The sequence below is a fragment of the Streptococcus sp. HMSC10A01 genome (assembly GCF_001807785.1).
Lineage (GTDB): Bacteria > Bacillota > Bacilli > Lactobacillales > Streptococcaceae > Streptococcus > Streptococcus gordonii.
This window is the reverse complement of record NZ_KV790983.1, coordinates 57,672-115,342: the sequence shown is the minus strand read 5'-3', so window position 1 is coordinate 115,342 and position 57,671 is coordinate 57,672. Positions and strand designations below refer to the sequence as shown.

The following is a 57,671-nucleotide window of genomic DNA, read 5'->3' as shown; positions in this document are numbered from 1 at the left end:
CTGATAGCTCGCTCTGCCCATTTTCAAATCGGGAAAGCATGGACTTGGAGAATTCTCCGCCAGTGGCTTCAGATAAAGAGATGTGCCTTGCCTCTCGAAAAAACCTAAAAACTTGTCCTAGTAGTGTCATTGTCTTCCCTCCTTACAATTTATTATAACAAAATAATTTTCAACAACAGCAGAGCGCCTAAACATGATATAATAAAAGAAAAAAACAAAGAGGAACTTATGTTAAATATACAAGAAATTCGCAAAAATCCAGATGGTTTGGCTTTTGAAAAGAAGCTAGACTTGGCTGAAGAATTAAAAGAACGCAATGCTGAGATTTTAGATGTTCAGGATATTGTTGCTAGTGGTAGAGCCCAGTATGAGGATGGACTCTATTTCTTAGATTATGAACTTTCTTATACCATTACATTGGCTTCTAGTCGCAGTATGGAACCCGTAGAGAGGAAAGAGTCTTATCTGGTTAATGAAATTTTCATGGAAGATGGACAAGTTGCTTCGCGGGAAATGATTGATCAGGATCTGGTGCTTCCCATTGAAAATGGTGAGATAAATGTTGCAGAAAGTGTAGCGGACAATATTCTTTTGAATATTCCCCTAAAAGTTTTGACAGCTGCTGAAGAGGCTGGCTCAGACTTGCCAACAGGAAGAGATTGGCAGGTTATGACAGAGGATGATTATCAGAAATACCAAGCGGATAAAAAAGAAGAGAATAGTCCATTTGCAGGTTTACAAGGTCTTTTTGATGAATGAGGGATAAAATTTTCTAGAAAAAATAGGAATTAAAGAATAATCTGGTATACTAAGATAATAAAATAAATTGGACAAGCTTTCTTGTCGAAAAAGGAGTTATTATGGATACATTTTTCTTTCCAACTTGGCTAATCCTTGGTGCAATTATTTTAGTTATTGTACTTGTTCTTTTGGCTAAGGGATATGTCAATGCTCGCCCTAACGAAGTAGTCGTCATCACAGGCCTTCGCAAACAACGCCATTTGCGAGGTAAGGCTGGATTTATGATTCCATTTGTTGAACAGCGCTCTTATCTGGATATTGAGCAGTTCTCAACAGATGTTCGTACGTCTGAGGCGGTGCCAACTCTAGACTTCATTAATGTTCGTGCTGATGCAGCAGTTAAGCTGAAAATCGGAACGACTGACGAAATGATTGCTCGCGCGGCAGAAAACTTCCTTAATTGGAATACAACTGATATTTCTAACTCTGTTCAAGATGTCTTGGAAGGAAATCTTCGTGAAGTAATCGGTCAGATGGAATTACGCAAGATGGTCAATGACCGTCAGGAATTTGCCTCAAAAGTGCAGGATAACGTAGCTCCTGATTTGGCTAAAATGGGCTTGGAAGTCATCGCTTTCACTGTCCAATCTTTTTCAGATGAAGGTGGCGTGATTGATAATCTCGGTATTGAAAATGTCGAAACCATCAAAAAAGATGCCTTAATTGCAAAGGCCAAAGCGGAACGTGAGCGCAAGGAAGTAGAAGCTGAGCAAGACAAATTGGCTAACGACAAGCGGGTAGCAGCTGACTTGGAAATTGCTCAAAAGCAAAATGAGTTGAAACTGAAGCAAGCAGCTCTCAAGCAGGAAGCGGATATTGCGCAAGCTAAGGCTGATGCAGCTAAAGGGATCGAGGCAGAAATTCAACGTCGTGAGCAAGAGCGCGTGGCTGCTGAAGCTAATATCATGAAGCAAGAGAAAGAAGCTGAAGTCAAGGAACGTGAAGTTAAGGTTCGTGAGCAAGAACTCGATGCTAACATCCGCAAACAGGCTGAGGCAGAAAAATACTCTCGTCAACAAGCAGCGGAAGCACAATTGATTGAGCGTCAACGTCAAGCTGAAGCAGAACTTTTTGAAACTCAAAAAGAAGCAGAAGCTCGCAAGGCTCAAGCCGAGGCTGAAAAATTTGCACAATTGCAAGAAGCTGAAGCCATTGAAGCCAAAGGACGTGCTGAAGCTGAGGCTATTCGTCTTAAGCTAGAAGCAGAGGCTCAAGGTTTGGATAAAAAAGCAGAAGCTATGAAGAAGATGCAGGAAGCTGCCATTACTGAGATGATTGTAGACAAACTGCCAGAAATTGCCCGTGCTGTAGCAGAGCCGCTTACTAAAGTGGACAAAATCACCATGTATGGTGAAGGCAATGCTTCTAAGATGGTTGGTGATATCATGCAGAGTATTGACCAAGTATCGCAAGGTGCAGGCTTCGATATCCGCCAACTCCTAGCAGGCGCTCTTGGTGTTAATATGACTGTCAATAAGCTTAAACAAGATGAACAGCCAGTGATTGAAGCTAAAGAAATTACGACTGATGACAAGAAATAAAAAATGATTAGGATGAGGCTCGCCTTCATCCTATTTTTACCCAGGGGATTTTCTTCTTCGAACATTTCAAGATAAATTCTTTATTTTATAGCTTAAACATGATAAAATAAAACAAACTAACTATAGGAGAAAAAAATGACTAAAGCAAATTTTGGTGTTGTTGGTATGGCCGTTATGGGTCGTAACCTTGCTCTCAATATTGAATCTCGTGGCTATACAGTAGCCATCTACAATCGTTCAGCAAACAAAACAGAAGACGTAATTGCTTGCCATCCAGAAAAGAACTTTGTGCCAAGCTATGACGTTGAAAGCTTTGTAAATTCAATCGAAAAACCTCGTCGTATCATGCTGATGGTTCAAGCTGGACCTGGTACAGATGCAACCATCCAAGCCCTTCTTCCACACTTGGATAAAGGCGATATCTTAATTGACGGAGGAAACACTTTCTATAAAGATACTATCCGTCGTAACGAAGAGTTAGCAAACTCAGGCATCAACTTTATCGGTACAGGTGTCTCTGGTGGTGAAAAAGGTGCCCTCGAAGGTCCTTCTATCATGCCTGGTGGACAAAAAGAAGCTTATGAATTGGTAGCAGATGTTCTCGAAGAAATCTCTGCTAAAGCACCAGAAGATGGCAAACCATGTGTGACTTACATCGGTCCTGATGGAGCGGGTCACTATGTGAAAATGGTCCACAACGGTATCGAGTATGGTGATATGCAATTAATCGCAGAAAGCTATGACCTCATGCAACATTTGCTCGGACTTTCTGCAGAAGACATGGCTGAAATCTTCACTGAGTGGAACAAGGGCGAGCTTGATAGCTACTTGATCGAAATCACAGCTGATATCTTGAGCCGTAAAGACGATGAAGGCCAAGAAGGACCAATCGTAGACTATATCCTTGATGCTGCAGGTAACAAGGGAACTGGTAAATGGACTAGCCAATCAGCACTTGACTTAGGCGTGCCATTGTCACTCATTACTGAGTCTGTGTTTGCCCGCTATATTTCAGCTTACAAAGAAGAACGTGTACACGCCAGCAAAGTACTTCCAAAACCAGCCGCCTTCAAATTTGAAGGAGATAAGGCTGAGTTGATCGAAAAGATCCGTCAAGCTCTTTACTTCTCAAAAATTATTTCTTATGCACAAGGTTTTGCGCAATTGCGTGTGGCTTCTCGTGAAAACAATTGGAACCTACCGTTTGCGGATATCGCTTCTATCTGGCGTGATGGCTGTATCATCCGTTCACGTTTCTTGCAAAAGATTACAGATGCTTATAACCGTGATGCTGACTTAGCTAACTTGCTTTTGGATGAATACTTCCTTGATGTAACTGCTAAATATCAACAATCTGTGCGTGATATCGTAGCTCTTGCTGTTCAAGCTGGTGTACCAGTGCCAACTTTCTCAGCAGCCATTACTTACTTTGATAGCTATCGTTCAGCTGATCTACCCGCTAACTTGATCCAAGCACAACGTGACTACTTTGGAGCACACACATATCAGCGTAAAGATAAAGAAGGTACTTTCCACTATTCTTGGTACGACGAAAAATAGGACGATGGGTCAATGGCGAAGCGGATTTTATTAGTTGAAAATGAAAAGAATCTAGCACGATTTATCATGTTGGAATTACAAAAGGAAAGTTATCAAGTAGACCTAGCGGAAACAGGACAAAAGGGACTAGCTCTAGCAAAGGAAAACGATTATGATTTACTTTTACTAAATAATCAATTGGCTGATGGAACAGCCTTCGCCTTTGCTCAACAATTAAGTTTATTAAAACCAGCTGCAGTTATCATTGTAATGGTGAGTCGAGATGAAATTGCGGATTCAGCTGAAGAGATTCAGCAATTTGCAGTTTCTTATATGGTAAAACCCTTTATTATTAGTGACCTGGTTGATAAAATTTCTGCTATTTTTCGTGGACGAGATTTTATTGATCAGAAATGTAGCCAGTTAAAAGTTCCTACCGCTTATCGTAATCTGCGGGTTGATTTGAAAAATCATACGGTTTATCGAGGGGAAGAAATTATTGCTTTGACGAGACGAGAGTACGATTTACTAGTGACTCTAATGAGCAGTAATAAGGTGATGAGCCGTGAGCAACTGTTAGACCGAGTGTGGAAGTATGAAAGTGCATCTGAGACCAATATAGTGGATGTATATATTCGTTACCTCCGCAGTAAAATCGATCTTCCTGGACAAGAAAGTTATATTAAAACTGTTCGTGGAATTGGTTATTCCATGCAGGGTTGATTTATTAAAAAACTCTAATTCTCAAAGAATTAGAGTTTTTTATTTGAGTTTTAGTCAAAATTAGCCAGAGAAACGCAATCGTTTGCTTAAAATGTATAGACTGATCTTACCTATTAAAAAACAAGAAAGAAGATAATTCAAAAACGGGATCTATATTATTATGTTGAGTTTGAGTTTTAAAGAGCCTGATAAATCAACTTTTTTGCAGGTTAGTGAAAATGAAGGTGGGAAAAGAGAGAATAAAAGAGGAAATCATAAAAAATAAAAATTTTTTTATGAAAACCCTTTACAAAATTAAAAAAAGTGATAAAATAGTAGTGTGCAATGCAAACGATTTCATATAGAAGTTTGTAAAAAAGAAGGAGGTCTGGATGATGAAAAATTCATTCAAGAACATTTTTAGCTTTGAATTTTGGCAGAAATTCGGTAAAGCTTTAATGGTGGTTGTTGCGGTTATGCCCGCAGCTGGTCTAATGATTAGTATTGGTAAGTCGCTTCCAATGATTAATCCTAATTTTGGTGTGTTGGTAACGACAGGTGGCGTTTTAGAGCAAATTGGTTGGGGTGTTATTGGGAACCTCCATGTACTCTTTGCTCTTGCAATTGGGGGAAGTTGGGCTAAAGAGCGTGCCGGTGGTGCCTTTGCAGCAGGTCTATCTTTTATCCTGATTAACCGTATCACTGGTGTGATATTTGGTGTTTCTGGTGACATGTTAAAAAATCCTGATGCAACTGTTCACACTCTTTTAGGTGGAACAATTAAGGTTTCTGATTATTTTATCAGCGTTTTAGAATCGCCTGCCCTAAACATGGGGGTATTTGTCGGAATTATCGCTGGTTTTGTTGGAGCAACTGCTTACAACAAATACTATAACTTCCGTAAATTGCCAGATGCACTTTCATTCTTTAACGGGAAACGTTTTGTTCCATTTGTTGTAATTTTGCGTTCTGCGATTGTTGCGATTGTACTTTCATTTGTATGGCCAGTTATCCAAACTGGAATCAATAACTTTGGTATTTGGATTGCTAATTCACAAGATACTGCGCCAGTTCTTGCACCATTCTTATATGGTACTTTGGAACGTCTCTTGCTTCCATTTGGATTGCACCATATGTTGACAATCCCAATGAACTATACTGCTCTTGGTGGAACATATGAAGTGTTAACTGGTGCAGCAAAAGGTACACAAGTATTCGGACAAGACCCACTTTGGCTTGCTTGGGTAACTGACCTTGTTAACCTTAAAGGTTCAAATATGGCAAGCTACAATCAATTACTTGAAGCATACCATCCAGCCCGCTTTAAAGTTGGACAAATGATTGGTTCATTTGGTATTTTGATGGGGGTAGCTGCAGCTATCTACCGCAATGTAGATGCTGACAAGAAGCACAAATATAAAGGTATGATGATTGCGACTGCATTGGCAACCTTCTTGACTGGCGTTACTGAGCCAATCGAGTACATGTTCATGTTTGTAGCAACTCCTCTTTACCTGATTTACTCAGTTGTTCAGGGTGCTGCTTTTGCAATGGCTGATATCGTCAACCTTCGTGTACACTCATTCGGTTCTATCGAATTCTTAACTCGTACTCCATTGGCAATCAATGCTGGTTTGGGAATGGATATCATTAACTTCATTTGGGTAACGATCCTCTTTGGAGTCATCATGTACTTCATTGCAAACTTCATGATTAAGAAATTCAACTATGCGACTCCAGGACGTAATGGTAACTATGAAACTGCAGATGGATCAGATGAAGCTTCTTCATCAGAAGCTGGCAGTGGCAAAGTTGCAGAAGCATCTCAAGCAGTCAATGTTATCAATTTGCTAGGTGGTCGTGCTAATATCGTTGATGTAGATGCATGTATGACTCGTTTGCGTGTGACTGTCAAGGACGCTGAAAAAGTTGGAACTGAAGAGCAATGGAAAGCTGAAGGCGCTATGGGCTTGGTTATGAAAGGTCAAGGTGTTCAGGCTATCTATGGACCAAAAGCTGACGTTCTTAAATCTGATATCCAAGACTTGCTGGATTCTGGTGAAGTGATTCCTGAAACTCTTCCTAGCCAAAAAGCAGAATCAGCAGCTACTGAAGTTGCTTACAAAGGTGTAACAGAAGAAGTAGAAACTGTTGCAGATGGTCAAGTCATCGCAATTGATGATGTTAAAGATCCAGTATTCTCACAAAAGATGATGGGAGATGGATTTGCTGTTGAGCCAGAAAATGGTAAGATTTACTCACCTGTTTCAGGTACTGTAACAAGCGTATTCCCTACGAAACATGCTTTAGGTCTTTTGACAGAAAATGGCTTGGAAGTATTGGTTCACATCGGCTTAGATACTGTCAGCTTAGAAGGTCAACCATTTGAAGTTCATGTTTCAGAAGGTCAAAAGGTTGCTGCAGGTGATTTACTTGTGACAGCTGATTTGGAAGCTATCAAGGCAGCTGGTCGTGAAACTTCAACAGTTGTTGTCTTCACAAACGCGGCGGCTATTAAGTCTGTGACTGTAGAAAAACTTGGTCAAGCATCTGCTAAGACAGTTGTTGCCAAGGTTGAATTGTAAAATAGAAAAGAGAAATCATGGCGAAATTCCTGACATTAAATACTCATAGTTGGATGGAAGAAGAGCAAGAAACCAAGCTAAATCAGCTTGCAGAACGTATTCTTCAAGAAAAATATGATGTCATTTGCCTGCAGGAAGTCAATCAATTAATGGAGTCTGAACAGGTTGTTCAGGCTCCTTTCTATCATGCTGTTGAAGGAGCGATTGCGATTCATCAGGATCACTTTGCCCTTTGTCTAGTAGAAAAATTGGCAAAAGCAGGACTGGACTACCATTGGTCTTGGGCTTATAATCATATCGGTTTTGACATTTACAATGAAGGTGTGGCAATCTTGTCCAGAAAACCGATAGCTCCTAGAGAAGTTTTGGTCTCAGAAGTGAATGATCCTAGGGATTACCACACTCGCAAGGTCTTGTTAGCGGAGACTGAGGTAGAGGGTCAATTGATGACTATCGCCTCTTGTCATCTATCTTGGTGGGACAAGGGCTTACAAGGAGAGTGGTCAAAGCTTGAAGAAGAGCTTCTAAAGGTCGAAACTCCTCTGGTTCTCATGGGTGACTTTAATAATCCTGTCGATTACGAAGGATATCAGCATATTATAAAGAGCCCACTCAAATTGCAGGATAGTCATAAGGTTGCTCAAAAGATTAGTGGTAGGGCAACAGTTGAAGGCGAAATTGCTGGCTGGGATGGCAACCAAGACGCTCTGAAGATTGATTATATCTTTACCAGCCAAGGTATCCAAATTGAAAGCTCTGCTGTGGTCTTTGACGGAAAGGGAACCCCTGTTGTCAGTGACCATTTCGGTTTAGAAGTAGAGGCAAAATTTTAGAAAAAAAGTTCCAAGTTAAATGAACTGTACTAGCGAGGTTAGTTTAAAAACCTAACTTTTGAGTTTCAGTTCAACTTGGAACTTTTTTGTATAAGAGAATATCTTCTTGGGAGAAATTATCAAATGATTTTAAATTGCTGTTACTCATATTTATCCCACCCTCCATTTTTTAATATGCTAGGTGGGTTTAACATTCCAATCAAATCTATTGAAGGGATGTCGGTCTCTTTTTTAAGTATGAAATATAGGAGAAATACTTTTAATAGTTCTGTGTACTGATTTAGATTTGCCTTACTTTTGTTATGGGCAAAATTATGGTAAAATAGAGTATTAAGATTTGAGGAGGAAATCGTATGCGTTGTCCAAAATGTGGCGGGAGCAAATCCAGTGTTATTGATAGCCGTCAAGCTGAGGATGGAAATACTATTCGTCGCCGTCGTGAATGCGAAGATTGCCAGCATCGATTTACAACTTATGAACGGGTAGAAGAAAGAACCCTAGTCGTTGTCAAAAAAGATGGGACTAGGGAGCAATTTTCAAGAGACAAGATTTTTAATGGTATTATTCGCTCAGCTCAGAAGCGTCCGGTTTCAAGCGATGAGATTGAAGCTTTGGTTAATCGCATTGAGCAGAAAGTACGAAGTAGCAGTGAGAATGAAATTAGCAGTGACTTTATCGGGAATCTTGTTATGGATGAACTAGCTGAATTAGATGAGATTACCTATGTTCGCTTTGCCAGTGTTTATCGAAGTTTTAAAGATGTTGGTGAATTAGAAAGTCTGCTCCAGCAAATTACTAAGGGTGTAAAAAAGAAGAGAGAAGAATAGATGAGGCCAAACGATCAGTTTTCTTATATGAAAAACAATCTGGTTAGTCAAGATACAAACAATCTGATCCGTCTTTATCTGCCGATTATTGGTCGAGAAGCAGTCAGTCTCTATCTGTACTGTCTGGCTTTTTGGGACGACGGTCATCAGGCTTATACCTTTGGCCATATTTTGAATCATCTGAATATGGGAATGGAAGTCTTAAAGACGAGCTTTGAACGCTTAAGTGCCATGAACTTGCTAGAACTCTATCAAGGAGAGTCGACTTATCAGATCAAACTTTTCAGTTTGCTTTCAGCGGATGAATTTTTCCAGCATCACGTTTATAAACGGCTTTTAGAAAAGAAAATTGGTGAAACGGCTGTTGAAGCTTTAATGGGAAGTCAGCCTCAGGGGCAACCTTTGGCCAGGAAATTATCGACAGTCTTTGATGTGGAAGATGAAATTGGAGTGGTTAAGAAGAAGCAAGCAGACTTTGATCTGACCAACTTTAAGCGAAGAATGGCTCAGGAAAATTTACGTTTTGCTGATGAAAAAGAAGATTTACTAGATTTGTTTGCCATTGCTGAGCAACAAAACTGGACTTGGTATGAAACTTATGTATTGGCTAGAGAAACAGCGATTTCTCATGTTATTTCTGTCGAGCGTATGAAGCAAAAATTGGCTCAAAAACGTGTCAATGAGAAATTTACTCAGGATGAACAAATCATAATCCGCGCTGCCAAGAGTAAGGTGCCAATGCTTTTCTTAGCAGAGCTTAAAAAAAAGCGTCAGGCGACGATTACCCAATCAGAAAGACAACTTTTGTTGGACTTGGCTAAGTTAGGCCTTTTAGATGAGGTCATCAATATTGTCTTGCTTCTGACTTTAAATAAGGTTGATTCAGCCAATCTGAATGAGAAGTACGCTCTAAAAGTCGCCAATGATTTTGCCTATCAAAAGGTGACTAGTGCTGAGGAAGCTGTTCTGAAAATCCGCGAGCGCAACCAGCAAAGCCAGAGTAGACCAGTTAAATCTAGCCAGACAGTTGCTAAAAGCAATGTTCCTGAATGGAGCCAGCCAGATTATAAAAATGAAACAAGTGCAGAGGAGCAGGCGGAGTTAGAAGAACTGAAACGTCGTCAGCTTGCTAAGATAGAACAAGGAGGTGACTAGATGGAAAAGATTGGAGAGACCCTTTCACATAAAAATCCTGCCCGCCAATTCAACTATGAGGAGTTAGTCCGTCAAATCGTAGAAGATCCTGATGTGGCAGCATTTATTAAGCAAGAAAAACTCAGTCAATCTGAAATTTCCCGCAGCATCTCGAAGTTTAATCAATACATCAGTGAGCGGAATCGATTTTTGCTGGGAGATGAAGCCTATATTGCCAAGGGCTATAAGCCAATTTTGATTAAAAATGCAGGCTATGCGGATGTTTCCTACGAGGAGACTCCAGAGCTAGTCGAGCAGCAAAAGAATGAAGCGATTAAGAGTAGACTTAACCTGATCAATCTGCCTAGTAGCCTCAAGGAAGCTAGTCTAGCTCAGGTTTATATAGACGATGTTGGTCGCCGCAAGGCTTTTGTACTGTTGAGCGACTTTGTTGCTAAGTTTCCTCATTATCAGAAAGCTGTTTATCTCTATGGGGATTTTGGGGTCGGCAAGAGCTACATGATGGCTGCTCTGGCGCATGATTTGTCAGAAAAACGCAGTGTTTCAACGACTTTGCTCCACTATCCGAGCTTTGTTTTGGATGTTAAGAATGCGATCAGCTCTGGCTTGGTCAAGGAGAAGATTGACCAGGTCAAGACAGCTCAAGTGCTGATTTTGGACGATATCGGTGCTGAGCAATCTAGCCCTTGGATGAGGGATGAGATTTTGCAGGTCATTCTCCAGCACCGTATGCAGGAAAATCTGCCAACTTTCTTTACTTCTAACTTTAGTTTTGCGGATTTAGAGCGTCACTTTGCCAGCTCTAAGAATGGTGATGAGACTTGGCAGGCCAAGCGGGTTATGGAGCGGATTAAGTTTCTGGCTCAGGAGGTACGCCTAGAAGGAGAGAACCGCCGATGAATGAAACGATTAACTTGATGAAGGCTCACACGTCTGTTCGCCGCTTTACGGAGGAGCAGATTTCGGATAAGGAATTACGTGCCATCATTGATGCTGGACGGGCTGCTTCCAGTTGGAAGAATTTCCAGTCATACTCTATCATTGTGGTGCGAAGCAAAAAGAAAAAAGAAGCCCTCTTTGACTTGGTCCCCCAAGAAGCCATTCGGCAGTCTTCGGCCTTCTTGCTTTTTGTTGGCGACCTCAATCGAGCTCAAAATGGCGTTCACATGCATACGGAGAAATTTTACCCTGAGGGGACAGAGAATCTCCTGATTAGCTCAGTAGATGCTGCTTTGGCAGGGCAAAATACTCTCTTAGCAGCTGAAAGTTTGGGCTACGGCGGAGTAATTATTGGGCTGGTTCGTTATGCTGCCAGTCAAATAGCAGAGCTTTTCAAACTACCAGACTACACTTACCCAGTTTTTGGGATTGCTCTGGGAACTCCTAACCAGAACCATGCAGTCAAGCCACGTTTGCCTTATGAAGCAGTGGTCTTTGAGGAAGAATATCGTGAACAGGATTGTTCAACTATTCAAGCCTATGACCGCGTGCAGACTGAATATGCCGGCGAGCGAGCTAAGGAAACCTGGAGTCAGCGCCTAGCTGCTCAATTTGGTCAGGAGCCTAATCAGGCTATTGATCAACTGTTCAAAGAAAAGAAATTAGAAAAATAGGACGGAGTTTGGCTCTGTCCTAAAGAATGAAAGAGGAAAAACATGGCCTTACCAACTATTGCCATTGTCGGCCGTCCCAATGTCGGCAAGTCAACGCTTTTCAATCGGATTGCCGGTGAGCGGATTTCCATTGTGGAAGATGTCGAAGGGGTGACCCGCGACCGAATCTATGCGACAGCAGACTGGCTTAATCGTAAGTTTAGTATTATTGATACGGGCGGAATAGACGATGTTGACGCGCCTTTTATGGAACAAATCAAACACCAGGCTGAGATCGCCATGGACGAAGCAGATGTCATCGTTTTTGTCGTATCTGGCAAGGAAGGTATTACAGATGCAGACGAGTATGTGGCTCGCATGCTTTACAAGACCCATAAGCCGATTGTTTTAGCGGTCAACAAGGTGGATAACCCCGAAATGCGCAATGAGATTTTTGATTTCTATGCGCTGGGCTTGGGCGATCCATTCCCGGTTTCTTCAGTCCACGGGATTGGTACTGGAGATGTTCTTGACGCCATCGTTGAAAATCTTCCAAATGAAGAAGTGGCAGAAAATCCTGATATGATTAAGTTTAGTCTGATTGGTCGTCCTAATGTCGGAAAGTCTAGCTTGATCAATGCCATCTTGGGCGAGGAGCGTGTTATTGCCAGTCCTGTTGCCGGTACTACGCGTGACGCTATTGATACGGTCTTTACGGACAGTGAAGGTCAGGAATTTACCATGATTGACACAGCTGGTATGCGCAAGTCTGGAAAGGTCTATGAAAACACAGAGAAATACTCTGTCATGCGGGCTATGCGGGCCATTGATCGCTCAGATGTCGTTTTGATGGTGCTTAATGCCGAAGAAGGAATTCGTGAGTATGACAAGCGAATCGCTGGCTTTGCCCATGAAGCAGGAAAAGGAATAATCATCGTTGTCAATAAGTGGGATACGCTTGAAAAAGACAATCATACCATGAAAGACTGGGAAGCAGATATCCGAGACCAGTTCCAGTATCTGTCTTATGCGCCGATTATCTTTGTCTCTGCTCTGACCAAGCAGCGTCTCCATAAGCTGCCGGACATGATTAAGCAAATCAGTCAGAGTCAGAATACCCGTATTCCATCAGCGGTGCTCAATGATGTTATCATGGATGCCATCGCGATTAATCCGACACCGACTGACAAGGGCAAACGTCTCAAGATTTTCTATGCGACCCAAGTAGCAACCAAACCGCCAACCTTTGTCATCTTTGTCAATGAAGAGGAGCTCATGCACTTCTCTTACCTACGTTTCTTGGAAAATCAAATCCGCAAGGCCTTTGTCTTTGAAGGAACTCCGATTCACTTGATTGCAAGGAAGAGAAAATAGGGGCAGAGCTCCTCTAGTTTTATGGTTCATGGCTTTCTTAGTAGAACATTAATTTTGACCCTTACATTTTTTGGGGGGTGCCTGAGTATCAAAGATAGATTTTGCTGATCAAGCTAGGACAGTACTCAAGGAATAGTATTTTGAATAGAGTCTTTGGATCTCGCAACTATTTATCAAGGCTTTGGCCATCAAATAAGCAAAAATAAGAATCAAGAATCGGTTTGATTATTAAACTGTTTAGAACAAAAGAAGTAAGCAAAAAGGCTTACTTTTTTCTTTGCCTGAAAACTATGGTATAATGGAGAGATAAACATAAGGTGGTAAGTATGGCGAAATTAATTCCAGGGAAAATTCGAACCGAGGGAATAAGCTTTTATGAAAAAGGTCAAATCAGCATTAGTGAAGTCAAAAATCGTATTATCTATAGTCGAGTTTCAGACTATAATTTGAGATACAGTTTGGCTGATGATGCTGTGTTCTGTTCTTGTGAATTTTTCCAGAAAAAACAATATTGCGCCCATTTAGCTGGACTAGAGTATTTCCTAAAAAATGATGCAGAAGGAAAGGAAGTATTGGCTAAGTTGGAGTTGGAGGAAACGAGTCAGCAAGAGACACAAGGAAAGGTTTCATTTGGGAGTCTCTTTTTAGATAAGATTTTACCCAGGGATCAAGAAAATCCTAAGTACCAATTATCAGCAGTTGGACAAGAAGATGCTTATACAGGAGAATTTTTGTGGACTTTGCGTCTCAGTCGTTTACCAGATGAGAAATCTTATGTGGTAAGGGATATTCGCGCTTTTTTACAAACTATCCAAAAAGAAGCTCCTTACCAGATTGGTAAAAGCTACTTTGAACCCCTTCGTTTTGAGGAATTTGACAGACCTAGTCAAGACCTATTAATGTTCTTACGGGGATTCTTGACGACTAAGGATGATTCTTTGATTTTTCAAAATGCTGGCCGACATATAGCCTTTCCTGCTTCTTTGCTCGAAGAGGGAGTGACACGCTTGATGGAGTTAAACAGTTTCCATTTGGCATATAGCGTTTTTGATTTCCAGCAGGTCTTTTTCCAAGATTTGCATGAAGATGCGGGCATTTTCTCCTTTGAACTAGAGGAGTCTGCTGATTACTTAGAGCTTGTGATTTCTGAGCAGTACTATAAACTTTTATACAATGGTGAATTCCTATTTTATGGAGATACCTTCTTTCAACTCAACCATCAGCAGCAACGTATACTGGCTGCCCTGAGAGATTTGCCTTTGGATTCAGATAGGAGAAAACGTCTGCAATTTGATAGTTCCGATCAAGGTAAGTTGGCTACTAGTCTGTTAGAATTCAAGAAAATGGGTAGTTTATCAGCACCTAAAGAACTCATGATTCATGAGTTTCAGCCTCGTTTTTCTTTTGACCTGCTGGCTTCAGGTGAGATTGAAGCTAAGCTTGTCTTTGCCTACGAATCTCTAACTGTAGCTAGCCAAGAAGAACTAGATAGCCTTCCTTTTGCCAGCGATTTCAGAATGGAACAAAAGGTGTTTCAAACTTTACTACAGGCAGGATTTGAAGCAGAATTTGAAAGTCGTAGACCTGCTTTACTGCCTCAGGATGTCTATACTTTCTTTACTCATACCATGGAAAAGTTCCGCTCCTTAGGAAGAGTAAAGATTAGCCCTAGTTTATTAGCTCTTTATCAGGTAGAAAAACCGAAGATCGCTATTGAAACAAAAGGAAGCCTGTTGGAAATTGGTTTTGATTTTGCCAATATTGACCCAGCGGAAGTGGATGATGCCTTATCTGCTCTATTTGAATCTCGTGATTATTTTGTCAGTCAATCGGGCAAGGTATTGGTTTTTGACGAAGAGACTAAGAGAGTTAGTCAAACCCTGCAAAAGTTAAGGGCCAAAAAGTTAAAGGGGGGTCTGATAAGGACTAACCGTTTGGCTGCCCTTCAGCTGACAGATATCCTAGAGGATCAAGAAAATGTTTCTTTCTCAGAGGGATTTCGGCAGTTAGCTTATGATCTGAGACACCCAGAAGAATTTCAACTACCATCCCTACAGGTTGAAGCTGAATTGAGAGATTATCAAGAGCTGGGAGTGAAATGGCTCAGCATGCTTAATCATTATGGCTTTGGAGGGATACTAGCTGATGATATGGGGCTTGGGAAAACCTTGCAAACTATTGCTTTTTTGACGGCAGTATTAAGAGAGTCTAAAAATGCTTTGATCTTGGCACCGTCAAGCCTGGTTTACAACTGGCAGGATGAATTTGGCAAGTTTGCTCCACATTTGGATATAGCAGTTGTCTATGGGCCCAAGCCTCTTCGGGATAATCTAATAGCTGAAAAACATCAGGTGATGATTACCAGTTATGCCTCTTTTCGTCAGGATGTAGAAGAATATGGCCGTCTGACTTTTGATTATCTGATTTTAGACGAAGCACAGGTCATGAAGAATGATCGAACGAAGATTGCTCAGCATTTACGAAATTTTGAAGTAAAAAATACTTTTGCCTTATCTGGGACGCCAATTGAAAACCATATGGGTGAATTGTGGTCTATTTTTCAAATTGTTCTCCCTGGTTTATTACCTACTAAAAAGGAATTTTTAAAAATGCCAGCAGATCTAGTGGCACGTTATGTTCAACCCTTTATCATGCGCCGTAAGAAAGAAGATGTTCTTCAAGAATTGCCGGATCTGACAGAAGTCGTTTATCGAAACGACTTACAGGATAGCCAAAAGGCGATTTACCTGGCACAACTGCAGCAAATGCAGGAACGCATGCGCTCTGCAACGGATGAAGAACTGAACCGAGATAAGATAGAGATCCTATCTGGTCTCATGCGCCTGCGTCAAATCTGCGACACCCCTGCTCTCTTTTTAGATGAGTATCAGGGGGATAGCGGAAAACTAGATAGTTTGAGAGAGCTTTTAGAACAAATTCACTCTAGCAATCATCGAGTATTGATTTTTTCTCAATTTAGAGGTATGTTAGATCTGATTGAGCAGGAACTACAAAGTCTTGAAATGGAATCATTTAAAATAACCGGTTCTACTCCGGCTAAGGATCGTCAAGAAATGACAACCGCTTTTAATGATGGTCAAAAGGAAGCATTTCTAATTTCCTTGAAAGCTGGTGGTGTAGGTCTCAATCTGACAGGTGCTGATACCGTTATTCTGGTCGATCTTTGGTGGAATCCAGCTGTTGAAGCCCAAGCTATTGGGCGAGCGCATCGAATGGGACAGGAGAGAAATGTGGAAGTTTACCGCCTGATTACTCGTGGAACTATTGAAGAAAAAATTCAAGAGTTGCAGGAAAGTAAGAAAAATTTAATTTCTACTATTTTGGATGGAACGGAATCACGTTCAAGTCTGACGCTAGCAGATATCCGAGAAATCCTAGGAATTTCAATAGAATAGTTTTCAAATCGACCAGAATAGTTTATAATGAAGTGTTGAAAGGAAAAAAGCATGACAAAGACCAAGTTTCCTCTAATCTCTGACAACGAAGCAATTTTTTCAGAAGTTCCTCATATGGATCTCTATGATGAATTTGACTTTATTAGTAATATCAAAGGTGACTATCAGGAGAAGACTTTTGCTGATTCTTCTTCGTCGAGTAAAGCGGTAGCTCAGCCTATTCCATCTTCACAGTCAGAAAAACGAAAACAAGTAATTGCCGACAAGGTGAATCAATCCATCTCGCCTAAAGTTCAAGAAAAAAGTTATGCCGAGGTGGCAAGAGAAGAGGCTAGAGCTGATTTGAAAAAGAAACGCTCTGCTTCCTACTTGACCAGTGATGCCGTTTCAAAAAAACATCGTAGCAAAATTGGCTTTTCTGCGCGGAAGTCTACGGCGACAAAAACTCAGCCAACTGCCTTTTTCCAAAAAGAAAACCCAGGTGAATTTGCAAAATATGGTCAGCACTTGAAGCAAGAAGACTATATTGTAGCTGATTTATCTGCAGAGCCAGTTGTCCAAGTCGAAGCGCCAAAGACTGAAAAGAAAAACAACTATGATTTTTTGAAGACAAGCCAAGTCTACAATAAAAAAGAGTTGCGCGATAAAAAAGAAAATAAAGTTGCGGCTGAATTGAATTTGACACGCTTTGATCAAGCTTAGTAGCAATAGACCTTAATATCTATCTAGAAGATTGTTAGCTAAATTTTTAACTAGAGCATCTGCTTTCTAGTTTCTTCGTTTTGCTTTTAAGTGGCATTCGAATTATTCGGAGTTTGGGGGAGGACTCCCTCAACAGGAAAGGAAAGAATCATACTCATGACAAAAATCTATCATTTTATCGGAATTAAGGGCTCAGGTATGAGTGCCTTGGCTTTGATGTTGCACCAAATGGGCCACAAGGTTCAGGGGAGTGATGTGGACAAATACTATTTCACTCAAAGAGGACTTGAGCAGGCAGGGATAAAAATTCTGCCTTTTGATGCAAAGAACATTCAGGCTGATTATGAAATCATTGCTGGAAATGCCTTTCGGCCAGATAATAATGTAGAGATTGCCTATGCAAATGAACACGGAATTAGCTATAAACGTTACCACGAATTTTTGGGTAGCTTTATGCGTGATTTTGTCAGTTTTGGAGTGGCCGGAGCCCATGGAAAGACTTCTACAACAGGAATTCTCTCTCATGTCTTATCCAACATTACCGATACGAGTTATTTGATCGGAGATGGAACAGGTCGCGGTTCAGCAGGTGCTAAGTACTTTGTTTTTGAGTCTGATGAGTACGAGCGCCACTTCATGCCTTATCATCCAGAATACTCTATTATTACGAATATTGACTTTGACCATCCTGACTACTTTACTAGTCTAGAAGATGTCTTTAACGCTTTTAATGATTACGCCAAGCAAATTACCAAAGGGCTTTTCATTTATGGAGAGGACGAGCAATTACGTCGTATCACGTCAGAAGCACCGATCTATTATTATGGCTTTGAAAAGGAAAACGATTTTGTTGCCCATGATTTGCTACGTTCAACAACAGGTTCTACTTTTAAAGTTTCTTACCGTGGTCAAGAGTTAGGTGAATTCCATATTCCGACTTTTGGACGTCATAATATTATGAATGCGACAGCTGTTATTGGACTCTTGTATGTATCAGGTTTTGACTTGAACTTGGTCAGAGAACACCTGAAAACATTTGCTGGTGTAAAACGTCGCTTCACTGAAAAGGTTGTTAACGGTACTGTCATTATTGATGATTTTGCTCATCACCCAACTGAAATTATTGCGACTTTAGATGCAGCTCGTCAGAAATATCCAAGCAAGGAAATCGTGGCAATCTTCCAACCGCACACCTTCACTCGCACTATTGCCCTTTTGGATGAATTTGCTGATGCCTTGAATCAGGCGGATGCCGTTTATTTAGCTCAAATCTACGGTTCAGCTCGTGAGGTGGATCATGGAGATGTCAAAGTCGAAGACCTAGCTGAAAAAATTGTTAAACGTGTTCAAGTTGTAAGTGTAGATAATGTATCTCCACTTTTAGACCATGACAATGCTGTCTATGTCTTTATGGGAGCTGGAGATATCCAGACCTATGAATATTCATTTGAACGTCTCTTGTCTAATTTGACTAGCAATGTTCAATAAGAAGGAGTCGTTATGGAATCACCAATGCGAATTCGACAAGTCAAGTTGCTTGATTTGGAGGAAATAGTTCGGATTGAGCAAGCCAATTTCTTGGGAGAAGAAGCTACTAGCCCTGAGAAACTAAAAGAACAAATTGAAAAGATTCCAAATTCTTTTTTAATCGCTGATTTGAATGGAGAAATCGCTGGCTACATCATTGGGTCAGCGGTTTCTTCACATCACCAGTCAGCAGATTGCCTAGTAAAGGGAATGAGAAATTTAGACAAATCTAACTTCATATTTCTTCTGAGACTTTCGATTAATCCAGATTTTAAGGGTCAGGGAGTTGGTACTCTCTTGCTTGCGGCTATGAAGGAAGTAGTAGTTGATCTTCAAAACCAAGGAATCTATCTAGCTTGTAAGGATCATTTGCTTTCCTATTTTGTCATGAATGGTTTTTCTGACTCAGGAATTTTTGAGACTACTTATGGAGATGAACCACACATTGAGATGATTTGGGAGAATCACTATTTTAAGGAGTAAATCATGAAGATAAGACTTGCCGATTTAACCGATTTACCTGCCATTTACAAGATTGAATGTGAAAATTTTAGTCCTGAAGAGGCTATGAGTCAGGAATTGTTGGCTAGGCACATCGAACTCTTACCCGAAACTTTCCTTATTGCTGAGAAAGATGGACAAATTTTAGGCTTTATTGAAGGTCCAGTGAGACCGGAACGCTACCTCTTGGATATCTCCTTTACAAAGGAGATTGAAGATTTCAGCCATCAAGCAGGGGGTTATATTTCAATAACCAGTCTTTCGGTTTCCAAAGAAGCTCAGAGTATGGGTGTTGGTCGTAGGCTTCTGGAAGCAATGAAAGAAATCGCCATTTCAAATGGACGTGATGGTATCAATCTGACCTGTCATGATTATTTAACAGCCTATTATGAAAGGCATGGCTTTAGGGATCATGGACTGTCTAAGTCAACTTATGCGGATGAAGTTTGGTATGATATGGTCTGGGAAGTTCCTTCTAAGGACTAATTAATTTAATATATTATGAAAGAAAGCCTAATCTTATTGCATTTATCAAAGTTTTAAGATATAATGTTAAGGATTATGAAGAAGGAGGTCAAATTTTTGACTGAAAATTCACAAGATAACGAAAAAAAGTTGAGCTTTAAAGAGCAGATTTTAAAAGAGTTTGCTAACTCTCAAAAAAATGAAGCATCTTCCAATGAAGAAGGTCCTTCTCTATCTGAACAAGTAGATAAAGCATTAGCGGAAGAAAAAACCAAAGAGGATCCTTCCCTTTCTGAACTACTGCAACAGGGTGATTCTTCCCTAGCTGAGGTTCTAGGAAAAGATTCTCTATCAGCTGATTCAGCAAATGAAAGTCAAGCTGAGACAACGGCTTCGCAAAAATCAGATAGTTTTTTTGATGAGCCTGAATCCGTTAAAGTTCCAGTAAAGGTTTCCTATAAAAACCAATCTAAAGAGCCAAATGTGTCAAAAGAAGAGCCCTTGGCGAAGACTGCAACATATAGAAGAGATGATTTAGCTTCTAAAGAAACCTTGTCTCGATCTGCAAAAGAAAGACAAGCTAATAAGAAAAAACGTCAAAACAATGTAGCGAAAAAAATTGTATGGACGATTATTGCCCTCTTATTGGTTACTTTGGCAGTAACAGGTGCCTTTGTGTACAGCTATATTGATTCCGCCTTAAAGCCAGTCAATGCTAATGATACTGAATATGTAACTCTTGAGATTCCTGCCGGATCAAGTGCTAAGGAAATTGGGTCGATTTTGGAGAAGAAAGGACTGATTAAGAGCGGTCAAGTCTTCAATTACTACAGTAAGTTTAAGAGCTATGCTAACTTCCAATCTGGCTACTATAATCTTCAAAAGAGTATGGACCTAGACACCATTGCGAAAGCTTTGCAAAAAGGTGGGACTGATACTCCTCAGCCACCAACTCTTGGCAAGTTAGTTGTCCCAGAAGGATATACTTTGAATCAAATAGCTGAAGCGGTTGAGAAAAGTGGTAATAAAAAGGTATCCATTAGTGCGAAGGATTTTCTATCCAAAGTGCAGGATGAAAGCTTTATTAGCAAAATGGTGGCCAAATATCCTAAATTATTGAGCGGACTTCCGGCCAAGGATAGTGGAGTCAAATACCGTTTGGAAGGTTATCTCTTCCCAGCAACCTATAATTACACGAGTGACACAACAGCAGAAACTCTGATTGATCAAATGCTGGCAACTATGGATAGCAAGTTGAGCACCTATTACGAAGTGTTAGAAAGTAAAAATCTAACAGTGAATGATGTTCTGACACTGGCTTCCTTGGTTGAAAAAGAAGGCTCAACGGATGAAGACCGCAAGAATATTGCAAGTGTCTTCTATAACCGATTGAACCAAGGGATGCCACTTCAAAGTAATATTGCGATTCTTTATGCGGAAGGCAAACTTGGCAAAAAAACAACCTTAGCAGAAGATGCAGCAATCGATACTAATATTGATTCAGCATTTAATGTTTATAAAAATCCAGGTTTGATGCCAGGTCCTGTAGATAGTCCAAGTCTTTCAGCGATTGAAGCAACTGTTAATCCAAACAAGACAGATTACCTTTACTTTGTTGCCAATACTGAGACTGGAACAGTCTACTTTGCAACAACCTATGAAGAGCATGCAAAAAATGTTGAAGAGCATGTCAATAGCAAATTAACACAATCAAGCAGTTCAAATTAAAAATTGGGAGTGGGACAGAACTCTAAGGCTTATTAGTTTGTTGTGTCCACCCTCAATTTTATTTTAAAGATTTTATAGAAACGAGATAAAAATAAAAATGGCAGAAAAAACATATCCAATGACCCTTGCGGAAAAGGAAAAACTAGAAAAAGAACTAGAAGAATTGAAATTGGTCCGTCGACCTGAGGTAGTAGAGAGAATAAAAATTGCTCGCTCATATGGAGATTTGTCTGAAAACAGTGAGTACGAAGCAGCTAAAGATGAACAAGCCTTTGTAGAAGGTCAAATTTCAAGCTTGGAAACTAAAATTCGCTATGCAGAAATTGTAGATAGTGATGCAGTTGCTAAAGATGAAGTAGGAATCGGTAAGACTGTAACGATTCAAGAAGTCGGTGAAACTGAAAAAGAGGTTTATATCATTGTAGGTTCAGCTGGTGCAGATGCCTTTGCCGGTAAGGTTTCAAATGAAAGTCCTATTGGCCAAGCTTTGATTGGTAAGAAAAAAGGGGACATCGCAACTGTTGAAACGCCAGTTGGAAGTTATGATGTTAAAATCCTTAAGGTTGAAAAAACTAAATAACTTTAAAAAAACGGGCAGAAGCTCGTTTTTTTCGTCTTGAACTTTCATGCAAAAAGAGTATAATGTTCTTAGAAAATGCTTTAACGAAAGGGATACTGATGCTAGTCAAGCTTATCTTCTTGTTCTCACTTATTTTATGGATCCTCAATAGATACTTTCCAAGTCGAAATGCAGCGATAGGACTGCGTTTTCCTATTGCTTTTTCTTCACTAAAAAAGTGGCAACAAATACAGGGAGAATTTTATCGTTTACTAATCCTCAGTAATGGAGTTCTTTTGCTGTTATCCTTCTTTTATAAGATTAATCCCTTAAAGTTAAATGCCCTTAGTCTATTAACGGTACTTGCTTCCGGTCTGCTTGTCTTAATCAAATACAATCAATAAAGAGAAGGAGCTTGTTGTAAAGGGGCTTTATGCTATTGGAAGAAATCTAGGTATCATATTTTCAAGTATTAGGGTAAAAATACGTTAGCCTTCACTTCTTTTTTGGTTTTGGCCAATTCCTGGTGGTCGCTAGTAGAACCAACAATTTTCTTAAGAAATCTCTCGCTTAAAAAAAGGAAATTACTTACCATTTTGGGGTATCTATAGACAATGCCATCCAGTCAGCGGCTTGTGTAAAGAAAAAAACCTTTCCGCTACTAACGGAAAGGTTTTTCTTTATCTTGAACGTTGTTTGCCAGCGTTACGATTCTTTTTCTTTTTGTTATTGTTAGGACGGTTATCAATAGCCTGGTTTGCTTTTGGTGTAACGTCTTTCAAATAAGCATTGGCTGACATGGTTTTAGGTGGGTTCTTTTCGTACTCCTCTGCTACTCGTTTCTTCATATAAGGGCGGATAAAGAAGTTGATGATGAACTGTTGCAAGATTTGAACAAAACCACCGACTACCCAGTAAAGGGTAACACCAGCTGGAGCGGTAAGAGAGAAGACGACAATCATGAGTGGGCTCACATAGATCATTTTCTTCATTTGTTCTTTTTGTTCTTCATCTAGTCCAACGAGTGATAGAAGTGATTGAACATAGTAAAGAACTCCGACGACAACTATAAGAATCATACTTTGTTGACCAAGATTGATTCCTAAGAATGAACTTTCCGCAATTCCCTTAGTGTAGCGAGCTGCATAAAAGAGTGCTGAGAAGAAAGGCATTTGGATTAAGAGAGGTAAACATCCAACACCGCCTAACATGCTGAGTCCATTTTCTTTTTGAGCGGCCATTAAAGCTTGTTGGGCTGCTAATTTCTCTTCCTGAGTTTCCGCATTTTTCATGCGTTCATTGATAGGAGTAAAAATTGGACTCAAATAATTTCTCTTTTCGGACTGATAGGTTGCATTCCAAGATTGATAAAGTCCAAGTGGCAAAATGATCAAGCGGACGATAACTGTCACCAAAATGATAGCAAGACCAAAGCCCAAGCCTAAATCACTGGCAAAGTATTTGATGACTTGACTCATAGGAGCAACCAAGAATTGATAAACAAAGCCTTGACCTGTTGGTTGACCTTGTTTATTGGTCTGGACACAACCAGAGAGAATCAGAAGAAGGGTTAAGCCCATTCCTGAAAATAATAAACGTTTAAATGTTTTCACGATTCTATATTCCTTTTTAAAATGATACCTTTCTATTCTACTGTTTTTTTCTTAAATATACAATAGTTCCCTAGACCTAATTTGAAATTTTGAAATCTGAGAAAGAATCAAAATTGGCCATTGTTACATCCAGATAACTTACCTTAGAAAATGGTGTGGGACCTTTTCGGATTTCTTGAATAAACTTAGCCATAGAAGCGGGGCTGTCTGCCTGGGCAAGAATACTGACAGTCCCATCCTCATTATTCCATACACGCCCTGTAATGCCACCGATTTCTAAAGCAAGGGAATAGACTCCCCAGCGAAAACCAACTCCTTGGACCCGTCCTTGAGCAATCATTTTAACTTTTTGCATGTCAGCCTCCTTTTTATATCCGACTTGAGCATGAGTTTTATTCTTAAAATTTATGCTATACTATTCTTATGAATATTATAACCTCTAAAGCTAATAATGTGGTAAAAAAAGCTAAAAAACTCCATCAAAAGAAATACAGAACAGATTCCTATTTGATAGAAGGTTGGCATTTGTTTGAAGAGGCTCTTTCGAGTGGGGCTGAAATTATCTCTATTTTTGCTTTGCCAGAATATGCGGATCGCCTGTCTGGGTGTAAACAGGTATATTGGTTGAGCCCTGACTTGCTGAGGGATTTGGCTGATAGCAAGACTCCTCAAGGAATCGTGGCTGAGGTTAGGCTTCAGCAAGAAGTCTTGCCAGAGAAACTGTCAGGCAAATATCTTTTTCTAGAAGATGTTCAGGATCCGGGGAATCTAGGGACGATTATTCGGACAGCAGATGCAGCAGGTTTTGATGGGATTTTTATCTCTGAACATTCGGCTGATTTGTACAATCTGAAGACCTTACGGTCCATGCAGGGGAGTCATTTTCATCTTCCAATCTATCGTCTAGCAACAACTGACTTGATTGACTTGGCAAAAAAATCAGATCTTCCTATTTTTGCTTCTACCCTTTCTGATGATTCAATCGATTACCAAAAATTAAAAGGGAGCCAAAACTTTATCTTAGTGATGGGCAATGAAGGACAGGGGATTAGTTCTATGATAGAAGCTGTAGCCGATCAGTTGGTCCATATCCCTATGAAGGGGAAGGCTGAAAGTTTAAATGTGGCGGTAGCAGCTGGAATTTTAATCTTTTATTTAAGCTAAAATTTAGGAATTAGGTTATAATAAAGGCAAATGGAGGTGATTCTATGCCTTATCAAAATGATGATGAGTTTATGGCCTACGTGGGACATTTGATTGAGAAGCCCAGCGTCCAGCGCTTGAAGGGTATTCCACATCATTTGCATTCCAATCGGCTTGAACATTCTATCAATGTAAGTTATACTAGTTATAAGATTGCGAAAAAATTGGGCTGGAATAAGCGCAGTACAGCTAGAGGTGCTCTTCTTCATGATTTGTTCTATTATGATTGGCGGGTGACTAAATTTAAGAAAAGCCATGCTTGGGTTCATCCCCGTTTGGCGGTTCGGAATGCTCGGAAGCTAACCAAATTGAACAAAGTCGAAGAAGATATTATCATTAAGCATATGTGGGGCTTAACAATTGCGCCACCACGCTATAAGGAAGCTTATATTGTAACTCTTGTTGATAAATACTGGGCAATTAAAGAAGCAACCTCTCCGTGGAGACAAAAGATTCGTAATCGAAAGTTATTTCATCGTAAGATGTTAAAGAATTAAAAAGGAGACGAGATGTTATGAACAATCGTACAATCATTCAAGATGCAAGTGGCATCAATACTTTTTATGCAAAGATTTATTCTCTTGTTGGAGTCGGACTTGGAATTTCAGCGATAGTGTCGGCACTGATGTTGAGTATGTTTCAGTCAGTTATTGTTTCTGTATTGATGGGCTCTACTTGGATATTCTATGTGGCTATTGCTGCTGAACTTATTTTAGTCTTTGCGGCTTCTGGTATGGCAGTTAAAAATAGCCCTGCAGCTTTACCACTCTTTCTAGTTTATTCTGCATTAAATGGCTTTACCTTAAGTGTGGTTCTTGCACTTTATACTCAATCATCTGTCTTATCTGCATTTGTAACGGCATCAGCTATGTTCTTTGCGATGGCCTTTATCGGAAAGGTGACTAAGAAAGATCTTTCTGGAATGGGACGAGCATTGAGAGCTGCCTTGTTTGGTTTGATTATTGCTAGTGTTGTGAATATCTTCTTAAGAAATGGAAGTTTTGACTTCCTGATTAGTATCGCAGGTGTTATCATCTTCTCAGGTTTGATTGCATGGGATAATCAAAAAATTCGTTACGTGTACGAACGGTCAAATGGTCAGGTTGAAAATGGCTGGGCAGTATCCCTTGCTTTGAGTCTTTATCTTGATTTTATCAACCTCTTCCTCAGCCTTCTTCGTTTATTTGGTCGAAACGACTAATTAATGAACAATGGATTTCTCCTTGCTTGATATTGCCAGTAGAGAATTCCATACTGTATGAGAAGAAATCTTTCTCATTGCTATATAAATAACGGAGTTAGGACTAGCTTTTAGTCCTGACTCTTTTTTGTGTGTAGGAGAAGGAGTCTAGAAGTTTTAGATTTTCTTAGCTAGGGCTAATCAAAGTTTGTGAAAAAATAATCTGTCCCAAAATACTAAATTTTCTGAAAATTCCTTGACATTATGATGAAAAATGGTAACATAAAGTATACGTTTTTGAAAAAAGTGATGTCAAGATAGGACTAAGAGCTTGAGAGATATATCTATAAAGACTTTTAGGATGTGAGACTTGCTTCTGTGCTTTATTAAAAAATAAAAAGAATAGCTACTTTTTTCTTGATTTATTGGGGAAAAATGTTATTATTGGTAGCAGAAGTTAGAATTTTTTGACAATTCGGAATTTATCTATGAGGGAGGAACATGTGAAGCAAATCAAATTAAAAGAACCAAAAAATGGTTCTGAACTTGTTTTAGAAACCTTGTTAGAACTTGGTATAGACACAGTTTTTGGTTATCCTGGTGGTGCAGTCTTGCCTTTGTATGATGCGATTTATAATTTTAAAGGTATTCGCCATATTCTAGGTCGCCATGAGCAAGGTTGCTTGCATGAAGCTGAAGGTTATGCCAAATCAACTGGGAAGTTGGGTGTCGCTATTGTCACTAGTGGGCCTGGAGCAACAAATGCTATTACAGGGATCGCTGATGCTATGAGCGATAGCGTTCCTCTTTTAGTCTTTACAGGACAAGTTGCTCGGGCAGGAATTGGGAAGGATGCCTTTCAGGAGGCGGATATTGTTGGTATTACGATGCCAATTACCAAATACAATTACCAGGTACGTGAGACGGCTGATATTCCACGAATTATCACTGAAGCTGTCCATATTGCAACAACTGGTCGTCCTGGTCCAGTCGTCATTGACTTGCCTAAGGATGTATCTGCCTTGGAAACAGACTTCATCTATTCTCCAGAGGTGAATTTACCAAGTTACCAACCAACGCTTGTGCCCAACGATATGCAGATCAAGAAAATCTTGAAACAACTATCTAAAGCCAAGAAACCAGTTTTGTTGGCAGGTGGAGGTATCAGTTACGCAGAAGCTTCTAAAGAATTAAATGAATTTGCAGAACGCTATCAAATCCCTGTTGTGACCAGCCTTTTGGGTCAAGGGACTATTGCAACAAGCCACCCACTTTTTCTTGGAATGGGGGGGATGCATGGTTCCTTTGCGGCTAACATTGCCATGACTGAAGCGGACTTTATGATTAGCATCGGTTGTCGTTTTGATGACCGTTTGACAGGAAATCCCAAGACTTTTGCTAAGAATGCCAAGGTTGCTCATATCGATATTGATCCTGCTGAGATTGGTAAGATTATCAGTGCAGATATTCCTGTAGTGGGCGATGCTAAAAAAGCTTTACAGATGCTTCTAGCAGAACCAACAGTTCATAATAATACTGAAAAGTGGATTGAAAAAGTTACGAAAGATAAAAATCGTGTTCGGTCTTATGATAAGAAGGAGCGCGTGGTTCAACCTCAAGCAGTAATTGAACGCATCGGAGAGTTGACAAATGGGGATGCCATTGTTGTAACAGACGTAGGGCAACACCAAATGTGGGCAGCTCAATATTATCCATATCAAAACGAGCGTCAATTGGTTACTTCTGGTGGTTTAGGAACCATGGGATTTGGAGTTCCTGCTGCTATTGGTGCCAAGATTGCTAACCCAGAAAAGGAAGTTATCCTTTTTGTTGGTGATGGTGGCTATCAGATGACAAACCAAGAGATGGCTATTCTCAATATCTATAAGGTTCCGATTAAGGTCATCATGCTAAACAATCATTCACTAGGAATGGTGCGGCAGTGGCAGGAAGCTTTCTATGATGGTCGTACCTCTGAGTCAGTCTTTGATACTTTGCCAGATTTCCAGCTCATGGCTCAGGCCTATGGTGTTAAATCTTATAAATTTGACAATCCAGAGACTATTGCTCAGGATTTGGAAGTGCTGAAGGAAGATATACCAATGTTTATCGAGGTGGACATTTCTCGTAAGGAGCACGTTTTGCCAATGGTACCAGCTGGTAAGAGCAATCATGAGATGTTGGGGGTGAAGTTCCATGCGTAGAATGTTGACAGCTAAACTCCAAAATCGTTCGGGTGTTCTAAATCGCTTCACTGGTGTTCTTTCCAGACGTCAGGTTAATATTGAGAGTATATCAGTTGGAACGACGGAGAATCCTGAAGTATCTCGTATTACCATCATCATTGATGTGGCCTCATTGGCAGAAGTAGAGCAGATTATCAAGCAGCTTAATCGTCAAATTGATGTGATTCGAGTTCGTGATATCACAGACCGTCCTCACTTAGAGCGTGAAGTGATTCTGGTTAAGGTTTCAGCTCCAGCTGAGAAGCGTGCAGAGATCCTAGCCATTATCCAACCTTTCCGTGCAACGGTAGTGGATGTGGCTCCAAACTCAATTACCATTCAGATGACAGGAAATGCTGAAAAGAGTGAAGCTTTATTGCGAGTGATTCGGCCATATGGGATCAAAAATATCGCTCGTACGGGTGCAACTGGATTTACCCGCGACTAATACTCTTAGATTTTCATTGAGTAAAAAATCCAGCTTAAATTTGTTAAACCAGCCTATAAGGCAATAAAAAATAGAAAAGAGAGAAAAACTATGGCAGTTCAAATGGAATACGAAAAAGATGTAAAAGTAGCAGCGCTTGACGGTAAGAAAATTGCCGTAATCGGCTATGGTTCACAAGGTCATGCTCATGCCCAAAACCTGCGTGATACAGGCCATGATGTGATTATCGGTGTTCGCCCTGGTAAGTCATTCGATAAGGCTAAAGAAGATGGCTTTGATACTTACACAGTAGCAGAGGCAGCTAAGTTGGCTGATGTCATCATGATTTTGGCGCCAGATGAAATTCAACAAGAACTCTACGAAGCAGAAATCGCTCCAAACTTGGAAGCTGGTAATGCAGTTGGATTTGCCCATGGTTTCAATATCCATTTTGAATTTATCAAAGTTCCTGCTGATGTAGATGTCTTTATGTGTGCCCCTAAAGGTCCTGGTCACTTGGTTCGTCGTACTTTTGAAGAAGGATTTGGTGTTCCAGCTCTTTATGCAGTCTACCAAGATGCAACAGGAAATGCGAAAAACATTGCTATGGACTGGTGTAAAGGTGTTGGTGCAGCTCGTGTTGGTTTGCTTGAAACAACTTACAAAGAAGAAACTGAAGAAGATCTCTTTGGTGAACAAGCTGTTCTTTGTGGTGGTTTGACTGCCCTTATCGAAGCAGGTTTTGAAGTATTGACAGAAGCAGGTTACGCTCCTGAATTGGCTTACTTTGAAGTTCTTCATGAAATGAAATTGATCGTTGACTTGATCTACGAGGGTGGATTCAAAAAAATGCGCCAATCAATTTCAAATACTGCTGAATACGGTGATTACGTATCAGGCCCACGTGTAATTACTGAGCAAGTCAAAGAAAACATGAAGGCTGTTTTGGCAGACATTCAAAATGGTAAATTTGCAAATGACTTTGTAAATGACTACAAGGCTGGCCGTCCAAAACTCACTGCTTACCGTGAACAAGCAGCCAACCTTGAAATCGAAAAAGTAGGTGCTGAATTGCGTAAAGCAATGCCATTTGTTGGTAAAAATGACGACGACGCATTTAAAATCTACAACTAATCGGTAAAGAAAGAAACAGATGGGGCAGAGAAATGAATTTCCTGCCTCCTTTCTTATCAAATGAAAACTTGCTGTATTTAATGATGCCAGATTCCTTGTTAAAAAAATGGTAACAGCTGGGATTGGCTTTGGTGTGGTTAATTGATTTCCACGCTTACAAGGATAATACATAAAAAGGATAATACATAAAGAAGGGAATTGTATGCTTGCAGCTAGAGATATTTTTAAAGCCCATCAAGTATTAAAAAATGTAGTTGAACGGACTCCACTGGATTTTGACCGTTATTTATCTGAAAAATATGGGGCGACAGTTTATCTGAAGCGGGAAAATATGCAAAAGGTACGCTCCTTTAAGATTCGTGGTGCGTATTACGCCATTCACCAGCTATCTGAAGAGGATAAAAAAAGAGGAGTGGTCTGTGCTTCTGCTGGAAATCACGCGCAGGGAGTAGCTTTTACTTGCCATGAGATGAAAATCCCAGCGACGATATTTATGCCTGTTACGACACCCCAGCAAAAGATTGGACAAGTGCGATTTTTTGGTGGCGATTATGTAACCATTAAGTTGGTAGGAGATACGTTTGATGCCTCTGCTAAGGCCGCACAAGAATTTACCAAATCAGAAAAACTAACCTTCATTGATCCTTTTGATGATCTAAATGTTCAGGCTGGTCAAGGAACGGTGGCTTACGAAATCCATGAACAAGCCCAAGAAGAAGGTGTTGATTTTGATCAGATCTTCGTTCCAGTTGGTGGGGGAGGTCTGATTTCAGGAGTTTCAACTTATATTAAGTATGTTGCACCTGGAATGGAAGTGATTGGAGTTGAGGCTTCGGGTGCTCAGAGTATGCAAGCCGCCTTTGATCACGGAGAGCCAGTTAAGTTAGAGGAAATTGACAAATTCGCGGACGGAATTGCTGTCCAAAAGGTTGGGCAATCAACTTATGAAGTAGCTCGTAAATATGTTGATAAACTGGTTGGTGTGGATGAAGGCCTGATTTCAGAGACCTTGATTGATATGTATTCCAAACAAGGAATCATTGCTGAACCAGCAGGTGCAGCTTCCATTGCAGCGTTAGAGGTAATGAAAGAAGAAATCAAAGGAAAAAACGTTGTCTGCATTATTTCAGGGGGTAACAATGATATCAACCGGATGCAAGAAATGGAAGAACGCGCCCTTATTTACGATGGAATTAAGCACTATTTTGTGGTTAATTTCCCACAACGTCCGGGTGCTCTTCGAGAATTTGTGAATAACATTTTAGGTGTCAACGATGATATCACGCGTTTTGAATATATAAAACGTGCCAACAAGGGAACAGGTCCGGTTTTAATCGGTATTGCTCTGGGTGATAAGAATGATTATGAAGCTTTGCTTTCACGCTTATCAGAGTTTGATCCTGGCTACATTAATCTTCATGGTAATGAGAGCCTATACAATCTCTTGGTTTGATTAGGTCTTTGATTACGATTGGGAAAGAAAGATTTGGTTTTGTTGCATACAAGGCCAATTCTTTTTTGTTATTCTAATTTTTTAAAACATTGAAAAACACCACAAAATCTCTGTCTTGTGGTGTTGATTTTTATTTATAGGTTAGGTGCTTAAAGGAACAATCTCATTAGTTCATGGGCCACACCGTCCTGATCGTTTGTTAACCCCAGTTGTTGATCAGCAAAAGGCAGGAGACTAGTATTCGCATTTTTCATAGCATAGCCAGTACCAGCAAACTCTAACATTTCAGTGTCATTGTGTTCATCACCAAAAGCAATCAAATCTTTACGGTCAACATTCATTATATTTAAAAGATACTTCAAGGCAAAGGCCTTGTGGACTCCTTTGGGAGTACATTCAAGAATGTTGAGAGGTCCGCCCCAGGTATTGATGGTAAGCTCATGTTGGTAAAATGAACTCATTTGATCGGCTAGGGCATATTTATCTTCTGCTCGTGTCTGCAAGAGAATGACACTAGGATTCTTAGTGACGAGCTGAGGGTTAAACTGATTCTCAGGGACAAAAGCATTTACGCCAAATAATTGAGGATTGGCAATTTCTTCGTTGGTGTTGGTAATGTAAAATTTATTGCGGTACTCACCGGCAATAAAGTCTGCTTCAATTTCTTCTTCTCGAGCAACCATATCAATTAGAAATGATTTATCGACTGTCAAAGATTGTTCAAATTTCCATTTTTTACCTGGTAGATGTGTTAGAGAGCCATTGAAGTTAATCATAGGAGTATCCAGCCCCAATTCTTCATAGTACTGGTGAGCCATGCGGTAGGGGCGACCAGTTGTAATGATGACCTTATGACCTTTTTGAGCGACTTTTTTTATGGTCTCTTTAGTAAAATCTGACAATTGACTTTGCGAATTAAGCAAAGTACCATCTAGGTCTACAGCAATAATTTTATGCGCCATGTTAAATCCTCTTCATGTATGATAGTTCCTATTATAGCAGATTTTAAGTTTAATGGTAGTGATTTGTGTTATAATGAATTTCCAAAGGTCGAGGCAGACGGTTGTAATGAACAATTACATCTGGTTGGACTTTTTATTTCTAAGTGAGGAGTTTTCTTGTATGCGTAAAATTTTCATGATTCATTTATTTTTTCTATTGATTTCCTTGTTAGTATACATGGAAGGAATAACTAAGTCAGGTCCTGACTTAGTCTGGAACATGATGCTGGCTTTGATTGCTTATGATTTTGCTATTTTGACTCGTTATTTTAAACAGGCTTGGTTATTTCCCGTATTTTTCATCCTTTGGCTGGTCTTTTATCCCAATACTTTTTATATGATAACTGATATTGTTCATATGCATTGGGTTGGAGATACCTTATGGAATAAGACTAGTTTGCATTTGTTTATGGCTTTTGTTCCAAGCATCTTGTTTGGTGTATACTGTGGAATTGAAAGTTGGATCATTATTAGAGGGCGTTTGAGATTAACTTGGTGGCTGGACTTACTCGTAACAGGTGGCCTCTCTTTTATCTCTAGTTTAGCAATTTATATCGGTCGTTATGACCGCTTAAATACGTGGGATTTAATTAATAATCCCAGTCAAGTAGTTGAGAAGTTATTAGCTACTTTTCAAAGGGAACGCTTGTTTTTTATACTGGGGTTTACATTTATTCAGTTCATGAGTTTGGTTTTTATGGTAAGAGATGATAAAAAATAATAAAAATATAAACATTTGTCTTGAAAAGATGAATGTTTTTTTGTTATAATGGATTCGTTGTTCGTTTAAAACGAACTAAAATCTTTGTCTATAGATGGGAGTTATGAATTGGACAAGCTTTTTAAATTAAAGGAGAATGGTACGACCGTTCGTACAGAAATTCTCGCTGGCTTAACAACATTCTTTGCGATGAGTTATATTCTCTTTGTCAATCCAGCAATGCTATCTCAAACTGGTATGCCAGCACAAGGAGTATTTTTAGCAACAATTATTGGTGCTGTGGCTGGTACCTTGATGATGGCCTTTTATGCTAATCTGCCCTACGCACAAGCACCTGGGATGGGTCTGAATGCCTTCTTCACCTTTACAGTTGTCTTTAGTTTAGGCTATACTTGGCAGGAAGCCTTGGGAATGGTCTTCATCTGTGGAATCATTTCTTTGATTATTACCTTGACCAAGATTCGGAAGACCATTATTGAGTCTATTCCAGGATCCTTAAGAGCTGCAATTTCAGCTGGTATTGGTGTTTTCTTAGCCTATGTAGGGATTAAAAATGCAGGCTTATTGAAGTTTTCTATTGACCCGGGGACCTATACAGTTGCTGGCGAAAGTGTCGAGAAAGCTCAATCGGCTATTACTGCTAACTCATCTGCTACACCAGGCCTAGTTGCTTTTAATGATCCTGCTGTTTTAGTTGCCTTGGTAGGTTTAGCGATTACTGTCTTTTTTGTAGTAAAAGGAATTAAGGGCGGAGTTATCCTATCCATCTTTGCTACAACTGTGGTTGCCATTTCTGTTGGTTTGGTAAACCTATCCTTAATTGACTTGAGTCAAAATAATCTTGGTACTGCCTTTAAAGAGTTGGGAGAAATTTTTGGTGTAGCAATTGGTCCAAAAGGTTTAGGAGCTCTCTTTACTGATACAGCTCGTTTACCTCAGACTTTTATGGCTATTTTGGCTTTCTCATTGACAGATATTTTTGATACGATCGGAACCCTAATCGGTACAGGAGAAAAAGTTGGGATTGTGGCAAGTTCTGGAGAAAACCATGAATCTGAGAGATTAGATAAGGCTTTGTATTCAGACTTGATTGGGACTTCTATTGGTGCTATTGCAGGAACCTCAAACGTTACTACTTATGTAGAGTCAGCAGCAGGTATTGGAGCGGGAGGACGAACTGGTCTGACAGCTCTAGTCGTAGCAATCTGTTTTGCTATATCTAGCTTCTTTAGCCCTCTCTTAGCAATCGTTCCAACTGTTGCGACAGCTCCGATTTTGATTGTTGTTGGAATTATGATGCTGGGTAGTCTGAAAAACATCGAATGGGATGATTTGACTGAAGCAATCCCTGCATTCTTCACTTCAATATTCATGGGATTCAGCTACAGCATTACTCATGGTATCGCAGCTGGTTTTATCATGTACGCTCTGGTTAAAACAGTAAAGGGACAAGCCAAAGAAGTTCATACTATGATTTGGATTTTGGATGCTCTCTTCATTTTAAACTTCGTCAGTCTGGCTTTGGCAAAATAATCAGAGAAGTTGGATTTATCCAGCTTCTTTTTTATGTTGCGATTTTATGCATGAAAAAATTTTTTCTGGTATAATAAGACTTATGTTTAGTCATAATGAGAATGAGCTGATTGCTATTGGTCAGAAAATAGGCCGCTTACTTCAAGCACGAGATGTGCTGATTTTATCGGGCGATCTGGGGGCTGGTAAAACAACCCTGACCAAGGGGATTGCTCAAGGATTGGATATTAGGCAAATGATCAAGAGTCCTACCTATACCATTGTTCGAGAGTATGAAGGACGGTTGCCACTTTATCATCTGGATGTTTACCGGATTGGAGAAGATCCCGATTCGATTGACCTAGATGACTTCCTCTTTGGTGATGGTGTTACTGTTATCGAGTGGGGAGAGCTTTTGGCTGATAGTTTGCCACAAGATTACCTGAAGATTCAGCTTGTCAAAGAAGAAGACGGAAGGCGGATTTTATTCGAGGCTGTTGGACAAGCTTCAAAGGATCTCTTGCAAAAGATAGAAAGCGAAATCCGTTAATGCCAAGAGAATATGATTTGCTATTGAGGGAAGCTAAAGCTAGTGATGCGGAACTTCTGATTGACTTTCTCAGTCAGATTGGTCTAGAGTCTGATTATACGACTTTGGATGAGGAGGGAGTCATGATGAGTGTGCAGCAAATGGCTGAATTTTTAGACTTGCAGGCTTCCTTGGAAAATCGAATTTCTATTCTGGCTTTCCTAGATGAAAACTTGGCCGGACTAATCAATATTACTGCTGATCGTCATGCGCGTGTTTGCCATATTGGCGATCTGTTCATTGCTGTAAGAAAATCATACTGGAACCAAGGTTTGGGTAGGATTCTCATGGAGGAAGCCATTGATTGGGCTAGCCAGTCGGGTGTGATCCGCAAATTAGCTCTAAGTGTGCAAGTAAGAAATGAACGAGCAGTGCATCTCTATCAAAGTTTAGGCTTTGAGATTGAAGGCTTACAAAAACGTGGAGCCTATCTAGACGAAGGGAAATTTCTAGATGTTTACCTCATGGGAAAACTGATAGATTAAAAATATATGTTTAAAAAGACCTTATTAATGTTTTTAAGTTTATTGCTGGTGACAGTCATGGGAGTGGGAGCCTATGCCTGGACTATTTATGATCAGTCTACTGGAGAACTCTCGAAGACCTATAAGAGTCTGGGAGGAGAAACAGATGTTATCTCTGCTACAAAACCTATGACGATTCTTCTGATGGGAGTGGATACAGGTAGTGGCTCTCGTGAAGATACTTGGGCTGGAAATAGTGATAGTATGATTTTACTGTCCGTCAATCCAACAACTAAGAAGACAGTTATGATGAGTTTGGAAAGAGATATTCTTACCAAATTTAAGGATAAAGATGGTGAAACAGTTGAGGCAAAATTAAACTCAGCCTACGCTTCAGGCGGTGCTAAGTTGGCTATTTCCACTATCCAAGAGATGATGAATATTCATATCGATCGCTATGTTTTGATTAATATGAAGGGCCTTGTTCAATTGGTGGATGCTGTCGGGGGCATTACAGTTAATAATACCTTCGATTTTCCGATTTCTATCGAAGAAAATGAACCAGAATACACAGCTAAGATTGAGCCGGGTGTTCAAAAGATTAATGGGGACCAAGCCTTGGTATACGCTCGGATGCGCTATCAAGATCCAGAAGGAGACTATGGTCGTCAAAAACGCCAACGTGAAGTGATCAAAAAAGTTGTTGAGAAGGTTCTCAGTCTAAATAGTGTGAGTCACTATCAAGCTATTTTGAAGGCTGTTAGTTCAAATATGCAAACCAATATTGAATTAACATCTGGAAGTATACCTCAGCTTCTGGGCTACAAGGATGCTTTCAGACGAATTGATAGCCAGCAATTACGAGGCGAAGATGCGACTCTAGCTGATGGTGGAAGTTACCAAATCGTGACACGAGACCACTTGTTAGAAATGCAAAATATCTTGCGTAAGTCACTTGGATTAAGTACTTTGTCAAAATTAGAGACCAATGCAGTCTTGTATGATGAAATAGATGGAAGTGGTGGGCCTTCAACAAGTTCTTCTGCTGGCTATTCTTCGTCCTTATCGGATGCGACGGACACAGAAACGACTTATTCAAATAATACTTACTCTTATTCAACTCCGGCTAGTACCAGTCAGGGGAATACAATTACATCACCTAGTTCAGTGGATCAGACGGCAACAGCAACGCCTACGACCCAGGAACAATCTACTGCGACTGGAACAGAAGCGCAATAATAACAAAGAGTCAAGCTTTCAGCATTTGAAAACTTGACTCTTTTTAAATCTAATTATTTTTTTGTTTGATAGGAGAAGATTCCCAAATATCTTGAATTTCAGCAAATCTTGCTTGCGCTTCTTGGTTAAAAACATTGATCTTATATTGGAGGTCTTTGCTTATATCTTCCAGTGTGCTTTTTTGCTCTCTTAGGTAACTTAAGTTAGCTTGGATTTCAGATAGGCTGTCTTGTGCTTTGTGTAATAGTTGGCCAGTATCACTGATTTCGTCTGTAATGCTTTCGCGATTTTTTACCAGTAAGTAACTAGTGACGGCTGCTCCGGTAAAGAGAAAGAGGTTAGATAATTTCATTATAAGCCTCCTAATCTATAGCTTGAGAAATTTCTGCTGCCAAGCGACTTAGTTCAGAAAAGTCAGGTTCATGAGCAACAAAGGTTAGTTTTAAATCGTCATTTTCATCATAGCGTGGCGCTAAATGAACATGGGTATGAAAAACAGTTTGGCCAGCAATTTCTTCGTTATTATTAATGATATTCATGCCTGCCGCACCAGTTGCTTTCATAACTTTACGGGCGATTTGAGGCACACGTTCGAAGAGTTGACTAGAACTGTTTCCGTCCATCTCCAGAAGGTTACGAAAGTGTTGCTTGGGGACAACAAGTGTGTGACCAGGCGTTACTTGTGAAATATCAAGAAAGGCTAGAACGGCTTCGTCTTCATAGACTTTAGCCGCAGGGATGTCTCCTGCAATAATTTTACAAAAAATACAATCTGTCATAAAATGCACCTCTTTGGCTAGATTTTGATATAATAGAGGAGACTGCAATACTGAGCTTATCGTCTTAAAAAGGAGACGTCTTGTTGACTCAAGAGCAGTACCCACAATACAGATATTATACCAGAAATTGGAGAAAAAATGTTAGAAATAAAAGGGCTTACAGGTGGCTATGTCAATATTCCTGTTTTGAAAGATGTCAGTTTTGAAGTTGGAGACGGTCAGCTTGTCGGACTGATTGGTCTAAACGGAGCTGGAAAGTCAACAACCATCAATGAAATAATCGGCCTATTGACGCCTTATCAAGGGGAGATTTTGATAGATGGTTTGAGTCTGAAGTCAGACAGGACAGCCTATCGCAAAAAGATTGGTTTTATCCCTGAAACACCGAGTCTCTACGAAGAATTAACCTTGAAGGAACATATCGAGACGGTTGCTATGGCCTATGACATTGACTCGCAAACAGCTATGGATCGAGTGGATAAATTGCTTCAGATCTTCCGTCTTAAAGACAAGTTAGATTGGTTTCCTGTCAATTTTTCAAAGGGGATGAAGCAGAAGGTTATGATCATCTGTGCCTTTGTGATTGACCCTAGCTTGTTTATTGTGGACGAGCCTTTTTTAGGATTGGATCCTCTGGCCATTTCTGATTTGATTGAGCTCTTGGCAGAAGAAAAGGCTAAAGGAAAGTCTATCCTGATGAGTACTCATGTGCTTGATTCGGCAGAGAAAATGTGTGATTCTTTTGTTATCTTGCACAAGGGTCAGGTACGGGCTAAAGGAAATTTAGCTCAGTTGCGAGAAGAATTTTCATTGCCAGATGCAAGTCTCAATGAAATCTATCTAGCTTTGACAGAAGAGGCAACCCTATGAGAGAAGTATTTGCTAAGCGCAAACTGGATTTTCGGAATCAGTGTGTCAAATATCTGCGCTATGTTCTGAATGACCACTTTGTTCTATTTTTAATGGTTTTCTTGGGCTTTACAGCGGTTCAATACAGCCAGTTGCTTCGCAATTTTCCTAAAAATCATTTGCCTATCTGGCTAGCCTTAGTCTTCCTATCATTAGGCCTGATTTTTATGGGCAGGATTGCTACCTATCTTGAAAAGCCAGATAGCCTCTTTCTTTTGGCTAAGGAAGAAGAAGTCCGTGTCTATGTCGGAAAACAAAGGCGAAATTCTTTTATTCTTTGGGGAATTTTGCAAACCTTGGTTTTGCTTCTCTTGGCACCTCTTTTTCTAGCTTTAGGTATGCCTATATGGGGATTTGCTCTATATTGTTTGTTCCTATTTGCTTTGAAAGCTCTAGTATTTCAATGGAAAAGTCGGAAATTCTATTTGCAGGAAGGGCTTGATTGGAAGTCTCTAATTGCCTACGAAGAGAGACGTCAACAGCGAATTTTGCAATTTTTTGCTCTCTTTACGAATGTTAAGGGAATATCAAGTAGCGTAAAAAGACGAGCTTATTTAGATTTCTTGACCAACCGCCTGTCCAAGAACCAAGAGAAAGTTTGGGACAATCTCTTCTTGCGCTCTTATTTGAGAAATGGGGACTTTTTTGCCCTTAGTCTACGTTTGTTGATTTTATCTTTGCTGATCATTATTTTTCTGCCTCAAAGCATGATTGCAACAGTGTTTGTCGGTCTTTTTCAGTACCTCTTGCTCTTTCAGCTTCTAGCCTTGTATGACGCTTATGATTATCAATATTTAATCAAACTCTTCCCTCTAGAGGAAAGTGCAAAGGTAAAAGGAGCTAAACGAGTTATCACTAGCATTGGAGCAGTCGTATTAATCGTAGAATTATTGACAGCTCTGCTATTTTTTAAAGAAAAAATAATGGTCCTTTTTATCCTTCTTGTATACCTGATACTTTACGCAGTTTATCTACCATACAAGCTTAAAGGATTGGTTGACGAAAGGGCTTAAAACTAGTAAAATAGATTGGAAACTTTGATGGAGGGTAAGAATGGACTTGAACGATAATGAACTGACCCTAACGCCTATAAATGGTAAGAGCGGGAAGGCTTATATGGGCAGTTATCCTGATGGAGAGCGCGTATTTGTGAAGATGAATACGACTCCAATTTTGGCAGGGCTTGCTAAGGAACAAATTGCTCCGCAACTTCTATGGAGCCGCCGTCTTCCTGATGGCAATGTGATGACTGCACAAGAATGGCTGTCTGGTGAAATTTTAGGGCCGGATGGTTTGGAAAGAAAGCAAATTTTTGATATTTTAATCCGTCTGCACCGGTCACGGCCACTAATGACTCAGTTGACAAAACTAGGTTACACTTTAGAGCATCCTAATGATCTCTTAGATAACTGGGTAGAAAAAGTGCCTATGGCCTTGAAGAGCAACCAGTATTTACATTCCATCATTGCAGACTTACGTAAAAACTTGCCTGCCTTCCGAGAAGATTACGCAACCATTGTGCATGGAGATGTGCGTCATAGTAACTGGGTAGAAACAAGGAGTGGATTGATATACCTCGTTGATTGGGACTCTGTCCGCTTAACAGATAGAATGTTCGACGTAGCACATTTGCTCAGTCACTATATTCCAGAAGCACGTTGGGAAGAATGGCTGATTTATTATGGCTATAAATACAATGAAAAGGTTTTAGAAAAGCTCTACTGGTACAGTCAGTATAGCTACCTTTGCCAAGTCGCTAAGTATTATGAGAATAACGATTTAGAAAATGTGAACCGTGAAATTTATGCCTTGCGCAATTTCCGGGCCAAATACAGAAAGGAATCATGAGAGTAAGAAACCGCAAGGGGGCTACAGAGCTTCTAGAAGCCAATCCCCAATATGTCGTCTTAAACCCAGCTGATGCTAAAGGAAAATGGCAGGAGCTTTTTGGTAATGATCACCCGATTCATATTGAAGTTGGAAGTGGTAAAGGGGCCTTTATTACTGGTATGGCCAAGGCCAACCCAAATATCAATTATATCGGAATTGATATCCAAAAATCAGTTCTTAGCTACGCTCTTGACAAGGTCTTAGCAACCGATGTCCCTAATATCAAATTACTCTGGGTGGACGGTTCTGATTTGACTAACTATTTTGCTGACGGGGAAATTGATCGACTTTATTTGAATTTCTCTGATCCTTGGCCCAAAAAACGCCATGAGAAACGTCGCTTAACCTATAAGTCTTTTCTGGACACCTTTAAGCAGATTTTACCTGAAAAAGGAGAAGTCCATTTTAAGACGGACAACCGTGGTTTGTTTGAGTACAGCCTGGTTAGCTTTTCTCAGTATGGTATGAAGTTGAAAGGGGTCTGGCTTGACTTACATGCGAGCGACTTTGAAGGAAATGTTCTGACGGAGTATGAACAAAAATTTTCTAGCAAAGGGCAGGTTATTTACCGAGTAGAAGCAGTATTTTAATAAAAAATGCTGAAAAAGCCTCTATCTCTTGCTTTTTAAAGAGAGGAGTGCTATAATATAGTTTAGTGAATATTAGAAAGTGAGGCGGAGATCATTCTTCGCCTCTTATCTATGAGGAGGTGTTGTCCTATCGCAACAATTGTTGAATTAGTAACAGAAATTCTTCAACCGGCCATTCAAGCTCCATTTGAATTGGTGGATGTGGAATATGAAAAGATTGTAGGAGATTATGTTTTAAGTATCTTTGTTGATAAGCCAGGTGGTATTACCCTGAATGATACGGCCGATTTAACGGAAGTGATTAGTCCTCTGTTGGATCAGATTCAACCAGATCCATTCCCTGAGCAGTATTTCCTAGAAGTGACGAGTCCTGGTTTGGAGCGTCCCTTGAAAACCAAAGATGCAGTGGAAAAAGCTCTGGGTCAATATATCCATGTCAGCTTGTACAAGGCGGTTGACAAACAAAAGGTCATTGAAGGAATACTAGTGAAGTTCGAAGATGACCAATTGACCATGGAATACATGGACAAAACCAGAAAGAAAACCATTGAAATCCCCTATAGTCTTGTTTCCAAGGCAAGACTCGCTGTTAAGTTTTAGAAATAAAAGAAAGGATTGCTTTTGCCCAGCAAAAGCTAAGAGAACATGAGTAAAGAAATGCTAGATGCTTTCCGCATCTTAGAAGAAGATAAAGGTATCAAAAAAGAAGACATTATTGACGCAGTAAAAGAATCTCTTCGTTCTGCTTATCGTCGTCGTTATGGTCAAGCTGATAGTGCTTTGATTGATTTTGATGAGAAAAAGGGTGACTTCCATGTTTATACAGTTCGTGAAGTTGTGGACGAAGTTTTTGATAGTCGTTTAGAAATCAGTTTGAAAGATGCGCTTGCTATTAGTTCTGCTTATGAACTAGGAGATAAGATTAAATTTGAAGAAGCTCCTGTTGAGTTTGGTCGTGTTGCCGCTCAGTCTGCTAAACAGACTATTATGGAAAAAATGCGCAAGCAAACTCGTACTATCACTTATAACACTTATAAGGAACATGAAAATGAAATCATGTCAGGTACGGTAGAACGCTTTGATAACCGTTTTATCTATGTAAACCTAGGTAGTATTGAAGCCCAACTTTCTAAACAAGATCAAATTCCTGGAGAAGTTTTTGCTTCACATGATCGGATCGAAGTATTTGTTTACAAGGTTGAAGACAACCCACGTGGAGTGAATGTCTTTGTAAGCCGTAGCCATCCTGAAATGATTAAACGTCTGATGGAACAAGAAATTCCAGAAGTTTACGACGGAACTGTAGAAATCATGAGTGTGGCTCGTGAAGCAGGAGACCGTACAAAGGTTGCTGTGCGTAGTCATAATCCAAATGTAGATGCGATTGGTACAATCGTTGGTCGTGGTGGAGCTAATATCAAGAAAATCACTAGCAAATTCCACCCAGCAAAATACGATGCCAAGAGCGATCGCATGGTTCCTGTTGAAGAAAATATTGATGTTATCGAATGGGTAGCAGATCCAGCTGAATTCATCTACAATGCTATTGCACCAGCTGAAGTGGACCAAGTTATCTTTAACGCAGAAGATAATAAACGTGCTCTAGTGGTCGTTCCAGATAATAAACTATCATTGGCCATTGGTCGTCGGGGACAAAACGTTCGCTTGGCAGCTCACTTGACAGGCTATCGTATTGATATCAAATCAGCCAGTGAGTTTGAAGCTATGGAAGCAGCTAATGAATTGGGTGGCTTTGGAGAAGTGGCAGAGGAAGTTGTCTACGAAGATGATGCAAATCTGACCTATACGGACCAGGCAATGGAAGAAATGGCTGCAGCAGCACTAGCAACAGACCTTGAAGAAAGCGAAGTTACAGAGCTAGACTAAGGGGGCAAGTATGGCAAAAACACGAAAAATCCCTTTAAGAAAATCAGTTGTTTCAAACCAAGTGATTGACAAACGTGATTTACTGCGAATTGTTAAAAACAAGGAAGGTCAAGTATTTATTGACCCAACCGGTAAGGCAAATGGCCGAGGCGCTTATATCAAACTGGATAACGAAGAAGCGCTTCAAGCTAAAAAGAAACAAGTCTTTAATCGCAGTTTTAATATGGAAGTGGACGAAGCTTTCTATGATGAATTGATTGCTTATGTTGATCACAAAGTGAAAAGAAGAGAGTTAGGTCTTGAATAAACAACAAGTCGCAAATCTACTAGGTCTGGCACAAAGAGCAGGACGGATTATTTCTGGTGAAGAATTAGTCGTTAAGGCCATTCAAGAAGGAAAGGCCAAACTGGTTTTTCTAGCCCATGATGCCGCTCCAAATTTGAGTAAAAAAATTAATGATAAAAGCCACTATTACCAAGTAGATGTATCAACCGTGTTTTCAACACTGGAATTGAGCTCTGCGATTGGTAAAGCAAGAAAAGTGCTTGCCATCACAGATGCTGGTTTTACAAAGAAAATGAGGTCTATTATGCAATAGAACAGGAGGACAAGGATTTGTCTAAAAAAAGATTATACGAAATCGCAAAAGAACTGGGAAAAGAAAGTAAGGAAATTGTTCAGCGGGCAAAAGAGCTAGGCTTGGATGTTAAAAGTCACTCATCTAGTGTTGAAGCTGCTGCTGTGGATAAGATTGTGGCCAGTTTTGCTTCTGTAAAAAAGGCAGTTACTGGTGCTTCTGATGCCAAAGCAAAACCAAGTACTGAGCCAATAAAAACAGAGGCGACGCCATCAAAGCCTGCAAAGGATAAGACTGAACAGGCAGCAAACAAGCCATCACCTAGCCCAGCATCATCTCCTAAGCCTGTGGAAGAAACTAGTGCAAAAGCTCCAGCAACTAAGCAAGAGCAAGCACAAGGAACTACTGCTCCTAAAGTTACACGTCCACAAAGCCGTAACTTTAAAGCGGAAAGGGAAGCACGGGCGAAAGAGCAGGCGGAGCGCCGTAAACAACAGGGTCAACAAAGACCACAAGGAAACCGCAATGATCGCAACGAACGCCGGAATAACCAAAACGATCGCAATGACCGTAATAGTCAAAATCGCAATGATCGCCGCAATCGTCAGGAACAAGGCAATCAACATCGCAATCAAGGTCAATCACAATACAATCAACAACGCCAGTCCTTTAACCAAGGGCCTAAGATTGACTTTAAAGCGCGGGCAGCAGCCTTGAAAGCTGAGCAAAATGCTGAGTATGCTCGTTCTAGTGAAGAGCGCTTCAAACAGGCTAAGGCTAACAAGGAAGCTTTGCGGGAGCAGAATAAGCGTAAAGAACAAGCTAAATTGGAAGATTTATTTGTAGAAGTAGAATCTCCAAAAACTACAGCGCAAGCACCAGCAACACCGGCTCCAACAACTCAAGAGCCTGCTGTAGATACGCGTCGGAAGAAACAAGCACGACCTGATAAGGAACGTGATAACTTTGATCACGAAGAAGATGATCCAAGAAAACAACAAAAGAATCGAAGCAGTCAAAATCAAGTGAGAAATCAAAAGAATAGTAATTGGAATAACAATAAGAAAACGAAAAAAGGCAAGAATAATCGGAATAATAATGCGACTCCAAAACCTGTTACAGAGCGTAAATTCCATGAATTGCCAACAGAATTTGAATATACAGACGGCATGACCGTGGCAGAAATTGCAAAACGGATCAAACGTGAACCAGCAGAAATCGTTAAGAAGCTCTTTATGATGGGCGTTATGGCAACACAAAACCAATCTCTTGATGGTGATACTATTGAACTCCTTATGGTAGACTATGGTATCGAAGCTAAGAAGAAGGTCGAAGTTGACACTGCTGATATTGAACGTTTCTTTGTCGAAGAAGGCTACATCAATGAAGATGCTTTAGAAGAACGTCCACCGGTTGTAACTATCATGGGTCACGTTGACCATGGTAAAACAACGCTCTTGGATACCCTTCGTAATTCACGCGTTGCGACAGGTGAAGCGGGAGGAATTACTCAGCATATCGGTGCCTACCAAATCGTCGAAGGTGGCAAGAAGATTACCTTCCTAGATACGCCAGGACACGCGGCCTTCACATCTATGCGGGCTCGTGGTGCTTCTGTTACGGATATCACTATCCTGGTCGTTGCAGCTGATGATGGCGTTATGCCTCAGACTATTGAAGCGATCAACCACTCAAAAGCAGCTAACGTTCCAATCATTGTTGCTATCAACAAGATTGATAAGCCAGGCGCTAATCCTGAACGTGTTATCGGTGAATTGGCAGAGCATGGTGTTATGTCAACAGCTTGGGGAGGGGACTCTGAGTTTGTAGAAATCTCAGCTAAGTTTAACCAAAATATCGATGAATTGTTGGAAACAGTCCTTCTTGTGGCAGAGATCCAAGAACTTAAGGCTGACCCAACAGTCCGTGCCATCGGTACCGTTATCGAAGCACGTTTGGATAAAGGAAAAGGTGCTGTTGCGACCTTGCTTGTCCAACAAGGTACCTTGAACGTTCAAGATCCTATCGTTGTTGGTAATACCTTTGGTCGTGTCCGTGCGATGACCAATGATTTGGGTCGTCGTGTCAAAGTGGCTGGTCCATCTACACCAGTTTCTATCACAGGTCTGAACGAAACACCAATGGCTGGTGATCATTTCGCTGTTTATGAAGATGAAAAAGCTGCGCGTGCAGCCGGTGAAGAACGTGCTAAACGGGCTTTGCTTAAGCAACGTCAAGCCACTCACCGTGTCAGCCTTGAAAATCTCTTTGATACCCTTAAAGCGGGTGAAGTGAAGTCTGTTAATGTCATCATCAAAGCCGATGTACAAGGTTCTGTTGAGGCCTTGGCTGCTTCCCTACAAAAGATTGAAGTAGAGGGCGTGAAGGTAACTATCGTCCACTCAGCAGTTGGTGCTATCAATGAATCAGACGTAACCTTGGCTGAAGCTTCAAATGCCGTTATTATCGGTTTCAATGTCCGTCCTACACCACAAGCTCGTCAGCAAGCGGAGTCTGATAGCGTTGAAATTCGTCTCCACAGCATCATCTACAAGGTTATCGAAGAAGTGGAAGACGCCATGAAGGGAATGCTGGACCCTGAGTACCAAGAAAAAATTATCGGTGAAGCCCTTATCCGTGAAACCTTCAAGGTTTCTAAAGTTGGTACCATCGGTGGATTTATGGTTGTCAGCGGTAAAGTTACCCGTGACTCTAAGGTCCGTGTGATTCGTGACGGTGTCGTGATCTATGACGGCCAACTGGCTAGTTTGAAGCACTTCAAAGACGATGTCAAAGAAGTTACGAACGGCCGTGAAGGTGGTCTCATGATTGAGGGCTATAATGATATTCAAGTAGATGATACTATTGAAGCCTACATCATGGAAGAAATTAAAAAATAAAAGCTAAATCCTGAAGCTTTTAAGTCCGTATTCATGAGATCAATTTTGATGAGGATGGCAGATTCTACTGAAATCCTAGATCAAGTCATTTCTCAAAATGAGACGGCTAGCTTCTATCACCAAATAAAAATAAGCTAGGCTGAGCCTAGCTTATCTTACAGAGAAAGAAATAGAAAGGAAATCCAATGGCAAATCATTTCCGTGTAGACCGGGTTGGAATGGAAATCAAGCGCGAAGTCAATGAGATTTTGCAAAAGAAAGTCCGCGATCCGCGTGTCCAAGGTGTGACCATCACTGATGTGCAAATGCTGGGTGATTTATCAATGGCCAAGGTCTACTATACTATTATGAGTGATCTGGCTTCAGATAATCAAAAAGCCCAGTTGGGACTTGAAAAAGCAACTGGAACCATCAAACGTGAGTTAGGCCACAATTTAAAAATGTATAAAATCCCAGACCTGACCTTTGTAAAAGATCAGTCAATTGAATATGGTAACAAGATTGACCAAATGTTGCGGGATTTGGATAAATAATAGGAAAAAGACCTTCTGTGGTCTTTTTTTCTTGCACAAAATAGTATAGTTTTTTCATTTTTTTTGAAAAAGGTCTTGTGACTTTGACGATTATTCTATAAAATATAAAAGGAATACTTCGAAAGAGGTTTTAGGAGGCAAAGGATGTCCATTAATTGGCAAGATATTATTTTTAACTTTTTAGGTGGTTTGGGACTATTTCTTTATAGTATCAAGATGATGGGTGATGGTCTGCAACAAGCCGCTGGTGATCGCCTGCGTTATTTTATCGATAAGTATACCAGCAATCCTATCTTAGGTATCCTAGTTGGAATCGGGATGACAGCTCTTATCCAATCCAGCTCAGGTGTGACAGTCATCACTGTCGGGATGGTAAGTGCGGGGCTTCTGACCTTGCGCCAGGCCATCGGGATTGTCATGGGGGCCAATATCGGAACAACAGTGACTTCCTTCATCATTGGTTTTAAGCTGGGGGAATATGCCCTTCCAATTCTCTTTGTCGGGGCTGTTTGTATATTCTTTACTAAAAACCGTGCTATAAACAATATTGGTCGGATCCTCTTCGGGGTCGGAGGGATATTCTTTGCGCTGAATCTGATGAGCGGAGCGATGGAACCTCTTAAGGATTTACAGGTCTTCAAAGATTATATGATTCAGCTCAGCAAAAATCCAGTTTTGGGAGTCTTTGTCGGAACAGGATTGACTTTGCTGATTCAGGCTTCATCTGCTACGATTGGTATCTTGCAAAATCTATATGCTAGTGATTTGATTAGTCTTCAAGGAGCCCTACCGGTGCTTTTTGGGGACAATATCGGGACGACCATAACAGCTATTATTGCTTCCTTGGGTGCTAATATTGCTGCCAAACGTGTTGCAGCATCTCATGTGCTTTTTAACGTTTTTGGGACCTTGGTCTGTCTACTCTTTCTTGGGGCCTTTACTAATATGGTTCAGTGGTTCCAATCTACCTTACACTTATCGCCTGAGATGACGATTGCTTTCTCTCATGGTGCCTTCAACATTACCAATACCATTCTTCAATTCCCACTGATTGGTTTTCTTGCTTATATAGTGACCAAACTAATCCCTGGTGAAGATGAAGTTGTTAAGTACGAACCGCTATATCTGGATAAGATCCTAATCAAGCAAGCACCATCATTAGCTTTAGGAAATGCGAAGAAAGAATTGCTTCATTTGGGAAGCTACGCTGTTAAATCTTTTGAACTATCCTATGATTATTTGATCAACCATACTGAAAAATCTGCAGACAAGGGTCATAAGACGGAAGTGGCCATCAATGCTATTGACGAAGAACTGACACGTTATCTCATTGATCTTTCTGGAGAACAGCTCAATCAAAAAGAAAGTGAAGTCTTAACCAATATCCTAGACTCTTCTCGAGATTTGGAGAGAATTGGGGACCACGGTGAAGCCCTGCTTCAACTGACAGACTACCTGATTAAGAAAAAAGTTATCTTTTCAGAAGCTGCCTTGGAAGAATTAGAAACGATTTACCAAATGACCTTGGATTTTATCAAGGATGCCTTGCAATCGGTCGAAGATAATAATATTGAACTGGCTGACAGTCTAGAAGAAAAGCATACGAAAATTGATCAGCTAGAGCGTAAGCTTAGGAAGACCCACATTTCGCGCCTCAACCGCGGAGAATGTACACCACAAGCTGGGGTCAATTTTATCGATATCATTTCTCACTATACAAGGGTTGCGGACCACGCTATGAATCTGGCTGAAAAGGTCCAAGCAGAACAAATTTAGACAGGAAAAGCTTCCTGTCTTTTTAATATAATAATTTTTATAAAATAGGTCTATACCATTTACAAATAAATGGGAAAGGTTTATAATATAGATGACATAATCAATGAGTACCAAATAGGGAGAAAGTTAGTCTATTTGGACAAAATCTGGAGGTTATATTATGCCTAAATATATTAAAGCTGATCAGTTTTTCTATCCTCAAGGGATCCGTCAAGGTGGTTATTTAGAAATCAAAGACAGCAAATTTGGAAAGCTGGTCAAAGAAGTTCCTGCTGATGCTGAAGTGATTGATTACACTGGTTATTCTATAGCACCTGGTCTAGTAGATACCCACATTCATGGCTTTGGCGGAGTGGACGTCATGGACAATAACATCGAAGGCACCCTTCATACCATGAGTGATGGTCTTTTGACAACAGGGGTTACGAGCTTTTTACCAACTACTTTGACTTCGTCTTATGAGCTTTTGCTGGCTGTAACAGAAAATATCGGTGCCCGCTACAAAGAAGCTACTGGTGCCAAGATTCGTGGTCTATATTTTGAAGGACCTTATTTCACCGAGAAATACAAGGGAGCGCAAAATCCTTCCTACATGAAAGATCCTCGTATGGATGAATTTCGTGCTTGGCAAAAGGCCTCAAATGGCTTGCTAAATAAGATTGCCCTTGCGCCTGAACGCAATGGTGTCGAAGAATTTGTTCGCACGATTACTGACGAAGGTGTGACAGTAGCACTCGGCCACTCAGATGCAACCTTTGACCAAGCCAAGGCAGCAGTGGAAGCTGGTGCTAGCGTATGGGTACATGCCTATAATGGTATGCGTGGCTTGACTCACCGGGAGCTAGGTATGGTTGGTGCCATGTATGAGCTTCCTCATACCTACGCAGAATTAATCTGTGATGGCCACCATGTGGATCCTAAGGCTTGCGATATTCTGATCAAGCAAAAGGGCCATGAAAACATCGCTCTCATTACGGACTGTATGACAGCTGGCGGTCTGGAAGACGGTGATTATATGCTGGGTGAATTTCCAGTGGTTGTGGCAGATGGGACTGCCCGCCTCAAATCAACAGGCAACCTAGCGGGTTCAATCTTGAAATTAAAAGATGGATTGAAGAATGTTGTTAAATGGGGCATTGCCAATCCTCACCAAGCCGTCATGATGGCTAGCCTGATTCCGGCTAAATCTGTTCATATTGATGATGTTTGCGGTCAGATCAAAGAGGGTTATGATGCGGACTTTATCGTTTTAAATGATGATTTGGACTTGATTGCCACATACTTGGATGGTGAGAAAAGGTTTGAAGCCTAATATACAAAAGAAAAGTCTCCTAAATATTTAAAGAAAGAACAGGTGAGCCTGTTTTTTCTACTTTTAAAAACTGAGAAAATAAATTTGAATCAATAAGAAATGATGTATTCATGATATAATGATATCAACGAAATAAACAGGAGTGAAACATGAAAAAGATTGATTATAAATTTACTCTAATGGGTGTGGTCTTTCTTCTTTTTGGCTTAGCTATGAGTCGTATTCTGATGATTGTCGCTGGAGCCGCCTTTATCATCTATAGTTTTATCAGCAAGGGCATGGCTCCGACCAAGAAAAATATCTTCAAACCAGGGCCTATAGTCCCTAAGAAGAAAAAGAAGGACTAGGTTGGATAATAGACGACTATTTCTCAACAGAGCTGTTTAGCTCTTTGAGGCTCTCATAAATAATAGACGGAGGATACCTATGAAAACTTACCTTTTAAACAACGGCGTGAGAATCCCAGTGCTTGGCTTTGGGACATGGAAGGCTAAGGATGGTGAAGAAGCCTATCAGGCAACCTTAGCCGCTCTCAAGGCAGGCTATCGTCACATCGATACGGCAGCTATCTATAAGAACGAAGAGAGTGTCGGACGGGCAATCAAAGACAGTGGCGTTCCAAGGGAAGAGCTCTTCATCACGACTAAGCTTTGGAATGACAACCATACTTATGAGGAGGCTCAAGAGGCCTTTGCGGCCTCAATGGAGCGATTGGGACTGGACTATCTGGACCTCTACCTCATTCACTGGCCGAATCCCAAACCCCTAAGGGAAAACGATGCTTGGAAAAAGCGCAATGCCGAAGTCTGGCGGGCTATGGAAGACCTTTATAATCTCGGAAGGATTCGAGCGATTGGCGTCAGCAATTTCCTGCCTCATCACTTAGAAGCCTTGCTTGAAACAGCACGTATGACTCCTGCTGTCAATCAAATCCGCCTGGCTCCAGGTGTCTATCAGACAGAGGCGGTGAACTTCTGCCGTGAGCATGAGATTTTACTGGAAGCTTGGGGACCATTTGGCCAAGGTGAGCTCTTCCAAAATCCAACCGTGCAGGCTGTGGCAGACAAGTATGGCAAGACCATTGCACAAGTCTCGCTAGCTTGGAGCTTGCAGGAAGGCTTCCTGCCCCTGCCTAAGTCGGTCACTCCGAGCCGGATTGCTAGCAATCTGGACTGCTTTGACATTGAGCTTGATGCAGCAGACTTAGAAGTGCTTAAAAATATCAGTGGTCTGGCCGGTGGCGCACCAAATCCGGATGCAATGGATTTTTAGATGAAAATCCGATTTTATCGAAGTTCAGATAGAGAGGCCTTGCAGTCTTACCATTTAACCGACTTGAGATTTACCAGTCATCCTAAGGAGGCTGTCGCTGACTTAGCAAATCGCTATGCCATCTTGGGCCTTGTAGAAGATCAAATCGTAACCTTTCTAATCTTGGATGCTGGAGAAGAAAAGTACACTTATGGCGGTCAGCCAGATAGCCTGCTCCTTCGTAGCTTTTCAACGGATGAAGGCTTTCAGATGAGAGGCTACGGTAGTCAGACGCTGAAGCTCTTGCCTGATTTCATAAGAGAGCATTTGCCTATGTATAAAAGCATCATCCTAGGCGTCAATGAGAGAAATCAAGTCGCTTCCTATCTCTACCGAGAGACCGGCTTTAGCAAACAGCCCCAACGCATATTAGGACCAGCCGGCTGGCAGGAAGTGTATGAATTAAAAATATAAAGTCATCCCCAGCTTGAAAAGAGCTGGGGATTTTCTTACCAGATCATGGAAACGCTATAAAATCAAGCCTTTCTATGCTATAATAAAAATTAGAAGCATCATGCAAAAATCCTCGTGTAAAGCAGAAGGAAATCAAATGAAAACAAGCCAGGAATTAGAAATTGAAAAACAGTTGATCCAGCAGTTGGCATCTGGAGAAAGCCAGTGGACCTATCGGAAAGATCTTAAGACAGAGGACCAATTGTGGGAGAATTTTTTTGAAAAACTAGCTCAAAATAATGTCGCCATGTTAGCGGACCATCCCTTGACCGAGCAAGAAAAGCGCCAGATCAAGAACCAGCTCAACTTTGTCAGCTACTATGAAGCGGCCAAGTGGCTAGCTGGTGAAAATGGGATCGCAAAGGTAGAGGTTCAGCGCGAAGATGCTAGTCTAGGGACTATCCGTTTAGCGGTCATCTGGCGGGACAATATCGCTGCTGGAAAATCTAGCTATGAAGTAGTCAACCAAGTCGAGCGAGACAAGGCATACCCTCAAGATCAAGACAGACGAATGGATGTGACTCTTCTTATTAATGGACTTCCTATGATTCACATTGAGCTCAAGAGTCCAGGAGTTGGATTTTTAAAAGCTTTTTATCAGATAGAAAAATACGACCGTGAAGGAAAGTTCCGAGGTATTTACTCAAGCTTGCAGATGTTTGTCGTGACCAATAAGGTCGACACCCGCTATATCGCTGCAGCCCGTGAAAATAAGCTAAACAAACAGTTCCTGACCAAGTGGGTGGATAAGGACAACCGGCCTGTGACGGATTTGACCAGCTTTGCACATGAAGTCCTTTCGATTCCTCGGGCCCATCAGATGGTCATGCAGTACTCGGTCATCGACGATAGCAAGAAGGCCCTTATTCTCCTGCGTCCTTATCAGATCCATGCCATTGAGGCAGTACAGGACGCTTCTCGTTGTCAAGAGTCGGGCTATATCTGGCACACGACAGGTTCAGGGAAGACTCTGACCTCTTACAAGGTGGCCCGCAATCTCTTGCAGATCCCTGCCATCCAAAAGACCATCTTTGTCGTCGATCGCAGAGATCTGGACCAGCAGACGACTTCGTCCTTCCTCTCTTATGCGGCCAATGATGTCATTGATATTGATGAGACGGACAATACTCACGAACTAGTCAAGCGTCTAGGTAGCAACGACAAGCGCGTGGTAGTCACGACCATTCAGAAAATTACGACCATGATGCGCAAATTTGAAGAAGGCAAGTACCAACGGGATGCTGGGAAGATCAAGGACTTGCGCGTGGCCTTTGTCGTGGATGAGTGCCACCGAGCTGTTACTCCACAAATGCAAAAGGAGATCAAGGCCTACTTCCGAAACTCTCTCTGGTACGGCTTTACAGGGACTCCGATTTTCAAGGAAAACAAACGAAAACAAGTGGGAGACTTGGCTCAAACCACTCACCAACAGTATGGCGAACGCCTGCATGAATACACAGTTAAGGAAGCCATCCATGATGAAGCAGTTCTGGGCTTTAAGGTGGATTATCGAAATACCATCATCTCTGATATGCTGGAGGAAGAGATCCCTGATAGTGCTTATGAGGACAAGGAACACATGCTAGAAGTCTTGGATGCTATCCTCAATAAGAGCCAGCAACAGCTCAATATCCCTAAAGGAGTTGGAAAAAGCTATGATGCTATTTTGACGGTCAAGTCCATCCCACAAGCACAGGCTTATTATAATCTGCTCAAGAGTATCATGGCTGGCAAGGAGCGAGTCAAGGTCTCTGAGCGGGTCAAAAGTCGTTTGCCGGATTTTCCAAAGTTTACCATCACCTACTCGGTGTCTGAAAATGAGGAAGAATCCATCGGCTACCAGGAACATATGAAGCAGGTCATGGAGGACTATAACCAAGAGTTTGGGACGCATTTTAGACTAGCGGATTTGCGGGGCTTTAATAGCGATGTCAATAATCGCCTGGCCAGAAAGCAGGATAAGTACCTCTATCGCAATGAGCAGTTGGACCTAGTCATCGTAGTTGATCGCCTCTTGACCGGCTTTGATGCTCCCTGTCTCTCCACGCTCTTTATCGATCGCAAGCCTATGCGCCCACAAGACTTGATCCAAGCCTTTAGCCGGACCAATCGGATCTTTGATGACAAGAAGCGCTTCGGCCATATCATCACCTTCCAGCGCCCTCAGGCCTTTAAGGAAGCCGTCGATAATGCCCTCAAGCTCTACTCCAATGGAGGAGAAAATGAGGTCTTGGCTCCAAGCTGGGAAGAAGAAAAAAGCAACTTTCTATCAGCTTGCGGAGAATTTCAAGCCCAAGTTACGGACCATGAAGAAGAAGGAATCGCTATCGAGCAAGCTAGCACAGCTCAGCTACGTAAAATAGCGAAATCTTACCAAGCCTTTGATAAGTATCTGGCTTCTATCCGCGTCTATAATGAATACAAAGAAGAGGAGATTTACCAAGAGACTGGCTTGACGAATGCCAAGCTAGAAAGCTACCTAGGTCTCTATCAAAACATTCTAGCAGAGCTGAAAAGCCGTGTAGATGACGATGATCAAGATGATCCGCTGGATATCCACTATGAGCTAGAGTCTGTCCAGGTCGATGAGATCAACTATGCCTATATCTTGACTCTCATCCAGAGTATGATCCAGCAGGATGACAATGTAGCAGAGCCTCTTAGTGACAAGGATATTGCTGCCGTGGATGGTTATATCCAAGGCTTGAATAGGACCAATCCAGGACTTGCGGCAATCATCCAAAATCTTTGGACAGAAGTGCAAGCAAATCCAAAACTTTATCGAGGTTTATCCATCACAGGTGTCTTAGATAATATGATTGAGACGGTGATTGATAAACATATCTCCAACTTTGTCAAAAAATGGTATGTCGGAGAGGACGAGCTTCGCTACTATATTCAGCACTACCGCAAAGGCGCCAAAAAGCAAACAGGTGAAAGCCAGCTGACCAAGAGCCAACGCTATAAAGACTATAAGGTAGAAGTAGCAGATGCCCTCAACCCACTCAGCTACAAAAAACAAATCAAAGAAGCCTATACCCAACTGATCGAAGAAGTGATTGAGCCACTGAGAGTGGGAAGATAAGTTTATTTAGTTTACTAAAAACTAATATTTGCTTTACTATACTAAATGTATATGATAAAATAGTTAACGTCCATAGGTATAGCCGTATGGGATATTGGATTTAGCTTGTTCTTTGAATTATACATTGCTCACGATAGAATTATGTGGTATAATAGAAATAGGTTACGCTTACCCTTTAGCGATCTACATCGCTACGTGCACAAGTGTGAAACTATCAAAGCGCTACATTCCGCACTTTGGATCCGACCTTCGCTTATCAATTAAAGTGGAGCTCAGTTCGGCTCTTATGCAAACTCTAATTGAGTGTTTCTATACAAGAAAGGTGAAACAGTTTATGTTGTTCTTTACACTTCTTAAGATAACAAGCAATTATTTAATATTCGGTAGTTAGTAATAGTAGTTAAGCGTGCAATATTAACTTTTTAGGATTACCGACCTATTGTTAATATTGCTCCTTTTGATGTATGAAAAAAATTAATTTAAATTTATATAGATGCAAAGGTTATTTGCATATTGATAAACAAGTTTCTATTCATAAAGTTAAGAATTACATTGTAAAACCAGAGAAGATTGCTCACCATAGCTTTCTTCCTTTTTTGTGTTATGATAAGGTATCTGAAAAATATGTTGGTTACGGACCCGGTAGTTTGGGGAATAGGCCTGTTAAACAGAAAATACGTACTATAATGTATGCAGGACATTTAGATAGCTACATATATAAATATTATTCCGATATTTTAAATATCTATTATAACGAATGGATTACAGAAGCAAAACTTGATAAATATTCTGTTGCTTATCGAACCAATAGAAAGCATCAAAGTAACATTAATTTTGCAGCAGAGGCGATTTCTTTCATAGAAAAACAATCTAATTCATATATAATAGTTGGAGACTTTAAAAATTTCTTTGATACTCTTGATCATAAATTGTTGAAAGAAAGATTGGCTAAGATCTTAAATGTTAAGCAATTACCACCAGACTGGTATAATATTTATAAATCTTTAACAAAATTTGCATTTATTGAAAAAGATTCTTTAAATAATTCAGATAATCCCTTAGTTCAAAAAAATAATATTAGTTATTTTAAATGTATTAGAGATTTTAGGAAATTTCAAAAACAATATAAGTGTAAATTAAATAAGAATTCTTATGGAATTCCACAGGGCAACTCTTTAAGTGGTATCTTAGCTAATATCTATGCTATTGATTTTGATAAATGTATGTCTGAAATTTCACAAAATTTCAATGGTTTTTATCAAAGATATTCAGATGACTTTATTTTAGTTTTAAATATTGAAGAACTAAGTGAACAATATGGAGAAAATTATATTGAAAAAGTAAATGAAATTATTGCTAACCTTTCGAAAAAAAACAGAATTTATTTACAAGTGGAGAAAATTAAAACTTATTTTATTAAAGATAAAATTGTTATAAATCATAATGATAAAGTATGCCAAATTGATTATTTAGGTTTTTCATTTGATGGGAAAAATGTAAAATTAAGAGAAAAGAGTATTTATAAATTTTATAGAAACGCTCGAAAGTTAATATATGATTCAAAAGTATTGCAAAAGAGAAAAGGACTGACAAAATTACCTAATCGACATAAAATTTATTCTTTATATACTGATTTTGGCAAATCTAAATACTATCCGAGTAATTTTATAAGCTACGCTAAGCGTGCTCAACATATTTTTGATAAAATTAGTCCAAATACTAACAATTTGATGTTATCACAATTAAAAAATAGAAAGAAGAAAATTGAGAGTGCGCTAGGATATCGAATTCATTCTCATTTAGAAAAGAGTAGTAAATGAAAAATGGATCACCTAAATACAAATTTGATAAATTTGATGAGAATTGGCTTCTTGTAAAGATTAGTAATATAGCTTGTCAGTTCAAAACCGGAGGAACTCCAAATACCAAAGTGCCAATCTTTTGGGATGGTACTATACCGTGGATTCAATCATCAGATTTACAGAAGGATAAATTATTTGGTGTAAAACCTCAAAAATTTATTTCAGAGGAGGGATTACAAAATTCATCAGCAAAATTAATTCCTAAGAATTCTATTGCTATTGTTACTAGAGTCGGTGTTGGTAAATTAGCTATCATAGATCAAGAGTATGCAACAAGCCAAGATTTTTTGTCTCTATCCGATTTTAATGGAGATACTCAATTCATAGTCTATAGTATCTATAGAATGCTCCAGAAAGAGAGTACACAACTGCAAGGAACTTCGATTAAAGGAATTACCAAAGAAGACTTGCTATCGAAAAAAATAAATTTTCCCGAAATAGAAGAACAACAAGTCATCGGCTCTCTATTCCGCACTCTCGACGACCTTCTAGCTAGCTACAAGGATAATCTCGCCAACTACCAATCCCTCAAGGCAACCATGCTCTCCAAGATGTTTCCAAAAGATGGACAGACTGTTCCAGAAATCCGTTTGGATGGATTTGAAGGTGAGTGGGAAGTTCAAACTTTAAAAAAATTAGCTAGTTTTTCTAAGGGGAATGGTTATACCAAAAATGACTTGGTTAATTCTGGTAAAGAGATAATTCTATATGGTCGGCTTTATACTAATTATCAAACTGTAATTTCTAAAGTTAATACTTTTGTTACTACAGTAAAAGCAAATACTGTGATTAGTAAAGGTGGAGAAGTTATAGTTCCATCATCTGGTGAAAGTGCAGAGGATATTTCAAGAGCATCAGTTGTTGAGAAATCAGGAATTATTTTGGGTGGTGATTTAAATATAATCTACCCAGATAGAAATAAAGTGAATTCTATCTTTTTAGCTTTAACCATTTCAAATGGAAGTCAACAGAAAGAATTGATTAAAAGAGCACAAGGTAAATCAGTCGTTCACTTAAGAAATAACGATTTAGAAAAAGTTGTTTTACACTATCCCTCTATGGAGGAGCAACGTGCAATCAGCTCTTGTTTCGCAAATCTCGATAACCTCATCTCTGCTCATAAAGAAAAAATTTCTCAGTTAGAAACACTCAAAAAGAAACTCTTGCAGGATATGTTTATTTAAGGAGAAATTATGTA

The 57,671-nt window shown here is 40.3% G+C and carries 57 protein-coding genes and 1 pseudogene (2 of these 58 cut by a window edge); 52 read left to right on the top strand and 6 right to left on the bottom strand.

From position 1 onward, the window contains the following. Window positions 1–130, bottom strand: the 5' portion of a protein-coding gene (locus HMPREF3108_RS07740; RefSeq protein WP_048778389.1) for an Rgg/GadR/MutR family transcriptional regulator. Its footprint begins 740 nt before the window's first position; 130 of the gene's 870 nt are visible here — the first part of the coding sequence; it begins with the start codon at window positions 128–130; its stop codon lies off the left edge, out of view. Between the two features lie 98 nt (window positions 131–228). On the opposite strand from HMPREF3108_RS07740, the gene HMPREF3108_RS07735 reads away from it, so the two are divergent. The 19 genes from HMPREF3108_RS07735 to HMPREF3108_RS07645 all read left to right on the top strand — a co-directional run bounded on the left by HMPREF3108_RS07735 (window position 229) and on the right by HMPREF3108_RS07645 (window position 22,251). Beyond that, window positions 229–759: a YceD family protein gene (locus HMPREF3108_RS07735; RefSeq protein WP_048778391.1), complete on the top strand. Its 531-nt coding sequence runs from the start codon at window positions 229–231 to the stop codon at window positions 757–759. 101 nt (window positions 760–860) lie between these two features. Further along, window positions 861–2,342: a flotillin family protein gene (locus HMPREF3108_RS07730; protein WP_012000008.1), complete on the top strand. Its 1,482-nt coding sequence runs from the start codon at window positions 861–863 to the stop codon at window positions 2,340–2,342. Window positions 2,343–2,477: 135 nt separating this feature from the next. Next, window positions 2,478–3,902, top strand: a complete 1,425-nt coding sequence (gene gndA / locus HMPREF3108_RS07725; RefSeq protein WP_061601492.1) for an NADP-dependent phosphogluconate dehydrogenase — start codon at window positions 2,478–2,480, stop codon at window positions 3,900–3,902. Between the two features lie 12 nt (window positions 3,903–3,914). Next, a complete protein-coding gene (locus HMPREF3108_RS07720) occupies window positions 3,915–4,604 on the top strand; it encodes a response regulator transcription factor (RefSeq protein ID WP_048778395.1) in 690 nt (229 codons plus the stop codon). Between the two features lie 371 nt (window positions 4,605–4,975). Beyond that, window positions 4,976–7,168 carry a PTS transporter subunit IIBC gene (locus HMPREF3108_RS07715; RefSeq protein ID WP_045634245.1) on the top strand — a complete coding sequence of 731 codons (2,193 nt, stop codon included), beginning with the start codon at window positions 4,976–4,978 and terminating at the stop codon, window positions 7,166–7,168. Between the two features lie 17 nt (window positions 7,169–7,185). Continuing rightward, entirely contained in the window at window positions 7,186–8,001 is an 816-nt protein-coding gene (locus HMPREF3108_RS07710; protein WP_048778398.1) for an endonuclease/exonuclease/phosphatase family protein, read from the top strand. A 353-nt stretch (window positions 8,002–8,354) separates the two neighbouring features. Further along, a complete protein-coding gene (nrdR, locus tag HMPREF3108_RS07705) occupies window positions 8,355–8,828 on the top strand; it encodes a transcriptional regulator NrdR (RefSeq protein ID WP_008808512.1) in 474 nt (157 codons plus the stop codon). Next, window positions 8,829–9,983 carry a replication initiation and membrane attachment family protein gene (locus HMPREF3108_RS07700; protein ID WP_070494157.1) on the top strand — a complete coding sequence of 385 codons (1,155 nt, stop codon included), beginning with the start codon at window positions 8,829–8,831 and terminating at the stop codon, window positions 9,981–9,983. Continuing rightward, entirely contained in the window at window positions 9,984–10,883 is a 900-nt protein-coding gene (gene dnaI, locus HMPREF3108_RS07695) for a primosomal protein DnaI (protein ID WP_061596093.1), read from the top strand. It abuts the gene before it with no gap. Continuing rightward, window positions 10,880–11,596, top strand: coding sequence for an NADPH-dependent oxidoreductase (locus HMPREF3108_RS07690; RefSeq protein WP_061598471.1), 717 nt, complete (start codon window positions 10,880–10,882; stop codon window positions 11,594–11,596). The genes dnaI and HMPREF3108_RS07690 overlap by 4 nt, the downstream gene beginning before the upstream one ends. 42 nt (window positions 11,597–11,638) lie before the next feature. After that, window positions 11,639–12,949, top strand: a complete 1,311-nt coding sequence (gene der, locus HMPREF3108_RS07685; protein WP_070494155.1) for a ribosome biogenesis GTPase Der — start codon at window positions 11,639–11,641, stop codon at window positions 12,947–12,949. A 326-nt stretch (window positions 12,950–13,275) separates the two neighbouring features. Continuing rightward, window positions 13,276–16,365, top strand: coding sequence for a pilus expression-regulating Snf2 family helicase (locus tag HMPREF3108_RS07680; protein ID WP_070494153.1), 3,090 nt, complete (start codon window positions 13,276–13,278; stop codon window positions 16,363–16,365). A 51-nt stretch (window positions 16,366–16,416) separates the two neighbouring features. Next, window positions 16,417–17,067: a divisome accessory protein ZapJ gene (locus tag HMPREF3108_RS07675; RefSeq protein WP_048778407.1), complete on the top strand. Its 651-nt coding sequence runs from the start codon at window positions 16,417–16,419 to the stop codon at window positions 17,065–17,067. A 156-nt stretch (window positions 17,068–17,223) separates the two neighbouring features. Next, on the top strand, window positions 17,224–18,555 hold the full coding sequence (gene murC / locus HMPREF3108_RS07670; protein WP_045505826.1) for a UDP-N-acetylmuramate--L-alanine ligase: 1,332 nt from the start codon (window positions 17,224–17,226) through the stop codon (window positions 18,553–18,555). Window positions 18,556–18,567: 12 nt separating this feature from the next. Continuing rightward, on the top strand, window positions 18,568–19,077 hold the full coding sequence (locus HMPREF3108_RS07665) for a GNAT family N-acetyltransferase (RefSeq protein ID WP_070494150.1): 510 nt from the start codon (window positions 18,568–18,570) through the stop codon (window positions 19,075–19,077). 3 nt (window positions 19,078–19,080) lie between these two features. Next, the gene (locus HMPREF3108_RS07660) at window positions 19,081–19,581 is read left to right on the top strand and encodes a GNAT family N-acetyltransferase (RefSeq protein ID WP_061597304.1); all 501 of its coding nucleotides are present in this window, start codon (window positions 19,081–19,083) and stop codon (window positions 19,579–19,581) included. A gap of 63 nt (window positions 19,582–19,644) precedes the next feature. Further along, window positions 19,645–21,288, top strand: coding sequence for an endolytic transglycosylase MltG (mltG, locus tag HMPREF3108_RS07655; protein WP_061597305.1), 1,644 nt, complete (start codon window positions 19,645–19,647; stop codon window positions 21,286–21,288). A 97-nt stretch (window positions 21,289–21,385) separates the two neighbouring features. Beyond that, window positions 21,386–21,868 carry a transcription elongation factor GreA gene (gene greA, locus HMPREF3108_RS07650; RefSeq protein WP_008808523.1) on the top strand — a complete coding sequence of 161 codons (483 nt, stop codon included), beginning with the start codon at window positions 21,386–21,388 and terminating at the stop codon, window positions 21,866–21,868. Between the two features lie 62 nt (window positions 21,869–21,930). Further along, on the top strand, window positions 21,931–22,251 hold the full coding sequence (locus tag HMPREF3108_RS07645) for a hypothetical protein (RefSeq protein ID WP_061597306.1): 321 nt from the start codon (window positions 21,931–21,933) through the stop codon (window positions 22,249–22,251). Window positions 22,252–22,527: 276 nt separating this feature from the next. Here the strand turns inward: HMPREF3108_RS07645 and yidC are convergent, their stop codons facing one another. Then, window positions 22,528–23,460 (bottom strand): membrane protein insertase YidC, encoded by a 933-nt coding sequence (gene yidC / locus HMPREF3108_RS07640; protein WP_061597307.1) that lies wholly within the window; start codon window positions 23,458–23,460, stop codon window positions 22,528–22,530. A gap of 76 nt (window positions 23,461–23,536) precedes the next feature. Continuing rightward, a complete protein-coding gene (locus tag HMPREF3108_RS07635; RefSeq protein ID WP_008808525.1) occupies window positions 23,537–23,815 on the bottom strand; it encodes an acylphosphatase in 279 nt (92 codons plus the stop codon). Window positions 23,816–23,883: 68 nt separating this feature from the next. Between HMPREF3108_RS07635 and HMPREF3108_RS07630 the strand changes: the two genes are divergently transcribed. The 7 genes from HMPREF3108_RS07630 to ilvA all read left to right on the top strand — a co-directional run bounded on the left by HMPREF3108_RS07630 (window position 23,884) and on the right by ilvA (window position 31,082). Beyond that, the gene (locus tag HMPREF3108_RS07630; RefSeq protein ID WP_070494148.1) at window positions 23,884–24,624 is read left to right on the top strand and encodes a TrmH family RNA methyltransferase; all 741 of its coding nucleotides are present in this window, start codon (window positions 23,884–23,886) and stop codon (window positions 24,622–24,624) included. A gap of 44 nt (window positions 24,625–24,668) precedes the next feature. After that, complete coding sequence (locus tag HMPREF3108_RS07625; RefSeq protein WP_012000029.1) at window positions 24,669–25,160, top strand: HD domain-containing protein; 492 nt, start codon at window positions 24,669–24,671, stop codon at window positions 25,158–25,160. A 17-nt stretch (window positions 25,161–25,177) separates the two neighbouring features. Beyond that, window positions 25,178–25,864 (top strand): Bax inhibitor-1/YccA family protein, encoded by a 687-nt coding sequence (locus HMPREF3108_RS07620; protein ID WP_061583654.1) that lies wholly within the window; start codon window positions 25,178–25,180, stop codon window positions 25,862–25,864. 467 nt (window positions 25,865–26,331) lie between these two features. Further along, the gene (locus HMPREF3108_RS07615; RefSeq protein WP_371106299.1) at window positions 26,332–28,047 is read left to right on the top strand and encodes an acetolactate synthase large subunit; all 1,716 of its coding nucleotides are present in this window, start codon (window positions 26,332–26,334) and stop codon (window positions 28,045–28,047) included. Continuing rightward, a complete protein-coding gene (gene ilvN / locus HMPREF3108_RS07610) occupies window positions 28,040–28,516 on the top strand; it encodes an acetolactate synthase small subunit (RefSeq protein WP_045772926.1) in 477 nt (158 codons plus the stop codon). Before HMPREF3108_RS07615 ends, ilvN begins: the two co-directional genes overlap by 8 nt. Window positions 28,517–28,606: 90 nt before the next feature. Further along, on the top strand, window positions 28,607–29,629 hold the full coding sequence (gene ilvC / locus HMPREF3108_RS07605) for a ketol-acid reductoisomerase (protein WP_008808531.1): 1,023 nt from the start codon (window positions 28,607–28,609) through the stop codon (window positions 29,627–29,629). Between the two features lie 202 nt (window positions 29,630–29,831). Beyond that, window positions 29,832–31,082, top strand: coding sequence for a threonine ammonia-lyase IlvA (gene ilvA / locus HMPREF3108_RS07600; RefSeq protein WP_046165127.1), 1,251 nt, complete (start codon window positions 29,832–29,834; stop codon window positions 31,080–31,082). 149 nt (window positions 31,083–31,231) lie between these two features. On the opposite strand, the gene HMPREF3108_RS07595 is transcribed toward ilvA, so the two are convergent. Beyond that, the gene (locus HMPREF3108_RS07595; RefSeq protein ID WP_045634232.1) at window positions 31,232–32,044 is read right to left on the bottom strand and encodes a Cof-type HAD-IIB family hydrolase; all 813 of its coding nucleotides are present in this window, start codon (window positions 32,042–32,044) and stop codon (window positions 31,232–31,234) included. A gap of 18 nt (window positions 32,045–32,062) precedes the next feature. Here HMPREF3108_RS07595 and HMPREF3108_RS10990 point away from each other — a divergent pair, with 18 nt between their 5' ends. The 6 genes from HMPREF3108_RS10990 (at window position 32,063) to HMPREF3108_RS07570 (ending at window position 36,608) form a co-directional block, all read left to right on the top strand. Next, complete coding sequence (locus tag HMPREF3108_RS10990; RefSeq protein ID WP_256262232.1) at window positions 32,063–32,191, top strand: hypothetical protein; 129 nt, start codon at window positions 32,063–32,065, stop codon at window positions 32,189–32,191. Between the two features lie 13 nt (window positions 32,192–32,204). Then, complete coding sequence (locus tag HMPREF3108_RS07590) at window positions 32,205–32,804, top strand: DUF1361 domain-containing protein (protein WP_045634231.1); 600 nt, start codon at window positions 32,205–32,207, stop codon at window positions 32,802–32,804. A gap of 108 nt (window positions 32,805–32,912) precedes the next feature. Beyond that, window positions 32,913–34,337: an NCS2 family permease gene (locus HMPREF3108_RS07585; RefSeq protein WP_045634230.1), complete on the top strand. Its 1,425-nt coding sequence runs from the start codon at window positions 32,913–32,915 to the stop codon at window positions 34,335–34,337. 82 nt (window positions 34,338–34,419) lie between these two features. Then, a complete protein-coding gene (gene tsaE, locus HMPREF3108_RS07580; protein ID WP_045634229.1) occupies window positions 34,420–34,866 on the top strand; it encodes a tRNA (adenosine(37)-N6)-threonylcarbamoyltransferase complex ATPase subunit type 1 TsaE in 447 nt (148 codons plus the stop codon). Further along, window positions 34,866–35,390 carry a GNAT family N-acetyltransferase gene (locus HMPREF3108_RS07575; RefSeq protein ID WP_045634228.1) on the top strand — a complete coding sequence of 175 codons (525 nt, stop codon included), beginning with the start codon at window positions 34,866–34,868 and terminating at the stop codon, window positions 35,388–35,390. The genes tsaE and HMPREF3108_RS07575 overlap by 1 nt, the downstream gene beginning before the upstream one ends. Before the next feature lie 6 nt (window positions 35,391–35,396). Then, entirely contained in the window at window positions 35,397–36,608 is a 1,212-nt protein-coding gene (locus HMPREF3108_RS07570) for a glycopolymer--peptidoglycan transferase LytR (protein WP_045634227.1), read from the top strand. Window positions 36,609–36,657: 49 nt separating this feature from the next. On the opposite strand, the gene HMPREF3108_RS07565 is transcribed toward HMPREF3108_RS07570, so the two are convergent. Both HMPREF3108_RS07565 and HMPREF3108_RS07560 read right to left on the bottom strand, forming a co-directional pair. Then, entirely contained in the window at window positions 36,658–36,960 is a 303-nt protein-coding gene (locus HMPREF3108_RS07565; RefSeq protein WP_008808540.1) for a hypothetical protein, read from the bottom strand. A gap of 10 nt (window positions 36,961–36,970) precedes the next feature. After that, window positions 36,971–37,387: an HIT family protein gene (locus HMPREF3108_RS07560; RefSeq protein WP_048778834.1), complete on the bottom strand. Its 417-nt coding sequence runs from the start codon at window positions 37,385–37,387 to the stop codon at window positions 36,971–36,973. 138 nt (window positions 37,388–37,525) lie between these two features. Here HMPREF3108_RS07560 and HMPREF3108_RS07555 point away from each other — a divergent pair, with 138 nt between their 5' ends. From HMPREF3108_RS07555 to HMPREF3108_RS07465, 20 genes and pseudogenes are all read left to right on the top strand, one after another. After that, a complete protein-coding gene (locus HMPREF3108_RS07555) occupies window positions 37,526–38,257 on the top strand; it encodes an ABC transporter ATP-binding protein (protein WP_048778832.1) in 732 nt (243 codons plus the stop codon). After that, on the top strand, window positions 38,254–39,309 hold the full coding sequence (locus tag HMPREF3108_RS07550; RefSeq protein ID WP_070494145.1) for an ABC transporter permease: 1,056 nt from the start codon (window positions 38,254–38,256) through the stop codon (window positions 39,307–39,309). The genes HMPREF3108_RS07555 and HMPREF3108_RS07550 overlap by 4 nt, the downstream gene beginning before the upstream one ends. Before the next feature lie 40 nt (window positions 39,310–39,349). Then, the gene (gene ccrZ, locus HMPREF3108_RS07545) at window positions 39,350–40,144 is read left to right on the top strand and encodes a cell cycle regulator CcrZ (protein ID WP_048778826.1); all 795 of its coding nucleotides are present in this window, start codon (window positions 39,350–39,352) and stop codon (window positions 40,142–40,144) included. After that, window positions 40,141–40,776 (top strand): tRNA (guanosine(46)-N7)-methyltransferase TrmB, encoded by a 636-nt coding sequence (gene trmB, locus HMPREF3108_RS07540; protein WP_048778825.1) that lies wholly within the window; start codon window positions 40,141–40,143, stop codon window positions 40,774–40,776. Before ccrZ ends, trmB begins: the two co-directional genes overlap by 4 nt. Window positions 40,777–40,887: 111 nt before the next feature. Then, window positions 40,888–41,376 carry a ribosome maturation factor RimP gene (gene rimP / locus HMPREF3108_RS07535; RefSeq protein ID WP_048778822.1) on the top strand — a complete coding sequence of 163 codons (489 nt, stop codon included), beginning with the start codon at window positions 40,888–40,890 and terminating at the stop codon, window positions 41,374–41,376. A gap of 45 nt (window positions 41,377–41,421) precedes the next feature. Continuing rightward, a complete protein-coding gene (gene nusA / locus HMPREF3108_RS07530) occupies window positions 41,422–42,663 on the top strand; it encodes a transcription termination factor NusA (RefSeq protein WP_045634222.1) in 1,242 nt (413 codons plus the stop codon). A 10-nt stretch (window positions 42,664–42,673) separates the two neighbouring features. Further along, on the top strand, window positions 42,674–42,970 hold the full coding sequence (rnpM, locus tag HMPREF3108_RS07525) for an RNase P modulator RnpM (protein WP_008808548.1): 297 nt from the start codon (window positions 42,674–42,676) through the stop codon (window positions 42,968–42,970). Beyond that, window positions 42,963–43,262, top strand: a complete 300-nt coding sequence (locus HMPREF3108_RS07520) for a YlxQ-related RNA-binding protein (protein WP_012000046.1) — start codon at window positions 42,963–42,965, stop codon at window positions 43,260–43,262. The genes rnpM and HMPREF3108_RS07520 overlap by 8 nt, the downstream gene beginning before the upstream one ends. Before the next feature lie 17 nt (window positions 43,263–43,279). Then, window positions 43,280–44,063 (top strand): annotated as a pseudogene (locus tag HMPREF3108_RS11075) (translation initiation factor IF-2 N-terminal domain-containing protein); the annotation flags it as partial. A 347-nt stretch (window positions 44,064–44,410) separates the two neighbouring features. Then, the gene (gene infB / locus HMPREF3108_RS11070; RefSeq protein ID WP_371106298.1) at window positions 44,411–46,141 is read left to right on the top strand and encodes a translation initiation factor IF-2; all 1,731 of its coding nucleotides are present in this window, start codon (window positions 44,411–44,413) and stop codon (window positions 46,139–46,141) included. Window positions 46,142–46,326: 185 nt separating this feature from the next. Continuing rightward, window positions 46,327–46,674, top strand: a complete 348-nt coding sequence (rbfA, locus tag HMPREF3108_RS07510) for a 30S ribosome-binding factor RbfA (RefSeq protein ID WP_008808551.1) — start codon at window positions 46,327–46,329, stop codon at window positions 46,672–46,674. A 144-nt stretch (window positions 46,675–46,818) separates the two neighbouring features. Next, the gene (locus tag HMPREF3108_RS07505) at window positions 46,819–48,450 is read left to right on the top strand and encodes a Na/Pi cotransporter family protein (RefSeq protein WP_070494143.1); all 1,632 of its coding nucleotides are present in this window, start codon (window positions 46,819–46,821) and stop codon (window positions 48,448–48,450) included. Window positions 48,451–48,610: 160 nt separating this feature from the next. Further along, window positions 48,611–49,762: an N-acetylglucosamine-6-phosphate deacetylase gene (gene nagA / locus HMPREF3108_RS07500; protein ID WP_061594838.1), complete on the top strand. Its 1,152-nt coding sequence runs from the start codon at window positions 48,611–48,613 to the stop codon at window positions 49,760–49,762. A gap of 149 nt (window positions 49,763–49,911) precedes the next feature. Beyond that, window positions 49,912–50,109, top strand: coding sequence for a hypothetical protein (locus HMPREF3108_RS07495; protein ID WP_008808554.1), 198 nt, complete (start codon window positions 49,912–49,914; stop codon window positions 50,107–50,109). 79 nt (window positions 50,110–50,188) lie between these two features. Then, entirely contained in the window at window positions 50,189–51,034 is an 846-nt protein-coding gene (locus HMPREF3108_RS07490) for an aldo/keto reductase (protein WP_048778812.1), read from the top strand. Further along, window positions 51,035–51,487: a GNAT family N-acetyltransferase gene (locus tag HMPREF3108_RS07485; RefSeq protein ID WP_048778810.1), complete on the top strand. Its 453-nt coding sequence runs from the start codon at window positions 51,035–51,037 to the stop codon at window positions 51,485–51,487. It begins immediately after the preceding gene. Between the two features lie 136 nt (window positions 51,488–51,623). Continuing rightward, entirely contained in the window at window positions 51,624–54,611 is a 2,988-nt protein-coding gene (locus HMPREF3108_RS07480; RefSeq protein ID WP_070494141.1) for a type I restriction endonuclease subunit R, read from the top strand. A gap of 464 nt (window positions 54,612–55,075) precedes the next feature. Next, entirely contained in the window at window positions 55,076–56,431 is a 1,356-nt protein-coding gene (locus HMPREF3108_RS07475) for a reverse transcriptase domain-containing protein (protein ID WP_070494139.1), read from the top strand. Next, window positions 56,428–57,657 carry a restriction endonuclease subunit S gene (locus HMPREF3108_RS07470; RefSeq protein ID WP_070494136.1) on the top strand — a complete coding sequence of 410 codons (1,230 nt, stop codon included), beginning with the start codon at window positions 56,428–56,430 and terminating at the stop codon, window positions 57,655–57,657. The genes HMPREF3108_RS07475 and HMPREF3108_RS07470 overlap by 4 nt, the downstream gene beginning before the upstream one ends. A gap of 9 nt (window positions 57,658–57,666) precedes the next feature. After that, on the top strand, window positions 57,667–57,671 hold the start of the coding sequence (locus tag HMPREF3108_RS07465; RefSeq protein ID WP_070494134.1) for an AAA family ATPase. It continues 1,861 nt past the right edge of the window; 5 of the gene's 1,866 nt are visible here — the first part of the coding sequence; it begins with the start codon at window positions 57,667–57,669; the stop codon falls past the right edge of the window.

Bases quoted from the DNA above. Each gene is read 5' to 3' on its own strand.
- HMPREF3108_RS07735 (WP_048778391.1), top strand. From the start codon at position 229: ATGTTAAATATACAAGAAATTCGCAAAAATCCAGATGGTTTGGCTTTT.
- HMPREF3108_RS07730 (WP_012000008.1), top strand. From the start codon at position 861: ATGGATACATTTTTCTTTCCAACTTGGCTAATCCTTGGTGCAATTATT.
- gndA (WP_061601492.1), top strand. From the start codon at position 2,478: ATGACTAAAGCAAATTTTGGTGTTGTTGGTATGGCCGTTATGGGTCGT.
- HMPREF3108_RS07720 (WP_048778395.1), top strand. From the start codon at position 3,915: ATGGCGAAGCGGATTTTATTAGTTGAAAATGAAAAGAATCTAGCACGA.
- HMPREF3108_RS07715 (WP_045634245.1), top strand. From the start codon at position 4,976: ATGATGAAAAATTCATTCAAGAACATTTTTAGCTTTGAATTTTGGCAG.
- HMPREF3108_RS07710 (WP_048778398.1), top strand. From the start codon at position 7,186: ATGGCGAAATTCCTGACATTAAATACTCATAGTTGGATGGAAGAAGAG.
- nrdR (WP_008808512.1), top strand. From the start codon at position 8,355: ATGCGTTGTCCAAAATGTGGCGGGAGCAAATCCAGTGTTATTGATAGC.
- HMPREF3108_RS07700 (WP_070494157.1), top strand. From the start codon at position 8,829: ATGAGGCCAAACGATCAGTTTTCTTATATGAAAAACAATCTGGTTAGT.
- dnaI (WP_061596093.1), top strand. From the start codon at position 9,984: ATGGAAAAGATTGGAGAGACCCTTTCACATAAAAATCCTGCCCGCCAA.
- HMPREF3108_RS07690 (WP_061598471.1), top strand. From the start codon at position 10,880: ATGAATGAAACGATTAACTTGATGAAGGCTCACACGTCTGTTCGCCGC.
- der (WP_070494155.1), top strand. From the start codon at position 11,639: ATGGCCTTACCAACTATTGCCATTGTCGGCCGTCCCAATGTCGGCAAG.
- HMPREF3108_RS07680 (WP_070494153.1), top strand. From the start codon at position 13,276: ATGGCGAAATTAATTCCAGGGAAAATTCGAACCGAGGGAATAAGCTTT.
- HMPREF3108_RS07675 (WP_048778407.1), top strand. From the start codon at position 16,417: ATGACAAAGACCAAGTTTCCTCTAATCTCTGACAACGAAGCAATTTTT.
- murC (WP_045505826.1), top strand. From the start codon at position 17,224: ATGACAAAAATCTATCATTTTATCGGAATTAAGGGCTCAGGTATGAGT.
- HMPREF3108_RS07665 (WP_070494150.1), top strand. From the start codon at position 18,568: ATGGAATCACCAATGCGAATTCGACAAGTCAAGTTGCTTGATTTGGAG.
- HMPREF3108_RS07660 (WP_061597304.1), top strand. From the start codon at position 19,081: ATGAAGATAAGACTTGCCGATTTAACCGATTTACCTGCCATTTACAAG.
- mltG (WP_061597305.1), top strand. From the start codon at position 19,645: ATGTTAAGGATTATGAAGAAGGAGGTCAAATTTTTGACTGAAAATTCA.
- greA (WP_008808523.1), top strand. From the start codon at position 21,386: ATGGCAGAAAAAACATATCCAATGACCCTTGCGGAAAAGGAAAAACTA.
- HMPREF3108_RS07645 (WP_061597306.1), top strand. From the start codon at position 21,931: ATGTTCTTAGAAAATGCTTTAACGAAAGGGATACTGATGCTAGTCAAG.
- HMPREF3108_RS07635 (WP_008808525.1), bottom strand. From the start codon at position 23,815: ATGCAAAAAGTTAAAATGATTGCTCAAGGACGGGTCCAAGGAGTTGGT.
- HMPREF3108_RS07630 (WP_070494148.1), top strand. From the start codon at position 23,884: ATGAATATTATAACCTCTAAAGCTAATAATGTGGTAAAAAAAGCTAAA.
- HMPREF3108_RS07625 (WP_012000029.1), top strand. From the start codon at position 24,669: ATGCCTTATCAAAATGATGATGAGTTTATGGCCTACGTGGGACATTTG.
- HMPREF3108_RS07620 (WP_061583654.1), top strand. From the start codon at position 25,178: ATGAACAATCGTACAATCATTCAAGATGCAAGTGGCATCAATACTTTT.
- HMPREF3108_RS07615 (WP_371106299.1), top strand. From the start codon at position 26,332: ATGAGGGAGGAACATGTGAAGCAAATCAAATTAAAAGAACCAAAAAAT.
- ilvN (WP_045772926.1), top strand. From the start codon at position 28,040: ATGCGTAGAATGTTGACAGCTAAACTCCAAAATCGTTCGGGTGTTCTA.
- ilvC (WP_008808531.1), top strand. From the start codon at position 28,607: ATGGCAGTTCAAATGGAATACGAAAAAGATGTAAAAGTAGCAGCGCTT.
- ilvA (WP_046165127.1), top strand. From the start codon at position 29,832: ATGCTTGCAGCTAGAGATATTTTTAAAGCCCATCAAGTATTAAAAAAT.
- HMPREF3108_RS07595 (WP_045634232.1), bottom strand. From the start codon at position 32,044: ATGGCGCATAAAATTATTGCTGTAGACCTAGATGGTACTTTGCTTAAT.
- HMPREF3108_RS10990 (WP_256262232.1), top strand. From the start codon at position 32,063: ATGATAGTTCCTATTATAGCAGATTTTAAGTTTAATGGTAGTGATTTG.
- HMPREF3108_RS07590 (WP_045634231.1), top strand. From the start codon at position 32,205: ATGCGTAAAATTTTCATGATTCATTTATTTTTTCTATTGATTTCCTTG.
- tsaE (WP_045634229.1), top strand. From the start codon at position 34,420: ATGTTTAGTCATAATGAGAATGAGCTGATTGCTATTGGTCAGAAAATA.
- HMPREF3108_RS07575 (WP_045634228.1), top strand. From the start codon at position 34,866: ATGCCAAGAGAATATGATTTGCTATTGAGGGAAGCTAAAGCTAGTGAT.
- HMPREF3108_RS07570 (WP_045634227.1), top strand. From the start codon at position 35,397: ATGTTTAAAAAGACCTTATTAATGTTTTTAAGTTTATTGCTGGTGACA.
- HMPREF3108_RS07565 (WP_008808540.1), bottom strand. From the start codon at position 36,960: ATGAAATTATCTAACCTCTTTCTCTTTACCGGAGCAGCCGTCACTAGT.
- HMPREF3108_RS07560 (WP_048778834.1), bottom strand. From the start codon at position 37,387: ATGACAGATTGTATTTTTTGTAAAATTATTGCAGGAGACATCCCTGCG.
- HMPREF3108_RS07555 (WP_048778832.1), top strand. From the start codon at position 37,526: ATGTTAGAAATAAAAGGGCTTACAGGTGGCTATGTCAATATTCCTGTT.
- HMPREF3108_RS07550 (WP_070494145.1), top strand. From the start codon at position 38,254: ATGAGAGAAGTATTTGCTAAGCGCAAACTGGATTTTCGGAATCAGTGT.
- ccrZ (WP_048778826.1), top strand. From the start codon at position 39,350: ATGGACTTGAACGATAATGAACTGACCCTAACGCCTATAAATGGTAAG.
- trmB (WP_048778825.1), top strand. From the start codon at position 40,141: ATGAGAGTAAGAAACCGCAAGGGGGCTACAGAGCTTCTAGAAGCCAAT.
- rimP (WP_048778822.1), top strand. From the start codon at position 40,888: ATGAGGAGGTGTTGTCCTATCGCAACAATTGTTGAATTAGTAACAGAA.
- nusA (WP_045634222.1), top strand. From the start codon at position 41,422: ATGAGTAAAGAAATGCTAGATGCTTTCCGCATCTTAGAAGAAGATAAA.
- rnpM (WP_008808548.1), top strand. From the start codon at position 42,674: ATGGCAAAAACACGAAAAATCCCTTTAAGAAAATCAGTTGTTTCAAAC.
- infB (WP_371106298.1), top strand. From the start codon at position 44,411: ATGACCGTGGCAGAAATTGCAAAACGGATCAAACGTGAACCAGCAGAA.
- rbfA (WP_008808551.1), top strand. From the start codon at position 46,327: ATGGCAAATCATTTCCGTGTAGACCGGGTTGGAATGGAAATCAAGCGC.
- HMPREF3108_RS07505 (WP_070494143.1), top strand. From the start codon at position 46,819: ATGTCCATTAATTGGCAAGATATTATTTTTAACTTTTTAGGTGGTTTG.
- nagA (WP_061594838.1), top strand. From the start codon at position 48,611: ATGCCTAAATATATTAAAGCTGATCAGTTTTTCTATCCTCAAGGGATC.
- HMPREF3108_RS07495 (WP_008808554.1), top strand. From the start codon at position 49,912: ATGAAAAAGATTGATTATAAATTTACTCTAATGGGTGTGGTCTTTCTT.
- HMPREF3108_RS07490 (WP_048778812.1), top strand. From the start codon at position 50,189: ATGAAAACTTACCTTTTAAACAACGGCGTGAGAATCCCAGTGCTTGGC.
- HMPREF3108_RS07485 (WP_048778810.1), top strand. From the start codon at position 51,035: ATGAAAATCCGATTTTATCGAAGTTCAGATAGAGAGGCCTTGCAGTCT.
- HMPREF3108_RS07480 (WP_070494141.1), top strand. From the start codon at position 51,624: ATGAAAACAAGCCAGGAATTAGAAATTGAAAAACAGTTGATCCAGCAG.
- HMPREF3108_RS07475 (WP_070494139.1), top strand. From the start codon at position 55,076: ATGAAAAAAATTAATTTAAATTTATATAGATGCAAAGGTTATTTGCAT.
- HMPREF3108_RS07470 (WP_070494136.1), top strand. From the start codon at position 56,428: ATGAAAAATGGATCACCTAAATACAAATTTGATAAATTTGATGAGAAT.